The organism is Pseudomonas sp. AM14(2022) (assembly GCF_036346455.1).
Taxonomy (GTDB): Bacteria; Pseudomonadota; Gammaproteobacteria; order Pseudomonadales; family Pseudomonadaceae; genus Aquipseudomonas; species Aquipseudomonas putida_A.
In genome coordinates this window covers 54687-110823 of sequence record NZ_JAOTNY010000006.1, presented here as the reverse complement: position 1 = coordinate 110823, position 56137 = coordinate 54687, and the positions used below count along the sequence as shown (strand labels likewise).

The following is a 56137-nucleotide window of genomic DNA, read 5'->3' as shown; positions in this document are numbered from 1 at the left end:
GGTGCGCGTTGTAGTTGCCTACGGCGCCATTGATCTTGCCCAGCAGCGGCACGGCAGCGACTTGAGCGATCTGACGCTCGAGACGGTAAACCACGTTCGCCAGCTCTTTACCCAGAGTAGTCGGGGAGGCCGGTTGGCCGTGGGTGCGCGACAGCATCGGCACGTCGGCGAAACGGATCGCCAGTTCGCGGATGGCGTTGGCAGTCTGGCGCATCAGCGGCAGCATCACGTCGTCACGGCCTTCGCGCAGCATCAGGGCGTGGGACAGGTTGTTGATGTCTTCACTGGTGCAGGCAAAGTGGATGAACTCGCTGACCTTGGCCAGCTCCGGCAGCTTGGCCGCCTGCTCCTTGAGCAGGTATTCGATCGCCTTGACGTCGTGGTTGGTGGTGCGCTCGATCTCTTTGACGCGCTCAGCGTGCTCCAGCGAGAAGTTTTCAGCCAGTTCATTGAGAACGGCGTTGGCCTCGGCGGAGAAGGCTGGCACTTCCGGGATACCGGCGTGGGCGGCCAGGCGCTGGAGCCAGCGCACTTCAACCAGGACGCGGGCACGGATCAGGCCGTACTCGCTGAAAATCGGGCGCAGGGCCTGGGTTTTGCCGGCGTAGCGGCCGTCAACAGGGGAAACCGCAGTGAGCGAAGAGAGCTGCATGGGGTGTTCTCGGACAGTCGGGCAACGAAATGGGGCGCGTATCATACATGAAAAAATCCGCCGGTCCGTTGCCAACTGACCGGCGTATTACGCGCTACAGACTACAAAACTTTTATTGCGCGACGATTTACTCGCTGCGCATCAACGGATACAGCTCTTTGAGCAGCTTGCGCCGGCTGATCACCAACTGCCAGCGGTGGCCGCCGAGCTGTCGCCACAGGCGTGCCGAACGGATGCCGGCCAGCAGCAGGGCACGGATCTTCGAGGCGTTGCTCGGTTGCTGCAGGTTGCGCATGTCGCCATGCACCTGAATGCGCTGGCGCAGGGTGCTCAGGGTGTCCTGATACAGCGCACCGCAAGCGGCGATCACGTTTTCGTGGGCCGGGCCGAAGTGCTCGACCTGCGACTGGATCTGCGGCAGGCGCTTGCCAATGGTGTCGAGCATGTCGTCGCGTTTGGCCAGTTGGCGTTCCAGGCCGAGCATCGACAGGGCATAGCGCAGCGGTTCGCGTTGCAGGGTGCTCGGGTCGCGCTCGAGGGCGCCGATCAATGCCCGATAACCCTCGCGCAGATTGAGGTCGTCGCCGCCGTACACGTCCAGTGTGTCCTTCGGGTCGCGTACCAGCAGGCTGCCGAGCATGCAGCTCAGGCCGGCCTCACTGGTCTGCCCGGTCTTGGCGATGCGGTCGACCAGCACGGCGGCGAGAAACACCCCGCCCAGCGCCGTCAGTTGCTCCTGAGTCGGGCTCATGCCTGGCCGCTCCACGGCTCGGCAACTTCGATCACGCCGCCACCGAGGCAGATTTCACCGTCGTAGAACACCACGGACTGGCCCGGGGTCACCGCGCGTTGCGGTTCGTCGAACACGGCGCGGTAGCCGTTTTCGGTTTTTTCCAGGGTGCAAGCCTGATCGCTCTGGCGATAACGCACTTTGGCAGTGAGGCGCAGTGGCTGGCTCAGGTCGATCGGGTTGACCCAATAGATTTCCGAAGCGAGCAGGGCGCTGGAGAACAGCCACGGATGGTTGTTGCCCTGGCCGACGATAAGCTCGTTAGTGTCCAGATCCTTGCGCAGCACGTACCACGGCTCGTCGCCGGCATCTTTCAGGCCGCCAATACCCAGGCCCTGACGCTGACCGATGGTGTGGTACATCAAGCCGTGGTGACGGCCGATGACTTCGCCTTCAGTGGTCTTGATCTCGCCCGGTTGCGCCGGCAAGTATTGCTTGAGGAAATCGCTGAAACGTCGCTCGCCGATGAAGCAGATCCCGGTGGAATCCTTCTTCTTGGCGGTCGCCAGCTCGTATTTCTCGGCAATGGCGCGCACTTCGGGCTTTTCCAGTTCACCGACCGGGAACAGGGTCTTGGCGATCTGTTCGCCGCCGACAGCGTGCAGGAAGTAGCTCTGGTCCTTGTTCGGATCGAGGCCCTTGAGCAGTTCAGTGCGGCCATCGATGTCGCGACGGCGCACATAGTGGCCGGTGGCGATCAGGTCGGCACCGAGCATCATGGCGTAGTCGAGGAACGCCTTGAACTTGATCTCGCGGTTGCACAGGATGTCCGGGTTCGGCGTGCGACCGGCCTTGTATTCGGCCAGGAAGTGCTCGAACACGTTGTCCCAGTACTCGGCGGCGAAGTTGGCGGTGTGCAGCTTGATGCCGATCTTGTCGCACACGGCTTGGGCATCCGCCAGGTCGTCCATGGCGGTGCAGTATTCCGTTCCGTCGTCTTCTTCCCAGTTCTTCATGAACAGGCCTTCCACCTCGTAACCCTGCTCGATCAGCAGGAGAGCGGAAACGGAAGAGTCCACGCCGCCGGACATGCCGACAATGACGCGCTTCTTGGATGTGTCAGAAGGGGCTGGATCACGCATAGGGATTCAATGAGTGTCTTGAAAAAGGACGCGATTCTAGCAGGCTCACGGCCTCAAGGCTAAAGAGAAGGGCGGATCAGTTCGAGACTGAAGTGATGGCCGGCCAGATAGTCGTCGATGCAACGGATGATCAGCTCGCTGCGCCAGTTGTCGCGCTGAGCGATTAATTCGCTACGGGTCAACCACTTGGCGCCGACGATGCCGTCGTCCAGTTGATAGTCGGGGTGGTGTTTCACCGCTTTGGCGCTGAAGCACACGCGTTGATACGTCACGCCGTTGCTCGGCGCGGTATACAGATAAATGCCGATCACGCCGGTGGGTTCGACGTCCCAGCCGGTTTCCTCAAGGGTTTCGCGGATGGCGGCTTCGATCAGGGTTTCGTCCGGATCCAGGTGGCCGGCGGGCTGGTTGAGCACATTACGCCCGGCCTTGTGCTCTTCGACCATCAGGAAACGGCCGTTGTCTTCGACGATGGTGGCGACGGTGATGTGGGGGAGCCATTCCATAGGGTGTCCTCAAATATTGAATTGAAACCTAATCCCTGTAGGAGTGAGCCTGCTCGCGATAGCGCAATGTCAGCCACCATAATCGTTGAATGGTATACCGCTATCGCGAGCAGGCTCACTCCTACAAGGGGCTTGTGTTGTGTTCGGAAACAGAAACCCCGGCACTGGGCCGGGGCTTCTTTACAGCATTACAACCTTAAACCAGCGCAGCAATCGCCGCGTTGAAGGTTGCGCTTGGGCGCATGGCCTTGCTGATCAGCTCGGCGTCGGCGTGGTAGTAACCACCGATGTCCACTGGCTTGCCCTGCACGGCGTTGAGCTCGGCAACGATGGTCGCCTCGTTCTCGGTCAGGGTTTTGGCCAGGGTCGCGAACTGCGCTTGCAGTGCAGCGTCTTCGGTCTGGGCGGCCAGGGCCTGAGCCCAGTACAGCGCCAGGTAGAAGTGGCTGCCGCGGTTGTCGATGTTGCCGACCTTGCGCGATGGCGACTTGTTGTTGTCGAGGAACTGGCCGGTGGCCTGATCCAGGGTTTTCGACAGAACCAGCGCTTTCGGGTTGTTGTAGTTCACACCCAAATGCTCGAGGGAGGCTGCCAGAGCCAGGAATTCGCCCAGCGAATCCCAGCGCAGGAAGTTCTCTTCAACCAATTGCTGCACGTGCTTCGGAGCCGAACCACCGGCGCCGGTTTCGAACAGACCACCGCCGTTCATCAGCGGCACGATCGACAGCATCTTGGCGCTGGTGCCCAGTTCCATGATCGGGAACAGGTCGGTCAGGTAGTCGCGCAGTACGTTGCCGGTCACCGAGATGGTGTCCTTGCCTTCGCGGGTGCGCTGCAGGGTGTACTTCATGGCATCGACCGGCGCCATGATCTGGATATCCAGACCAGTGGTGTCGTGATCCTTCAGGTAAGCCTGAACCTTCTCGATCACTACGCCGTCGTGGGCGCGCATCGGATCCAGCCAGAAGATCGCCGGGGTGCTGCTGGCGCGAGCACGGTTGACAGCCAGTTTGACCCAGTCCTGGATCGGCGCGTCTTTGGTCTGGCACATGCGGAAGATGTCGCCGGCTTCGACAGCCTGTTCCATCAGCAGGTTGCCCTTGCTGTCGGTAACGCGAACCACGCCGTCAGCCTTGATCTGGAAAGTCTTGTCGTGCGAGCCGTACTCTTCGGCTTTCTTCGCCATCAGGCCAACGTTCGGCACGCTGCCCATGGTGGTCGGATCGAACGCGCCGTTGGCTTTGCAATCTTCGATCACGGCCTGGTAGATGGTTGCGTAGCAACGATCCGGGATCACTGCCTTGGTGTCGTGCAACTGACCGTCGGTACCCCACATTTTGCCGGAGTCACGGATCATCGCTGGCATCGAGGCGTCGACGATGACGTCGCTCGGCACGTGCAGGTTGGTGATGCCCTTGTCGGAGTTGACCATCGCCAGGGATGGGCGAGCAGCGTAGACCGCTGCGATGTCAGCTTCGATCTGTGCTTGCTGCTCGGCCGGCAGAGCCTTGATGCGCGCGTACAGGTCGCCGATGCCGTTGTTCAGGTTGAAGCCGATCTGGGCCAGCACGTCAGCGTGCTTGGTCAGGGCGTCGTTATAGAACTCGGCAACGATCTGGCCGAACATGATCGGGTCGGAGACCTTCATCATGGTCGCTTTCAGGTGCACCGAGAGCAGTACGCCTTGCGCCTTGGCGCTGTCGATTTCAGCGGCGATGAACGCGCGCAGGGCGTTTTTGCTCATCACGGCGCAGTCGAGGATCTCGCCAGCCTGAACACTGGTTTTTTCTTTCAGGACGGTTGCGGTGCCGTCTTTGGCGATCAGCTCGATTTTCACAGCGTCAGCGGCGTCGATCAGAGCAGCTTTTTCGCTGCCGTAGAAATCGCCGGTGCTCATGTGAGCGACGTGGGATTTGGAGTCTTTGGCCCAGGCGCCCATTTTGTGCGGGTGCTTGCGAGCGTAGTTTTTTACCGACAGCGGAGCGCGGCGGTCGGAGTTGCCTTCACGCAGAACCGGGTTCACGGCGCTGCCCTTGACCTTGTCGTAACGCGCCTTGGCTTCTTTTTCGGCGTCGTTGGTCACGGTTTCCGGGTAGTCCGGCAGGTTGTAACCCTGGGCTTGCAGCTCTTTGATCGCCGCTTGCAGCTGAGGCACCGAAGCACTGATGTTCGGCAGCTTGATGATGTTGGCTTCAGGCGTAACGGCCAGGTCGCCCAGTTCGGCGAGGTGGTCGGCTACGGCTTTGTCGCCCAGTTGCTCGGGGAAGCTGGCCAGGATGCGTGCTGCAAGAGAGATATCGCGGGTTTCCACGGCGATATCGGCCGAGGCGGTGTAAGCCTCGATGATCGGCAGCAGGGAATAGGTGGCGAGGGCTGGAGCTTCGTCGGTGAAGGTATAGATGATCTTCGAGCGGGTGGGCATATTCGGATTAACTCTCTCTTCTTTGCTAAAGCGTGCGCAGAAACTCGAGGGGCGCCGGGTAAGCGCGTTCGTTCAAAGTCATCCATGAACCGAATGTCGAGATTCTTCGCGGTGATGTTGGGTGCATCAGTAGAGCGTCAAGCAGTCGGACTGCGGTAACAACCCGACCAATCAGGCGGAAAGTCTCGTGCTAGAGAGGCCAGCCGTCGTGACCCTTTGGTCAGCGGGCGGCATTATACATAGGTAGCTGGCAATCTGCCGATGGTTCATATGCAACGATTCTCGTCCATTGGTCTAAAGGTCGCAGGGGCGGGTGGGGCGTAGAGTCGCTGCGAATGCTTGAGTTTGGCGCTTTTCCCTTTGCTTTCAGGCTTGTACGAAACCAGATGTGGCCGCGCCGTGAACAGAGGGTTTGCGTGTTGATTTAACTGGGTTACGCTCGAACCAAGCCAGATGTTCAATCCAAACAATGGAGTTCAGCATGGGTTACAAGAAGATTCAGGTTCCAGCCGTCGGCGACAAAATCACCGTCAATGCAGACCATTCTCTCAATGTTCCTGATAACCCGATCATCCCCTTCATTGAAGGTGACGGCATTGGCGTCGACGTCAGCCCGGTGATGATCAAAGTGGTTGATGCTGCCGTGGCCAAGGCCTACGGGGGCAAGCGCAAGATTTCCTGGATGGAGGTTTATGCTGGCGAAAAAGCAACTCAGGTCTATGACCAGGACACCTGGCTGCCCCAGGAAACCCTGGACGCCGTCAAGGATTACGTAGTCTCTATCAAAGGTCCACTGACCACCCCGGTCGGTGGCGGCATCCGCTCCCTCAACGTTGCCCTGCGCCAGCAACTCGATCTGTATGTGTGCCTGCGTCCCGTGGTGTGGTTCGAAGGTGTGCCAAGCCCGGTGAAAAAGCCTGGCGACGTCGACATGGTGATTTTCCGCGAGAACTCCGAAGACATTTATGCCGGTATCGAATGGAAGGCCGGCTCCCCTGAGGCCACCAAGGTCATCAAGTTTCTGAAAGAAGAAATGGGCGTCACCAAGATCCGTTTCGACCAGGATTGCGGTATCGGCATCAAGCCTGTTTCCAAGGAAGGCACCAAACGTCTGGTGCGCAAGGCCCTGCAATACGTGGTGGACAACGACCGCAAGTCGCTGACCATCGTGCACAAGGGCAACATCATGAAATTCACCGAAGGTGCCTTCAAGGACTGGGGCTACGAGGTGGCGAAGGAAGAATTCGGCGCCGAGCTGCTCGATGGCGGCCCATGGATGAAGTTCAAGAACCCGAAAACCGGCCGTGAAGTCATCGTCAAGGACGCCATTGCCGACGCCATGCTCCAGCAGATCCTGCTGCGTCCGGCCGAGTACGACGTGATCGCCACGCTGAACCTCAACGGTGACTACCTCTCCGACGCCCTGGCGGCGGAAGTGGGCGGTATCGGTATTGCGCCGGGCGCCAACCTGTCCGACACCGTGGCCATGTTCGAGGCGACCCACGGTACCGCGCCGAAGTACGCCGGCAAGGACCAGGTCAACCCGGGCTCGGTGATTCTGTCGGCCGAGATGATGTTGCGTCATCTGGGCTGGACCGAAGCAGCTGACCTGATCATCAAGGGCACGAACGGCGCCATCAAGGCCAAGACTGTGACCTATGACTTCGAACGTCTGATGGAAGGCGCCACGCTGGTGTCTTCATCGGGCTTCGGTGAGGCGATCATCAAGCACATGTAAATCGTGCAGGTACAAAAAAACCGCCTTCGGGCGGTTTTTTCATGACCGGGTGACGGTTGAGTCAGCCTGATACCGTTTCTGTATGAGGGGCATGCATAGCCGTTTCGCCTGCCACGGTTGCCGCTTTGATCTTTACCGCGTGCAGGCCTTTGGGCCCTTGGACGATGTCGAAACTGACGATCTGCCCGGCCTTGAGAGTTTTATACCCGTCCATCTCAATGGCCGAGTAGTGGGCAAAGAAATCGACCACTTTGCCGTCCTCGTCACGTCCTTCCCGGGCATCGGTGTTGATGAAGCCGAATCCCTTGGCATTGTTGAACCACTTGACCTTGCCGACAGCCATGCTCAAATCCCTCTGCAACAGACTCCATCGCTGGAGTATCATCCAGGACATCCGCAATCTAATCCGTTAAAAGGATTGACTCCGCGGATCTTTTTTACCCACTGTGGGCTCTATTGGTTGTAACACCGTTTTCCCGATAGTCAAGGTGACCGGGCAGTCGGAGTTGAAAAGGTGTACAGCCGCCCCCACCACTGTATTTGCACAACTGACGAACCTTTCTTTCCATGCATGCAATCAGCCAGATTCGACTAACATTCAATCAGGATCGCCCGCTTCTCCAAAAGGATCATCCAGAGGAGCACGACGACGATTCGGCAGGCGTTGCTGTTCAGGAAGCAAAGCCTGCGTTACAGGCGCCGCCGATGTACAAGGTGGTTTTGTTCAACGATGACTACACACCGATGGATTTCGTCGTCGAAGTGCTCGAGGTGTTTTTTAACCTGAATCGCGAGCTGGCGACCAAGGTCATGCTGGCCGTTCACACAGAAGGACGGGCAGTATGTGGAGTGTTTACCCGCGACATCGCCGAGACAAAGGCCATGCAGGTCAACCAGTACGCCAGGGAAAGCCAGCATCCGCTACTCTGTGAAATCGAGAAGGACGGTTAATCGCCGACCACTTGGGTATGAGGTGAAGCTATGTTAAACCGCGAGCTCGAAGTCACCCTCAATCTTGCCTTCAAGGAGGCTCGTTCGAAGCGTCATGAATTCATGACCGTCGAACACCTGCTGCTGGCCCTATTGGACAATGAGGCTGCCGCCACCGTATTGCGTGCCTGCGGCGCAAACCTCGACAAACTCAAGCACGACCTGCAGGAGTTCATCGACTCCACCACGCCATTGATCCCCGTCCACGACGAAGATCGCGAAACCCAGCCAACCCTGGGCTTCCAGCGTGTACTGCAACGTGCTGTCTTCCATGTGCAGAGCTCGGGCAAACGCGAAGTAACCGGCGCCAACGTGCTGGTTGCAATCTTCAGTGAGCAAGAGAGTCAGGCCGTATTCCTGCTGAAACAGCAGAGCGTTGCGCGCATTGATGTCGTCAATTACATCGCCCACGGCATTTCCAAAGTGCCAGGGCACGGCGATCACTCTGAAGGTGAACAAGATATGCAGGACGACGAGGGCGGTGAGTCTTCTTCTTCAGGCAATCCGCTGGATGCTTATGCCAGCAATCTCAACGAACTCGCGCGCCAGGGCCGGATCGACCCGCTGGTCGGCCGCGAGATGGAAGTCGAGCGTGTCGCGCAGATTCTCGCGCGCCGGCGCAAGAACAATCCGTTGCTGGTCGGCGAGGCAGGCGTGGGTAAAACCGCGATTGCCGAAGGCCTGGCCAAGCGGATTGTCGACAACCAGGTGCCGGATCTACTGGCCAACAGCGTCGTCTATTCGCTCGACCTCGGCGCTCTGCTCGCAGGCACCAAGTATCGCGGTGATTTCGAGAAGCGCTTCAAGGCGCTACTCAATGAACTGAAAAAACGTCCGCAGGCGATCCTGTTCATCGACGAGATCCACACCATCATCGGTGCGGGCGCTGCGTCCGGTGGCGTAATGGATGCCTCGAACCTGCTCAAGCCGCTGCTGTCGTCTGGCGACATTCGCTGCATCGGCTCGACCACGTTCCAGGAATTCCGTGGCATCTTCGAGAAGGATCGTGCGCTGGCACGACGCTTCCAGAAGGTCGATGTTGTCGAGCCGTCGGTGGAAGACACCATCGGTATCCTGCGCGGCCTGAAAGGGCGTTTCGAACAGCACCACAACATCGAATACAGCGATGAGTCGTTGCGCGCCGCTGCCGAGCTGGCATCGCGCTACATCAATGACCGGCATATGCCGGACAAGGCCATCGACGTGATCGACGAGGCAGGTGCCTATCAGCGCCTGCAGCCGGTCGAGATGCGCGTCAAACGCATCGAAGTGCCGCAGGTTGAAGACATTGTGGCGAAGATCGCGCGGATTCCGCCGAAGCACGTCACCAGCTCCGACAAGGAACTGCTGCGTAACCTGGAGCGCGACCTGAAGCTGACGGTGTTTGGTCAGGATGCGGCGATCGATTCGCTGTCGACCGCGATCAAACTGTCCCGTGCCGGCCTCAAGTCGCCTGACAAGCCAGTCGGTTCGTTCCTGTTCGCCGGTCCTACCGGTGTCGGTAAAACCGAGGCCGCGCGGCAACTGGCCAAGGCGTTGGGCATCGAACTGGTGCGCTTCGACATGTCCGAGTACATGGAGCGCCACACCGTATCGCGTCTGATCGGTGCGCCTCCGGGCTATGTCGGCTTTGATCAGGGCGGTCTGTTGACCGAAGCGATCACCAAGCAGCCGCACTGTGTATTGCTGCTCGATGAAATCGAGAAGGCGCATCCGGAAGTCTTCAACCTGCTGCTGCAGGTGATGGACCACGGCACACTCACCGACAACAACGGGCGCAAGGCGGATTTCCGCAACGTGATCGTGATCATGACCACCAACGCCGGTGCCGAAACCGCGGCGCGTGCTTCGATCGGCTTCACTCATCAGGACCACTCGTCTGATGCGATGGAAGTGATCAAGAAGAGCTTCACGCCGGAGTTCCGTAACCGTCTGGACACCATTATCCAGTTTGGTCGCCTCAGCCATGAGGTCATCAAAAGTGTGGTGGACAAGTTCCTTACCGAACTACAGGCGCAGCTGGAAGACAAGCGTGTGTTGCTGGAAGTTACCGATGCGGCGCGCAGTTGGCTGGCGGCCGGTGGTTATGACTCGGCGATGGGCGCACGTCCGATGGCGCGTCTGATCCAGGACAAGATCAAGCGTCCGCTGGCGGAGGAGATTCTGTTTGGCGAGCTGGCCGAGCATGGCGGTGTAGTGCACATCGACATCAAGGATGGTGAGTTGACGTTTGACTTCGAAACTACGGCGGAGATGGCCTGACGGCTTGGTTGTTGGTTTGGAAGGCGCCTTCGGGCGCCTTTTTGTTGGCTGATGTTTTTGGGTGTATATCCGTTGCTGCGGTTATGGCTGCTTGGGGTTCCGCCCTTACGGCGGGTCACTTTTTCCAGACGCCGAAAAAGTAACCAAAAAGGCTTTACCCTGACGTTCGGCCCTCGCTTGGGCTCGGGTTCCTTCGCTCCGGTATTCATCCGGGGGCAGCGCCTACGGTTTGCTTCGCTGCACCTCCTCTCGCTGTGTTTGGCTGCGCCAAACGGTCGCTGCGCTCCCACCCCCGGACAAATCCCTCCACTCAGCCTGCCGACGGGCCCTCAGATCAAAATCAAAAGCGGTACTCGAGCTAACGCTCATCGTGTTGAGTGGGGCGGCTTCGCCGCAGGGTTGCACGCTCTCTGAATTGTAGGAGCCAGCCTGCTGGCGATGGCGGCCTGACAGCCGACCAATCTCTTGCTGATGCCCCCGGCCCAATTGTGGGAGCTGGCCTGCCAGCGATGGCGGCCGACCAGTCTGCCAATCTCCAACTGCCTACCCCAATCCACTGTGGGAGCGGGCTTGCTCGCGAAGGCGGCCTACCAGCCGACCAATTTCTAACTGAATGCATCCAGTGCCATGCAGGAACTGCCGAAGGCTGTGATTTTTTGATCTGCTTTGGCTTTGGCTTTGGCTTTTGATGTGGCTTTTGATCTTCAGCCCCTTCGGCAGGCCGAGCGAAGGTGTCCATCAGGGGTAGGCGCGCAGCGCCATGCGGCGAAGCCGCATCCATCGAGAGGAGGTGCAGCGAAGCAAACCGGAGGCGATGCCCCCTGATGGGCACCGTAGCGAGGGAACACTGAGCCTCAGCGAAGTGCCGTACGCCGGGGGAAGCCTTTTTGGTTACTTTTTCGGCGTTTGGAAAAAGTGACCCGCCGTAAGGGCGGAACCGTAATCAGCAACCCCCGCAGCAACGGATATGCTCACAAACCCAAACCCAAACCCAAACCCAAACCCAAACCCAAACCCAAACCCAAACCCAAACCCAAACCCAAACCCAAACCCAAACCCAAACCCAAACCCAAACCCAAACCCAAACCCAAATCGCAGACAAACAAAAACGCCCGGCAAAGCCGGGCGTCTTGTATTGACTTGATTAACGAGCGCGGTAAGTAATGCGCCCTTTGCTCAAGTCATAGGGCGTCAGCTCGACGCGCACTTTGTCACCGGTAAGAATACGAATGTAGTTCTTGCGCATCTTGCCGGAAATATGCGCGGTTACGACGTGCCCATTTTCCAACTCCACACGAAACATGGTGTTGGGCAGGGTGTCGACGACAGTGCCTTCCATTTCGAAGCTGTCTTCTTTCGACATGCAGTAAAGCCCTCGGTGTCCAATGAATGGCCCGGTGCAACTGCGCCAGGCAAAAGCGGCGTGCATTGTGCCCGAAAAAGGGGGTTTAAGCCAAGGGGTTTACGGCTTGCGATCAGTTAAGAATCACCCAGCGCTGATTAATCAGCAATTCAATGGGGCGATACTGGGTCTTGTAGTTCATCTTTTTGCAGTTCTTGATCCAGTAACCGAGATACACCGCCTCTAGCCCCAGGCGCTGGCTTTCGGTGATTTGCCACAGGATTGCGAAACGACCCAGACTGCGGCGCTCTTCGTCAGGTTCGTAGAAGGTATAGACCGCTGACAAGCCATTGGGCAGCAGATCGGTCACCGCGACGGCGAGTAACCGTCCGTCGAGACGAAATTCATAAAAGCGCGAGAAGGGCAGATCGCGCACCAGAAAGGTCGAGAACTGGTCCCGGCTCGGCGGGTACATATCGCCGTCGGCGTGTCGCTGCTCGATATAGCGCTGGTACAGATCGAAATATTCTTCGCTGAAGTGCGGTTTTACCGGGCGTACCTGCAGATCGGCATTGCGTTTGAAAATGCGTTTCTGCTGGCGGTTGGGCAGGAACTGCGCCACCGGGATGCGTGCAGGCACGCACGCATTGCAATTCTGGCAATGGGGCCGATACAGATGATCGCCGCTGCGACGAAAACCCATTTCCGACAGGTCTGCGTAGACATGCACATCCATGGGCTGACTCGGGTCGAGAAACAGCGTCGTCGCCTGCTCCTCGGGCAGATAACTGCAGGAATGAGGCTGAGTGGCATAGAACTTCAAGCGCGCCAACTCGGTCATGATCAACCCTCGGGATAAGCTGGTGAATTAAGTGTAAGCCACGCGCGCAAAAGTCGCTCAGCAAACCCAAGTGGCACGACTGGGTTGATCCAGGTGGCGAGCCAGATAGTCGGCGAATTCGTGGCGGGGGATCGCCCGGGCGCCGAGGCTGTGCAGATGGTCGGTCGGCATCTGGCAGTCAATCAGGACAAATCCGGCGTTTTTCAGATGCTGAACCAGCGTGGCAAAGCCATATTTCGAGGCATTGTCGGCGCGGCTGAACATCGATTCGCCGAAAAACAGCTGACCCATCGCCAGGCCATACAGGCCGCCGACCAGTTGGCCCTGATCCCAGACCTCTACTGAGTGGGCGAAGCCGCGGCGGTGCAGTTCGAGGTAGGCGTCCTGCATGGCTTCGGTGATCCAGGTGCCGTCGGCGTAATCCCTGGGGGCGGCGCAGGCACGAATCACGGCGTCGAAATCCTGATCGAAGGTCACCTGGTAGCGTTGCTTGCGCAGCAATTTGCCGAGGCTGCGCGAGACATGCAGTTCGTCGGGAAACAGCACGGTGCGCGGATCCGGTGACCACCAGAGGATCGGCTGGCCTTCGGAGAACCACGGAAAACAGCCGTGCCGGTAAGCCTGCACCAGCCGATCGGCGGACAGATCGCCACCGGCAGCCAGCAATCCATTGGGATCGCGCATGGCCTTTTCCAGGGGCGGGAAGGTCAGGGAATTGCGTTGTAACCAAGTCAGCATGGCGTCCAGGCTTGCAGAAGGGGAGGGCGGTGTGGGCGCGAGGCCCGCGATAAAGTGTGCCGTTAAATGACAGGAATGTCGTCCAGATACTTCTCCGCGTCCAGTGCCGCCATGCAGCCGGCGCCGGCCGAGGTCACGGCCTGGCGGTAGACGTGGTCGGCCACATCGCCGGCAGCGAAGACGCCGGGGATCTCGGTGGAGGTGGCGTCGCCGTCGCTGCCGCCCTTGACCAGCAGGTAGCCGTCGCGCATTGGCAATTGGCCCTGGAACAGGTCGGTGTTGGGTTTGTGGCCGATGGCGATGAACACGCCGGCCAGTGTCAGCTCGCGGGTCTGCCCGCTGTGGCTGTCACGCAGGCGCGCACCGGTCACGCCGCTGGCATCGCCCAGCACTTCGTCCAGGTTCTGGTTCCAGTGCAGGCGAACGTTGCCGTTGGCGGCTTTTTCGAACAGTTTGTCCTGAAGGATTTTCTCCGAGCGCAATTTGTCGCGGCGATGGATCAAATGCACCTCTCTGGCGATGTTCGACAGGTACAGCGCCTCCTCGACAGCGGTATTGCCGCCGCCCACCACGGCGACCACCTGATTGCGATAGAAGAAGCCGTCACAGGTCGCGCACGCCGAAACCCCTTTGCCGGCGAAGGCTTCTTCCGAAGGTAGACCCAGATACTGCGCCGAGGCGCCGGTGGCGATGATCAACGCGTCGCAGGTGTAAGTGCCGCTGTCGCCAATGAGTTCGAACGGGCGCTGCTGCAACTTGGCGGTGTGGATGTGGTCGTAAACGATCTCTGTGGCAAAGCGCTCGGCGTGTTTTTGCATGCGCTCCATCAGCACTGGACCGGTCAGGCCTTCGACGTCGCCAGGCCAGTTGTCGACTTCGACGGTGGTGGTGAGCTGACCACCGGCCTGCAGCCCGGTGATCACCACCGGTTTGAGGTTGGCACGGGCAGCGTACACGGCGGCGCTGTAACCGGCAGGGCCGGAGCCGAGAATGATCAGGCGTGAATGCTTCGCTGCGTTCATCAAATACACCTCATAAGCCTTTGTCACAAAAGACAATGCATGCTCAAATTGAACCGCAGGATTTGTGGCAATGGCTATGCTCAACTATGGGTCTTGAAGCATGGCATCAGCCGCACAAACCCGTACAATGCCGGGCTGTTACAGAATATTTGTAGAGCGCTGTGTTTATGGCTGTGTTTATAAAAGCTGCGGCACAGTGTTAAAAGTAGTCTCAGATGCGCCGGTTCACTTTTTTACCTGCCTGGATTAGGCAGTTTTTTATCGACATTCAATAGATGGACGCGCCCCGGGCGCAGGAAAAGAAGCGTTTTGAAGAAATCCACCGCAGCACCAAAAACAGTCGTTCCGCTCTGGCGCCAGCAATTGCACTACCGGCTCAAGGAAGGTGCATTGATCGCCATCGGTGCCTTGTGCCTGTTCCTGATGATGGCCTTGCTGACCTACGGCAAGGATGATCCGGGCTGGAGCCACAACAGCAAGATTGACGACGTGCAGAATTTCGGCGGCCCCGCCGGTTCTTACAGCGCCGACATCCTGTTCATGGTGCTGGGTTACTTCGCGTACATCTTCCCGTTGCTGCTGGCGGTCAAGGCGTATCAGATCTTCCGTCAACGTCACGAGCCGTGGCAGTGGAGCGGCTGGCTGTTCTCCTGGCGCCTGATCGGTCTGGTGTTTCTGGTGCTGTCCGGCGCTGCGCTGGCGCATATCCATTTTCATGCGGCCACCGGCCTGCCGGCGGGCGCGGGCGGGGCGCTGGGCGAAAGTCTCGGCGATCTGGCGCGCAATGCCCTGAATATCCAGGGCAGCACGCTGTTGTTCATTGCGCTGTTCCTGTTTGGCCTCACGGTGTTCACCGACCTGTCGTGGTTCAAGGTGATGGACGTCACCGGCAAGATCACTCTCGACCTGTTCGAACTGTTTCAGGGCGCGATCAACCGCTGGTGGTCGGCCCGAACCGAGCGTAAGCAACTGGTTGCGCAACTGCGTGAAGTCGATGATCGCGTTCACGATGTGGTCGCCCCGACTGTCACCGACAAGCGTGAACAGGCCAAGGTCAAGGAACGTCTGATCGAGCGCGAGCAGGCCCTGAGCAAGCACATGTCCGACCGCGAGAAGCAGGTACCGCCGGTCATCGCCCCGGCCCCGGCCAAGGCGCCGGAGCCAAGCAAGCGTGTGCAGAAAGAGAAACAGGTGCCGTTGTTCGTCGACAGCGCCGTGGAAGGTACCTTGCCGCCGATCTCGATCCTCGATCCTGCGGAAAAGAAACAACTCAACTATTCGCCGGAATCCCTGGCAGCGGTCGGCCACTTGCTGGAGATCAAGCTCAAGGAATTCGGTGTCGAAGTCACCGTGGACTCGATCCACCCGGGCCCGGTGATTACCCGTTACGAAATCCAGCCTGCAGCCGGCGTCAAAGTCAGCCGCATCGCCAACCTGGCGAAAGACCTTGCACGTTCGCTGGCCGTGACCAGTGTGCGGGTGGTCGAGGTGATACCGGGCAAGACCACGGTCGGTATCGAGATCCCCAACGAAGACCGGCAGATCGTGCGTTTCTCCGAAGTGCTGTCGACCCCCGAGTACGACAACTTCAAGTCGCCGGTCACCCTGGCCCTGGGCCACGACATCGGCGGCAAACCGGTCATCACCGACCTGGCGAAGATGCCGCACCTGCTGGTCGCCGGTACCACTGGTTCCGGTAAGTCGGTGGGCGTGAATGCGATGATCCTGTCGATCCTGTTCAAATCCGGCCCGGACGACGCCAAACTGATCATGATCGACCCGAAAATGCTCGAACTGTCGATCTACGAAGGCATTCCGCACCTGCTGTGTCCGGTCGTGACCGACATGAAGGACGCCGCCAACGCCCTGCGCTGGAGCGTTGCCGAGATGGAACGTCGCTACAAGCTGATGGCGAAGATGGGCGTGCGTAACCTGTCCGGCTTCAACGCCAAGGTCAAGGAAGCCCAGGACGCCGGCGAGCCGCTGAGCGATCCGCTGTACAAGCGCGAAAGCATTCACGACGAAACGCCGCTGCTGCAGAAGCTGCCGACCATCGTCGTGGTGGTCGACGAATTCGCCGACATGATGATGATCGTCGGCAAGAAGGTTGAAGAACTGATTGCGCGTATCGCACAGAAAGCGCGTGCCGCCGGTATTCACCTGATCCTCGCGACCCAGCGACCTTCGGTGGACGTGATCACCGGTCTGATCAAGGCCAACATTCCGACGCGTATGGCGTTCCAAGTGTCGAGCAAGATCGACTCGCGGACCATCATCGACCAGGGTGGCGCCGAACAACTGCTCGGTCACGGCGACATGCTCTATATGCCACCGGGCACCAGCCTGCCGATCCGGGTACACGGCGCGTTCGTTTCCGACGATGAAGTACACCGCGTGGTCGAAGCCTGGAAACTGCGTGGCGCACCGGAATACAACGATGACATCCTCAACGGTGTCGAAGAGGCGGGCAGCGGTTTCGAAGGCAGCAGCGGTGGCGGTGACGGTGATGATCCGGAAGCCGACGCGCTGTATGACGAAGCCGTACAGTTCGTCCTGGAAAGCCGCCGGGCGTCGATTTCCGCGGTACAGCGTAAGCTGAAGATTGGTTACAACCGCGCTGCGCGCATGATCGAAGCCATGGAAATGGCCGGGGTCGTCACCTCAATGAACACCAACGGTTCGCGTGAAGTTCTGGCCCCGGGCCCGGTTCGCGACTGACTGCAAAAGCAAAAGGCGGGACAATGATGTGCCGCCGCTCTCCCAACGAGTATTCAAGAGGACTCCCATGCGTCTTATCCGCATGCTGTTGCCAGTACTGGCGCTGACCACGTTCACGGCCCACGCCGATGACAAGGACGTGGCGCGTCTGACCCAATTGCTGGAAACATCGAAAACCCTGACCGCGAACTTCTCGCAGCTGACCCTCGACGGCAGCGGCACGCAGTTGCAGGAAACTCGCGGTGATATGGTCCTGCAGCGTCCGGGCCTGTTCTACTGGCACACCGAAGCGCCAAACGAGCAGACCATGGTCTCCGACGGCAAGAAGGTCACCCTGTGGGACCCGGACCTGGAACAAGCCACCATCAAGAAGCTCGACGAGCGCCTGACCCAGACCCCGGCGCTGCTGCTGTCCGGTGACGTGTCGAAGATCAGCCAGAGCTTCGAGATCAGCGCGAAAGAGGCGGGCGGCGTGATCGACTTCACCCTCAAGCCGAAGACCAAAGACACCCTGTTCGACAGCCTGCGCCTGTCGTTCCGCAACGGCCTGGTCAATGACATGCAACTGATCGACAGCGTTGGTCAGCGCACCAACATCCTGTTCACCGGGGTCAAGGCCAACGAAGCGGTGTCGGCGTCGAAGTTCAAGTTCGACATCCCGAAGGGTGCTGACGTTATCCAGGAATAAACGCATAACCTTGTGGGAGGGGGCTTGCTCCCGAAGGCGGTGGATCAGTCGCCATCGATGTCGAATGGCACACCGCTTTCGCGAGCAAGCCCGCTCCCACAGGGGTAAATGATCGGTCTCAAGATCTAATAGAGGTTTCAACGCTACGTGATGGATCTGTTTCGCAGTGCACCGATTGCCCAGCCACTGGCCGCGCGTTTGCGTGCGACCAATCTGGATGAGTATGTCGGTCAGGAGCACGTGCTCGCTCGCGGCAAGCCTCTGCGTGAGGCGCTGGAGCAGGGTGCCCTGCATTCGATGATCTTCTGGGGGCCGCCGGGCGTGGGTAAGACCACCCTGGCGCGATTGCTCGCGGAAGTCTCGGATGCGCACTTCGAAACGGTCTCGGCGGTGCTTGCCGGGGTCAAGGAGATCCGTCAGGCCGTTGAAATCGCCAAACAGCAGGCCGGGCAGTACGGCAAGCGCACGATCCTGTTCGTCGATGAAGTGCACCGCTTCAACAAATCGCAGCAGGATGCGTTCCTGCCGTACGTCGAAGACGGCACGCTGATTTTCATCGGTGCCACCACCGAAAACCCTTCATTTGAATTGAACAACGCGCTGTTGTCGCGCGCCCGTGTCTATGTGCTGAAAAGCCTCGACGAGACCGCGCTGCGCAAACTGGTGCATCGCGCGCTCACCGAAGAGCGCGGGCTGGGCAAGCGCAACCTGACCCTCAGTGATGAAGGCTTCCAGATGCTGCTGTCGGCCGCCGATGGCGATGGCCGGCGCCTGCTCAATCTGCTGGAGAACGCCTCGGATCTGGCTGAAGACAACAGCGAGATGGGCACCGAGTTGCTGCAAAGCCTGCTCGGCGATACCCGACGGCGCTTCGATAAGGGCGGCGAAGCGTTCTACGACCAGATCTCCGCGCTGCACAAATCGGTACGCGGTTCCAATCCCGATGGCGCGCTGTACTGGTTTGCGCGGATGATCGATGGCGGCTGCGATCCGTTGTACCTGGCGCGGCGCGTGGTGCGTATGGCCAGCGAAGACATTGGCAACGCCGACCCGCGCGCCCTGAGCCTCTGCCTGGCGGCGTGGGAAGTGCAGGAGCGTCTTGGCAGCCCCGAAGGCGAGCTGGCGGTGGCCCAGGCCATCACTTATCTGGCCTGTGCACCGAAAAGCAACGCGGTGTACATGGGCTTCAAGACCGCGCTGCGCGCCGCTGCCGAGTACGGTTCGCTGGAAGTGCCGCTGCACTTGCGCAATGCACCGACCAAACTCATGAAGCAACTGGGTTACGGCGACGAATACCGCTACGCCCACGATGAACCGGATGCCTATGCCGCCGGCGAAGATTATTTCCCGGAAGAGCTCGAACCGATCCCGTTCTATCAACCGGTGCCCCGTGGCCTGGAATTGAAGATCGGCGAGAAGCTCAACCACCTCGCCCAACTCGACCGTTTAAGCCCAAGACAGCGGAGAAAATAGTGCTTCCATTGATCGTTGCGGTCTCCGTCGGCGGGATTGCCGGCACGCTGTTGCGCTTCGCCACCGGCAATTGGGTCAACGCCAATTGGCCGCGGCACTTCTATACCGCGACGCTGGCCGTTAATATCGTGGGCTGTCTGCTGATTGGCGTGTTGTACGGCCTGTTTTTGATACGCCCGGAGGTGCCGATCGAGGTGCGTGCCGGGTTGATGGTCGGCTTCCTCGGGGGGCTGACGACTTTTTCATCCTTTTCACTGGATACGGTGCGCCTGCTGGAAAGCGGGCAAGTGCCGCTGGCCCTGGGCTATGCGGCGATCAGCGTATTCGGCGGGCTGCTCGCGACGTGGGCCGGCCTGTCCCTGACCAAACTTTGATAACGAGAAACCGACATGCTCGATTCCAAACTGTTACGTAGCAACCTTCAGGACGTAGCGGACCGCCTGGCTTCCCGTGGCTTTGCCCTGGATACCGCGCGCATCGAAGCGCTGGAAGAACAGCGCAAGACCGTCCAGACCCGCACCGAAGCACTGCAGGCTGAGCGTAACGCGCGTTCCAAATCCATCGGTCAGGCCAAGCAGCGCGGCGAAGACATCGCGCCGCTGATGGCGGACGTCGAGCGCATGGCGGGCGAACTGAGTGCCGGTAAAGTCGAGCTGGACGCGATCCAGACCGAACTGGATTCGATCCTGCTGGGTATCCCGAACCTGCCGCACGAATCGGTACCGGTTGGCAAAGACGAAGACGATAACGTTGAAGTGCGCCGCTGGGGCACGCCGACGCAGTTCGATTTCGAAGTGAAAGACCACGTTGCACTGGGCGAGAAGTTCGGCTGGCTGGACTTTGAAACCGCCGCCAAGCTGTCCGGCGCCCGTTTTGCTCTGCTGCGCGGTCCGATCGCCCGTCTGCACCGCGCTCTGGCGCAGTTCATGATCAACCTGCACGTCAACGAGCACGGCTACGAAGAGGCCTACACGCCTTATCTGGTCCAGGCCCCGGCGCTGCAAGGCACCGGTCAGCTGCCGAAGTTCGAAGAAGACCTGTTCAAGATCGCTCGCGAAGGCGAAGCCGATCTGTACCTGATCCCGACGGCCGAAGTGTCGCTGACCAACATCGTGGCCGGTGAAATCGTCGACTCGAAACTGCTGCCGATCAAGTTCGTCGCGCACACCCCGTGCTTCCGCAGCGAAGCCGGTGCGTCGGGTCGTGACACCCGCGGCATGATCCGTCAGCACCAGTTCGACAAGGTTGAAATGGTCCAGATCGTCGAGCCGTCGACTTCGATGGAAGCGCTGGAAGGCCTGACCGCCAACGCCGAAAAAGTCCTGCAACTGCTGGGTCTGCCTTACCGCACCCTGGCGCTGTGCACCGGCGACATGGGCTTCAGTGCCGTGAAAACCTACGACCTCGAAGTGTGGATTCCGAGCCAGGACAAGTACCGCGAAATTTCGTCGTGCTCCAACTGCGGCGACTTCCAGGCCCGCCGCATGCAGGCGCGTTTCCGCAACCCGGAAACTGGCAAGCCTGAGCTGGTACACACCCTGAATGGTTCCGGCCTGGCGGTCGGTCGTACGTTGGTGGCGGTGCTGGAAAACTACCAGCAGGCCGACGGTTCGATCCGTGTGCCGGACGTGCTGAAGCCGTACATGGGTGGCCTCGAGGTCATCGGTTAAATGAAATATCTGCCGCTGTTTCACAACCTGCGCGGCAGTCGTGTGTTGGTGGTCGGTGGGGGGGAAATTGCCTTGCGCAAATCCCGCCTGCTGGCCGATGCCGGTGCGCTGCTGCGGGTGGTCGCACCTGAAATCGAAGCGCAACTGCGCGAACTGGTCAGCGCCAGCGGCGGCGAATGTCTGCTGCGTGGTTACGTGGAAGCGGATCTGGACGGTTGCGGGCTGATCATTGCCGCCACCGACGATGAAACGCTGAATGCCCAAGTCTCCAGCGATGCCCATCGGCGTTGCGTGCCGGTCAACGTGGTCGATGCGCCGCAGCTATGCAGCGTGATCTTCCCGGCAATCGTTGACCGCTCGCCGCTGATCATCGCGGTGTCCAGCGGCGGCGATGCGCCAGTGCTGGCGCGGCTGATTCGCGCCAAGATAGAAACCTGGATCCCTTCGACCTACGGCCAACTGGCCGGTCTTGCCGCGCGTTTCCGCAATCAGGTGAAAAACCTGTTTCCGGATGTGCAGCAGCGCCGTGGTTTCTGGGAAGACGTGTTTCAGGGCCCGATTGCCGACCGGCAACTGGCCGGGCAGGGCACTGAGGCCGAGCGGCTGTTGCAGGCCAAGATTGATGGCGAAGCGACTGTTACTACCGGCGAGGTGTATCTGGTGGGGGCAGGGCCGGGTGATCCGGATCTGCTGACCTTCCGCGCCTTGCGCCTGATGCAGCAAGCCGACGTGGTGCTGTACGACCGCTTGGTCGCTCCGGCGATTCTTGAGCTGTGCCGTCGCGATGCCGAGCGCGTCTATGTCGGCAAGCGTCGCTCTGATCATGCGGTGCCACAGGATCAGATCAACCAGCAACTGGTGGATCTGGCCAAGGCCGGCAAACGCGTGGTGCGCTTGAAGGGCGGTGACCCGTTCATCTTCGGTCGCGGTGGTGAAGAAATCGAAGAGCTGGCGGCCCACGGGATTCCGTTCCAGGTGGTGCCGGGGATCACGGCAGCCAGCGGTTGCGCGGCGTATGCCGGGATTCCGCTGACCCACCGCGATTACGCGCAGTCGGTGCGCTTCGTCACCGGGCACCTGAAGGACGGTTCCACCGATCTGCCGTGGGCCGACCTCGTCGCCCCGGCGCAGACGCTGGTGTTCTACATGGGCCTGGTGGGCTTGCCGGTGATTTGCGAGCAGTTGATCAAACACGGTCGCAGCGCGGATACCCCGGCGGCGTTGATCCAGCAGGGCACCACGGTCAATCAGCGGGTCTTTACTGGCACGCTGGCCGACCTGCCACGTCTGGTAGCGGAGCATGAAGTGCATGCGCCGACGCTGGTGATCGTGGGGGAGGTGGTGCAGCTGCGCGAGAAACTGGCGTGGTTCGAAGGGGCTCAGGCGCAAGTCTGAAAACCGAGTTGCCCTCATTCGCGAGCAAGCCCGCTCCCACATTGGATCTGTGTCATGCACAAATCCAGTGTGGGAGCGGGCTTGCTCGCAAAGAGGCCCTCAAAAAACACCGAATCAATCAGCCTCTACGCCAAACCCCTTTCCCGTTGAGCCGCGCCCGATCATGCGCCCCGCTGAAATCCTGCGCCGGCCCCTTCGGCACAATCCCCGTCGGATTGATGGTCTTGTGGCTACCGTAGTAGTGGTTTTTGATGTGCTGAAAATCCACCGTCTCGCCAATCCCCGGCCACTGATACAGCTCACGCAGCCAGTTCGACAGGTTCGGGTAATCGGCAATCCGCCGCAGATTGCACTTGAAGTGCCCGTGGTACACCGCATCGAAGCGAATCAGCGTGGTGAACAGTCGCACATCGGCCTCGGTCAGGTATTCACCCGTCAGATAGCGATTGGCGCCCAGCACCCGTTCCAAGTGATCCAGCTCGGCAAACACCTCATCGAACGCCTCTTCATAAGCCTGTTGCGAGGTGGCAAAGCCGGCGCGATACACACCGTTGTTCACCGCCGGATAAATCCGTTCGTTCAGTGCATCGATCTCGCCGCGTAACGGTGCCGGGTAGAAGTCCAGTTCGTTACCGGTCAGGTCATCGAAGGCGCTGTTGAACATGCGGATGATTTCCGCCGACTCATTGCTGACAATGCGCTTGAGCTTTTTGTCCCACAGCACCGGCACAGTGACACGGCCGGTGTAGTCCGGCGTGTCGGCGGTGTAGCGCTGATGCATGAAGTCGAAGTGGTCGAGCTTGTCGCCGGTCGAGCCAAGGGTCTGGTCGAAGGTCCAGCCGTTTTCCAGCATCAGCCAGCTGACCACGGACACGTCGATCAGGCTTTCCAGACCTTTGAGCTTGCGCAGAATCAGCGTACGGTGCGCCCACGGGCAGGCGAGGGACACATAAAGGTGATAGCGCCCGGCTTCGGCGGCGAAACCGCCTTCACCGCTCGGCCCGGGCTGGCCGTCAGTGGTGACCCAATTGCGCCGTTGCGCCTGTTCGCGCTGAAAGGCGCCGTCTTTGCTGCTTTCGTACCACTTGTCCTGCCAGTGGCCATCGACGAGTAAACCCATGATCAAGACTCCTGATTCAATAAGCGTTGGAGCCGAGTCTATTCCGATGAGTTCGAACAAAAAGCGCAAAGATCGGGCGTCTATGATCGGTTAAATCGATTTGTTGCGCGCCGCCCAGTATTGCTCGGCGGTTGCGAACGCTTGCTCGCGGCTTTGACCGAGGCCGCGCAGGGCCAGGGCCATGGTCGAGATCAGGGCCATTTGCGGATAGCTGTCGACCACCTCGCCGCGCCACACCGCTTTCAAATGCTCGACATCCAGCGAGGCCGGTTTGACGTGGCGCTGGCTCGACAGCTGCGGCCATTCCTCGTCCCAGCTCTCGCCGCCCTTCGTGCCGTACAGATGACTGTCGGCATCCGGATTGATCTCGATTTCGCCGCCATCGCCCTTGACCACGATCGCCGTGTCGCCGAGCAGACCGCTGGCCTCGCGATGCACCGCTTGATAGCCCGGGTGGAAAATACTTTGCAGGCCACAACGGGCGCGCAGTGGATTGAGGATGCGTGCCAGCGAGTGAATCGGCGAGCGCAGGCCCATGGTGTTGCGCAGGTCGATCATCTTCTGCAACTGCGGCGCCCAGTCAATCAGCGGCATGAACGCCAGACCGCCGTGGTTCAGCGCGCTGCCGACTTGCTGCCAGGTGCGGCACAGCGGGATGTTCAGCTCGCCAAGCAGTTGTTCGGTGTACAGACGTCCGGCGGTGTGCGCGCCGCCGCCGTGCATGAAAATCCGCACGCCGTTTTGCGCCAGGCACTTGGCCGACAGCAGGTACCACGGCAGATGGCGTTTCTTGCCGGCGTAGGTCGGCCAGTCCAGATCGACATTCAGCGTTGGCGCTGACAGGCGCTCGCGCAAGGCTTCGGTGAAACCGGCCATTTCCTCCGCGCTTTCTTCCTTGTGCCGTAGCAGCATCAGAAAGGCCCCGAGCTGGGTGTCTTCGACTTTGTCGTCGAGCACCATGCCCATGGCTTCCCGGGCTTCTTCACGGGTCAGGTCGCGGGCGCCACGTTTGCCCTTGCCGAGGATCCGTACGAACTGCGCGAACGGGTGCTCGGCGGGCGTTTCAAGGGTCAGCGCTGGAAAGTCGGTCATAAGCAATTCGTCGGTTTGGGCAGGCCCGCCAGTTTCGCGGCGAGTTTGGCAGGGGTGCCTTTGAACAGTCGGTTCAGGTGCAGGCTGTTGCCTTTGTCCGGGCCGAGTTTGAGTGCGGTGTACTTGATCAACGGGCGGGTGGCTGGCGACAACTGGAATTCCGCGTAGAAACTGCGTAGCAGTTCGAGGACTTCCCAATGATCCGCAGTCAGTGCGATGTCTTCAGCGGCGGCGAGGGCGCTGGCAACGTCATGGGACCAGTCGTCGAGGTCGACCAGAAAGCCGTCCTTGTCCAGTTCGATGGCGCGGGCGCCGACAGTCATCGAGTTCATAGCCAACTGTTGACCTTGTCGTGGTGGATCGACAGTTCGACGAAGGCCGGGTAATCGATGGCTTCGGCCCAGTCGGGAGCAACGATGGCACGGGCCTGCAGGTCTTCGGCGAGGGCGAATAGCTTGACCCGGCGCTCGTTCAGCGTGGCGAATGGCGCAGTGCCCGGTTGCAGGGCGTAAACCGCATCACCGGATAACAGTAAGGCGTCGGCAGCGCCGATCACGCGCAGGCAACTGCTCAGGCGATCATCGCCGAACGGGGAATGAGACAACACATGCAAAGTCGACATCAGAGGGTGATCACCTGGTCGTAACGGTCAATAAGGGCGGTGATTTCGCTGGCGCCGAGCGGCTGCGCTTCGTCCAGCGACAGCGTGCTCAGGCCACGGGCGCTGGCGCTGTCGGTGCAGTAGAACAGTTCTTCAACGCCGAACATCGGCAGCGCCTGCAGATTGGCACTGAGGTCTTTCTGTTGCAGGGCCTTGGCGTTCTGCCCGGCGGCCAGTTGCAGCACGCCGTCATCGAGAAACAGCAGGCCGATCGGCAGATCGAACGCGCCGCCGGCCAGCACGATGTCCAGCGCTTCGCGGGCGCCGGGGCCGGACCATGGCGACTGGCGGCTGATGATCAACAGGGATTTGGCCATCTCACGCACCTCCGAAACAGATCAGTCGATCGGCGTCCTGCACCGCATCGTGCAACTGGCCGAGGCCGGACAATTCCCACGGCGCGCTGACCGCGACGGCATCACGCTGGTAGCGTTTGGCTTCTTCGTCATTCAGTACGCCACGGCGCAGGGCGGCGGCGATACACACCACACCGTCCAGTTGCTGCTCGCTGATGAACGTGCGCCATTGTTTGGGCAGGTCCAGTTCGTCCTGCGGGGTGACCACCGCGTCGGAGGCGTTGTAGACGCCGTCCTGATAAAAAAACAGCCGGACAATCTCATGCCCGCCGGCCAGCGCAGCCTGCGCAAACAGCAGGGCACGGCGCGAGGAGGGCGCATGGGCGGCGGAAAACAGCGCGATGGCGAACTTCATGACGGACTCGATCAGCAAAACTGCGGCCATGATAAAGCTTTATGACGGCATCCGCGAAATCGAAGTCAGGCGCATGCCCTCTGTGGGAGCGGGCTTGCTCGCGAAGGCGTTGAGTCATTCAAAAGGTCTTTGACTGATGCACCGCTTTCGCGAGCAAGCCCGCTCCCACAGGATCGTATTTCAGCGCGGCATATAGCCCAGTTGCCAGCGCCGCGGAATGCTCAGGGACAGCACGCCCAGCACCGCCGCCAGCAAGCCGCTGGCGAACAATGCCCGAAGTCCGAAATGATGTTCCAGCACTGCGCCGAGTATCGCGCCGATGAACATCCCGCTCCACGGCACCAGTTGCACCCGCCAGCCATTACGCCGCTCGCCGAGCATCCAGCGCCCCAGGCCACGGCCGAACCGCGACAGCGCTCCGGTCACGTAAGTCAGGCCGACGGGCAGACCGTTCACTTCTTCGACCGCCGCGTTGAGCATGCCCATCGCGATGATCGCCGCCAGCAGCGCCGGCAGTTGCGTGTCATACGGCCAGGCGGCCGCCAGACAGAGCAGGGTGGCGATGCACAGCAACAAGGGCAATGTGCGCCGACCACCGAGGCGCCCGATCACGATCCCCAAGGCATTACCGATCACGAAGGTGACGACGAGGATGATCAGGCGCAAGGTCAGTCCGAGGTCGCCGTCACTGATCGCCACCGCCAGCCGCGTGGTGTTGCCGCTCATGAACGAAACGAAATCGCCGCTGGCCATGAAGCCGATTGCATCGGTCATGCCGGCGAGTACCGACAGGCTGGCCACCAGCGCCAGACCGATGCGCCCGCGCCATTTCTGCTGATGCAGATGCCCGGAGGTGGCGCGGTGAGTCGAAGTGGAGGGCAGCATCGGCGACGATATCCTTCAGCGGCGGTTACGGTTCCAGCCCATACAATTCGCAGTAATCTTCCCAGCGCATGTGGGCCATTTCCGCTACCTCGCGATGCACCTCCATGCGCTGGGCCTGATAGTCCTCGGGCGTTGCGGCCGTCAGGAGCAAGGTCAGTTCCCAGGCGAACAGGCCTTGATTCTCCGCCTCGGCCTCGAAGGCTTCGTGCAGACGTTCTTCACGATACTGCGCAGCGGTTTCACCCTTGGCCTGGGCCAGCAGCGGATTGAGATGATCGAGGGTTTCGCGCAATTCGGGGCGCGCGTCGAGAAACAATTTCAGGGCTTGTTCATGTCGCTGGTCGGTGGGCGCCATGTGTGTTCCTTGTGAGGCTGATGACCCTAGGGTGCCGGAGCGGCTGTCGCATGTCGCGCTATAAATGCAGTAAAGCAGAATGATTTTGCCTGTTGCGGTGATACAGTCCGCTTTTTTCTGAATGAGCGAATGCAATGCGAATTCTGATGGTAGCGCTGGCCGCGACCGTGCTGGCTGGCTGCGCGGGTTCGGTGATGGACGATTCTCGCACCAAAGCCCCGTACAAGGTTCTGGCTTCGGACAAGCCAGAGAAAGTTGTCGCTCAGTGCGTACAGTTCGGCTGGCAGGACGAAGCAGTGTTTGGCGTGGACGCCGGAGCGTATCTGCAACCGGGCAAGAAGGGTGGCTCGACGGTGTACACCCGTTCCGCAGAGTCATTTGTCGACGTGACCAGCGATGCGTCGGGAACCGTCCTCAACTACTACGCGCAGAAGGACGATTTTGTTGCCAAGCGCCGGTTGGCGGCGTTGGCGACCTGTCTTTGATATTGCGCTGAAGCGGCTGCCGTTATCGCCAGCAGGCTGGCTCCCACACTGGATTTGTGTTTGCCACCGATCCTGTAGGAGTGAGCCTGCTCGCGATGAGGCCAATGAATTCAACCGATCAAGCGCTTCTGGAAATAATGCCGGCTATGCCCCGGCGGGTAATCAACGATCTCGCCAAACTGGCTGAATCCCAGCTTCTCGTAGAACGCCGGCGCCTGAAAATCGAAGGTGTCCAGCCAGATGCCCATGCAGTTCTTCTCCTTGGCCAGATTTTCCGCCATGGCCATCAGTTCCGAGCCGATGCGTTGCCCGCGACCCTGTTCCGGGACGCACAGCAACTCGATGTACATCCACTGGAAGATCACCCGGCCGTACAAACCGCCGAGAATCGCGTCGTGTTCATCGCGCACCAGCAGGGCGAAAGGTTCAGATGTGGAACCACCGGTCCGGGCGTCGTTATACGCAATCAAAGGCTCGAGAATGGCCTTGCGTTGTTCTTCCGTGGGGTTCTGCGACAGCTCGATTCGCAACGTCATGTGCAACTTCCTTGTGAGATGAACCGCCAGCCTATCCTGCCCGGGGAGCGTCTTCCAAGTCCTTCCTCATCCCTTTGGAACCGCCGCTGTCGCGCCGGGGTCTAGCTTTTACAGCGTCATTCCGAACGCGGTTGATGAGGATCCCCCATGAATATTTTCGAAGCCCTTCGCGAAAGCCACGACCGCCAGCGCAGTTACGCCAAAGCCCTGGTCGAAACCAGCGGCGACACCCCGGAGCGGGTTGAAGCCTATAAACAGCTGAAAGCCGAGCTGCAGGCCCACGAAACCGCCGAAGAGCGCCACTTCTACATCCCGCTGATGGAGTTCGACAACGGTGTTGACCTCAGTCGCCACGCCATCTCCGAGCATCATGAAATGGACGAGATGATGGAAGAGCTGGACGAGACCGAGATGTCCAGCCCGGCGTGGCTGGCAACGGCGAAGAAGCTCTCCGACAAAGTCCATCACCATCTCAAGGAAGAAGAGCAGAAGTTCTTCCAGATGGCCGGCAAATTGCTCGATGACAAGCAAAAGGAACAACTCGCTGGCCAGTACGAAAAGGAGTACCAAGCGCAACTGCCATGAGTACTGAATGCCAGTTTTTGCAGTGTCGGCGTGTAGGCCTTTGGCCATGCGTTGGGTGGGTCTTGTCGTAATCAGCTGTATATTCATCCAGTGTTTTCGGCGTTTTTGACTTGAGACGCCGATTGACTGCGACAAAACCGCCGATGGACAAAAAAACCACCTCCGTTAGCTTGAAGGCCTCTCCTCGGACAGGAGAGTTCTTAAATCAACGGAGTGAAAAACATGAATCAACCACAAGCTCAAACCCAACTGCGACACGGTCGCGTCACCTCTCCAGCCAGCCGCGGTGCGGTAGCCATCGAGCAAGGATTGCTCGGTGCCTGGCAGGTCAACGAAATGGAAGGCGGCAAGAACTTCCCGGCGCTGACGGCAGGGCCTTTTCCTGCTCCCTATGGAAGCGACAGTGACAGTGTCACGCCGCCCGCCGACGGTTACATCCTCAGCGGTGGCAAGACCGATGCCCGTGACTGCGTGAACTTCACCGACGAGGAAATGAGCAAAAAGCTCAATCGTCCGTTCAGCTGGCCACTGCTCAGTGTCACCCCGGGCCAGACGCTGGAAGTGAAGTGGGAATACACCGCGCCACACACCACCCGTGGTTATCGCTGGCTGATCACCAAGGATGGCTGGGATCCGAAACAGCGCATTTCCCGTGCACAACTCGAAGCGCAGCCTTTCGCCGAAGACTTCTACACTCAAGTGCCGTATTACAGCTATCCGGGGGAATTGAAGGCCAAGGTCAATCATTCGGTGAAATTGCCGGCCACCAAAAAGGGCCGTCACGTCATCGTGCTGATGTGGATCGTCGCCAACACCGGCAACGCGTTCTATCAGGCGTTCGACGTCGACTTCAAATAACGGCGTTACGCTCAACCCACAGGTTCTGAAGGATTAGAACATGTCAAATATCGACTTCACGCTAGTGCAAAACCAGGCGGCCGACGCGGCCGCGCTGATGCCGAGCATCGCCGGCAAAAAAATACTCATGGGCTTCTGGCACAACTGGCCGGCGGGTCCAAGTGACGGCTATCGTCAGGGCCGCTTCGCCGAAATCGCTCTGGAAGCGGTGCCCAAGGAGTACAACGTGGTCGCGGTGGCGTTCATGAAGGGCAGCGGGATTCCAACCTTCAAGCCGTACAACGTCTCCGATGCCGAGTTCCGGCGTCAGGTCGGCGTGCTCAACAGCCAGGGGCGGGCGGTGCTCTTGTCCCTGGGTGGCGCCGATGCGCACATCGAGTTGCGGGCCGGACAGGAACAACCACTGGCCAATGAGATTATCCGTCTGGTGGAAACCTACGGCTTCGATGGGCTGGACATCGATCTTGAACAGAGCGCGATTGATTTCGCCGCCAACAAGACCGTGCTGCCGGCCGCGCTGAAACTGGTCAAGGATCACTACGCAGGCCAGGGCAAGCACTTCATCATCAGCATGGCCCCGGAGTTTCCGTACCTGACCACCAATGGCAAATACGTCGGTTACCTGCAGGCGCTTGAAGGCTATTACGACTTCATCGCGCCACAGTTCTACAACCAGGGCGGCGACGGGGTCTGGGTGCCGGAAGCCAATAATGGCAATGGTGCGTGGATCGCGCAGAACAACGATGCGCTGAAAGAGGACTTCCTCTACTACCTGACCGAAAGTCTGGTGACCGGCACCCGGGGCTTCACCAAAATCCCGGCGGACAAATTCGTCATCGGCCTGCCGGCCAACGTCGATGCGGCTGCCACCGGTTACGTGATCGACAGCACCGCCGTCGGCAATGCGCTCAAACGTCTGGCGATCAAAGGGCTGCCGATCAAGGGCCTGATGACCTGGTCGGTAAACTGGGACAACGGCGTCAGCAAGGATCGCGTGCCGTATGGCTGGGAATTCAGTCGGCGTTATGGACCGCTGATTCACGGAGCGAAAACAGCGACACAGGAAACGGATGACACGTTGTCGCGCGTCGCCCGTTAGCAGCAATTAAAGAGCCCGGTAGCGCTGCCGGGCTTTTTTGCGTGGGCCAGGCAAACAATGCCCGGATGTGAGTCATAGCGGAGCGGGTTGTTTATCCGATCGGGACGCGCTCGATACATTGAGTGAATGACTTGACGAGATCCAGCAAGCAGGCAGCCGCCTGATTGATCTGCGTATCGGTAAGCGCCGCGTAACCAATCAGCACGCCGGGTTTGACCGCGTGACTGCTGGTGAATGCGGATACCGGTTGCAGGCAAAGATTGAAGAGGGCAGCCCGTGCGCAGAATTCTCTTTCATCAATGTCTGCGGGTAACCAGAGCACAAAATGTAATCCGGATTGCTCGCCGGAAATCTGCAGATCAGGGTTTTCTCGCAGCTGTGAGATCAGCAAATCGCGTCGATGTTGATACGTCTGTCGCGAGATGCGCAAATGCCGTACATATTTTCCGGTGCAGAGAAACTGGTTGAGTGCGAGCTGACCCAGTATGCCGGGCGTCTGGCCGGTGTCTTCGATGAGGTTGATGACTTTCTTCTGTAAATGTTTGGGAATGACCATGAAGCCCAGACGAAAGTTGCTGAACAGGGTTTTATTGAAGCTGCCGCAGAAAATCACCCGGTCGTTTGTATCTATTGATTTGATGGCGGGCAGGGGAGCACTGCCATAGTTGTACTCGCTGTCGTAGTCGTCCTCGATGATGATCGCATTGGCTGCGGTCGCCGAGGCCAGCAGGGCCTTGCGGCGTGCCATGCTCATGCAGACACCCAAAGGAGCCTGGTGAGAGGGCGTGACATAAATGGCCTGAACCGGACTGGCGGGTGACAACGCTTCAACGATCAGACCTGCATCGTCCACTGGAATATCGATGATTGTGTTGCCGGAACAATTGAATATCCGCCGGGCCCAGTAATAGCCGGGATCTTCCATGGCAACGACGGCCTCTTTTCCCAATAATCTGCTGATGAGGTCGAGACAGTGCCTGATGCCGTGGGTAATCACGATGTCCTGAGGTGAGCAGTCAATTCCCCGGTAGATCTGGATATGGTCGCAAATGGACTTGCGCAAGTTCTCGTCACCGCCGAGTGACGAGGCCGATACTGCGGTGGCGAGGTCTTTGGCGGAAGGTGTGCATAACGACTTTACATCTTTTTCTTCGAGCAATCCCGGATCGGCCAGTCTGGCAATAAACGGTACATAAGGCTGTAAATAAGTAATGGGAGCAGGTGAATCGGATGACCGGTGAGTATCAAGTTCGACTTGCAGTTCCTTAGTTCTGGCAGCGGCGATCAGATTATCCGGCAATGTTGCGCAGACCACCGAGCCGGCACCTCGCTTGCGAATGATGAAACCTTCTTCGCGCAATTGATCGAAAACAGTTTCCAGAGTCCCTCGGGAAACTCCCCATCTTTGCGCAAGCGTACGCGTGGAGGGCAGCGCTTCGCCGGATTGGAGCCGACCGGAACTGATCAGGTGTTCAAGGAAACGGCACAGAAGCTGATGTTTGGTGGACAGCGAATGTTCGGTCAATTCGAACGGCAAGACTAGGTCGAGGCCAACTGGCCGCTTACCTCTGGTCATAGTGGTACACACCAAAATCCATTTAATGGATCTTCATCTTAGCGCGGCATACAAATACGCTCAACGCCGCTCAAGCTAACGCGTTGAGGGGTGGCGCGCGAGTCATTGGGGTCAAGAGAAACTGGATTGGTATAGGGATATCGTCGGCAATGACTGCTTTTGAAAAACTGTCAACACTCAATAAGACTAATCATCGCGAGCCGCAACTAAAGATTGCGATAGTCGGAGGGGGTGCAACAGCGATTAGTGTAATTGATGCGTTGCAGCGCGACGTTAAGCTGAAAAATATGGATGTTGCAATTACCCTCTATGAGCCTGACAAGAAAATAGGTCCAGGTCGCGCTTATCAAAACGATGGTGATTATGGATTGATTAATCGCCAGGCCCGATTCATGTCCGTGAAAAGTGACGATCCCCGGCACTTTGTAGGATGGGTCACTCATAAATATGGAAGTGCACTGGCGCAACTTGATTTCTTGCCCCGTCACTATTTTGGTGAGTACCTGTCCGATTGTTTTGCCGAGCAAGTGGCGCTGGCGCGCGACCTCAAGCGGCCGATTCGAGTGATCGGGCAAAAGGTCACCAGCCTGACAATGCACGATGACAAAGCGGTCGTCGGTGTCGAAAACGGGCCGCAACAAGTGTTCGACCGGGTGATTCTGTGCATCGGTACCGCTGAACCGGCGGATATCTTCTCGTTGGCCTGCTCCCAAAACTACATCGGCAATCCGTATCCGATGTGGACCAGGTTTTCCGCGATTGGCGGCGACGATCAGGTGGCGATCATTGGTTCCAGCCTCTCCGCTGTCGATGCAGTCCTGGCCCTGAATGCCCAGGGACACCGCGGCAAGATCGTCATGCTGTCGCGCAATGCGCTGCTGCCAGCGGTGCGCATGCCGCATCACGACTTCACTTACAAGGTCATCACCCGCGAACGCATCGAAGAGCTGCGTGACGAAGCGGGGATGATCTCCTGGTCGAAATGGCTTGGCCTGATCACCTTCGAACTGACAGCCCAAGGCGTGGATCTGGAGAAGCTCAAGGCTGAACTGGCGCCAGGTCAACTGCCGTTCGAGCGGCTGGAGCGCCATCTTCAAGCATCGGCCCGTGGCGAAAAGTGGCTGTCCATCCTGATTGATATTGCCAACGACTACGTCGAGCTGGCCTGGGACAGCCTGAGTGCGGGCGATCGCAGTTATTACATGGCCAACTATCACTCGATTTTCATGAGCCTGTGCAACCCGATGCCTCCGGCAACGGCCAACAAGTTGCGCAACATGCTCGAATCCGGACACCTCGTGATTCGTCCTGGCCTGAAGGGCGTGGAACTGAGTCCCGGTGGCGGTTTCGTCCTGAATTACCAGGCAGGCGCCTGTCATGCCGACTGGGTCATCAACGCCACGCGATCTGAAACCGGTGGTGTCGGGCAGACCGGTACCGAGCTGGTGTCTTCGATGGTCAACAATGGCGTCGCTCAGCACCATCCGTTTGGTGGACTGCACGTGTCATTCGGTTCGCACAAGGTCATCGACCGCAGTGGCAAGGCCAGCGACGCTATTTATGCCTTGGGCCAACTGGCTGCCGGTAACCATTACTACACCAGTTCACTGGCCATGATCACACGTCAGATCGATCGGGTTCTGCCGCATTTGCTGACGACTGATCAATACCTCAAGGAGCTTTCTGCGTGAAATCCAGCCGCCCCGGAATCCTGTTACCTGCAGCGTTGTTGTCGGCCGTAATCGTGCCGCAGCTCGGACTCGGTCTGATGACGCCCACCGTTGCAAAACTGGCGGAGGAGTTTCGAGTCCCCCATGAGGCGATTCAGGAAACGTTTGTTGTTTACATGATCGGGTATGCGTTGTCCGTGGTATTGGCGGGGATTCTTGCCGACCGTGTCGGAGCCCGTCGCGTACAGATTTCGGGGTTGTTGATTTGTGCTGCCGGGTGCCTGCTTGCAGCGCTCTCGGACTCCTTTTACCTGTTTGCGGTTGCGCGTTTCATGCAGGCCCTCGGAGGGTGTGTAGGGACCGTAACCACCAGGCTGATCGTGAAATCCGATTATCCGGAAAGCAAACGTCTGCGAATTCTCACCACCCTTGCCTCGGCGATAGCGCTCACGCCGTGTATCGCACCGTTGCTCGGCGGCATGTTGTTACCTTCGCTGGGATGGCGCTGGATGATGGGCGGCGTGGGGATGTTCAATCTCGCGGCATTGGTGCTTTTCTGGCAGGTCGACACCTCTCCGGGAGCATCGGATTCGACGGGGCGCAGCATCATTGCCGTTTATGCCGCCAACTTCAGAAATGCGGATTATCTGGCTTATGCCGCCGGCATCAGTCTGGTGTGGATGAGTTACTTCGTGTTCCTGTCCTGTTCGACTTATGCGTTGCAGACGGAACTGGGCATGTCCAGCCTGGGTTACGGCGCGGTGATCTCCCTGTGCGCCGTCGGTTATGTGATTGGCAGTACGTTGGCGCGAGCATTGAGCGCCAGGTGGGCGTTGAACGAGATCCTGCTGCTTGGAAGCAGGGTAGGCATGGCCGGGTGCATGTTGCTGGGCATTCTGCTGTCGGTGTTTGGCAGTGTGCTGCCGGCGCTGCTGATACCGATGGTGCTCATTCTGTTGTCGGTCGGGATGGTGATTCCCGCGACTCAGGCCGGGCTATTGAAGAGTGTCAGTCGTGATATCGGTATTTCCTCCGGGCAGTTTTTCTTTTTCCAGATGGCGGCGGGGGCCGGTTACGGTTTGCTGGTCAGTTCCTTTTCCGAACTGGGCGTTCGTGGCCTGGCACTGTTTATCGCCATTCCGATTGTCGTGTTGTTCGTTTTCCTGAATATGTCGCGGGCACTGTCGAAGTCCCCGGATGAGCAGTTGAAGGCAGTCTCTCGGACCTGAGTTTGCTGTTGCTGCGGCCCTGATAAAAAAACAAGGATGTGTAGTCGTGCAGTATCTGAAATCGCTGAAGTTGAACAGTGTGTGTTATGACATTCGTGGCCCGGCACTGGAGCAGGCCAGAAAGATGGAGGAGGACGGCCAGCGCATTCTGAAGTTGAATATCGGCAATCCCGCGCCCTTCGGTTTCGAGGCGCCCGACGAGATACTCCAGGATGTGATCCGTAATTTGCCGACGGCGCAAGGTTACAGTGACTCCAAAGGCTTGTTCAGCGCCCGCAAGGCCGTCATGCAGTACTGTCAGCAGAAGCAGATCGAGGGCGTCGGCGTCGACGATATCTACCTGGGCAATGGCGTCTCCGAGCTCATTGTGATGTCACTGCAGGCGCTGCTGAACAACCGCGACGAAGTGCTGGTGCCAGCTCCGGATTATCCGTTGTGGACCGCCGCGGTGAGTCTTGCCGGGGGCAATGCGGTGCACTACAGGTGCGACGAGCAGCAGGACTGGTGGCCGGACCTCGATGACATACGGGCCAAAATCACCCCCAACACCCGAGCGCTGGTGATCATCAACCCCAACAATCCCACCGGTGCGGTGTATCCGCGAGACGTGCTGCTGGGAATGCTGGAGATCGCGCGCCAGCACAATCTGGTGGTGTTCTCCGACGAGATCTACGACAAGATTCTCTACGACGAGGCGGTGCACATCAGCACCGCCTCGCTGGCGCCGGACCTGCTGTGCCTGACCTTCAACGGGTTGTCCAAGTCGTACCGGGTGGCCGGGTTCCGCTCCGGCTGGCTGGTGATTTCCGGGCCGAAGCAGCATGCCGCCGGCTACATCGAAGGCATCGACATGCTGGCGAACATGCGCCTGTGCGCCAACGTTCCGGCCCAGCATGCGATCCAGACCGCGCTGGGGGGTTACCAGAGTATCAATGACCTGGTCTTGCCTCAGGGGCGCCTGCTCGAACAGCGCAACCGGGTGCATGAACTGCTCAACGCTATTCCCGGCGTCAGTTGCGTCAAGCCGATGGGCGCGCTGTACGCGTTTCCAAGGATCGATCCGAAAATTTGCCCGATCAAGGATGACGAGAAGTTTGTCCTCGAACTGCTGATGTCGGAAAGGCTGCTGGTGGTTCAGGGAACCGCGTTCAACTGGCCCGCGCCCGACCATTTCCGCGTGGTCACGTTGCCGGCACTGCCGGACATCGAAGACGCCATGGCGCGGATTCATCGATTCATCAGCAGCAGGTCACTCAACAACCTGAGCGTTCGTCGAGTGGCGAATAACGCCCGGGACCTGTGGCCGGTCTTCTGATTCCAGACGCAGATCAAGTAAGCAAGTTGTCATGCCTGACGTAAGTTCGTGGCAGGTGTGACAGCGCAAAGTGCCAGACGGCTGGATGCCACACTCGGCCATCTCTCTAAGTTGTGCAGCATAAAGGAATGAGTATGCGGAACTTTGATGCGCAGGTTTCTTATCGAGTCATGCTTTCTCAGGATGAGGTTAATCATCATGGGGCCGATTGGGAGAAAGAGGCCTTGAATGAACTGGAAGAGCGACTTGGAGGAGGGTCCGACTTTCCCTGCATCTTTTCCAAGAATGCATTCAAGAAGTCTTCGATCAAGTTTGTATTTGTCGACACTTTGGATGCTCAAGGGCTGGCGAAACTGGCTGAAGGCTTGAAAGAGTATGTGACGCTTTCCAGAACATGGAGTGGTTCAATCGAGGACGCTTATCCGCTCATCGTGTTCTTTTCAACCGATGCGATATCGGCGAGTACCGCGCAGGAGTATCAGGCCGCCGGGTGGGGCGTGCTGCAGAGCCTGCACTGGCTGGATGAAAGCCCGTGGCCGGACAGCGTCGATGTCGACCCGGAGTCACCGTTCTGGTCGATGTGCTTCGCGGGAATGCAACTTTTTGTGAATATGAGTTCTCCCGCACACAAACTTCGCAAGAGCAGAAACCTCGGGTCGAGATTTGCGCTGGTGATTAATCCGCGTGAACGCTTCGATGTATTTGCCGGCGATACCGTGGGCGGACGTAATGTTCGCGCCAATATTCGCAAACGCATCCTTAAATATGATTCGGTGCCCCACGCCTTGCAATTGGGCGGCTTCGGCTCTGACGCCAAAGAGTGGTGGCAATACGGTTTGATTGAAGAAAATGCAGAGCGCACGGATGTTTGCCCGTTCAAACATTCCAGCCATGAAAATAAAGAGGAAGCCTGATGTTCAAGTTGATTGTATCCAACGGCAGAGTGGCAGACCGCACGGCATTTACCCGTATCGGCGCGTTGAAGGCCGCGTCGGCACTTGAAGCAAAGTACGGTGTAGCGCCGCTGTATATCGGTGACGGCAGCTGCGAGCCGGCGGCCGATGACTGGACAGTCAGTCTGCCGGCAGGACGTGAGCAGATCGATTCGCTGCATCGCGCCGTGGCCTGTGCGGTAGAGGAGCAGCAACTCACAGTGGTCATCAACGGCACCTGCCCGGCCAGCCTGGGCAGCGTACCTGCGGTGGCCAGACATTACCCGGACCTTTGTCTGGTGTGGGTCGATGCCCATGGTGACTTCAATATTCCGACGACCACTGACACGGGCTACCTGGGCGGGATGGTGGTGTCGGCATTATGTGGCCTCTGGGACAGCGGCTGTGGCGCCGGCGTGCGTGCGGAGAACGTCATTCTGGTCGGCGCGCGTGACATCGACGGGCAAGAGCAGCGTCTGCTGAGCGCCAATAATGTGCGCACGCTTTCCCCGCAGCAGGCAACCGCCGAAGCGGTGCGCAGCGCGATCGGCCAATCGAAGGTCTGGGTGCACATCGATTGGGACTCTCTTGAGCCTGGCTACGTGCCCGCCGACTACGCAGTGCCTGACGGTCTGCTGCCGCAACAGCTCGCGGCGATCCTGGGAGCAATTCCGCTGGAGCAGATCGTCGGCCTGGAAATCGCCGAGTTCAATGCATCCTGCGATGCGGCGACGGCACAGCGTGCAACCCAGTGCATCATCGATATCGTTGACCCGCTCCTGTCCAAAGCGTGTCTTGAGGCGAGTGTGTGCCATGCATAAACCGGCTGCTGCTGCCAGGCTGCGTTTCAGCAAGATGCACGGTGCGGGCAACGACATGATCATTCTCGATCTGCGTGATGCGCAGGATCCGTCGCGCGAATTGTGCAAGTACCTGGCTAACCGCCATAAAGGTATCGGCGCCGATATGGTCCTGGGCGTCAAGGCGGCGCGCAATCCATCGTCCGTGGCCTCGTTCGATATCTGGACGGCGCAGGGCGAGTCCTCCCGCCAATGCGGCAACGGTGCGCGGTGTGTCGCCGCATGGCTGGTTCGGGCAGGCCTGACGGAGGCGTCCGAGTTCACCCTCGACAGTCCCTCCGGTACCCACCGGGTCCGGGTCATGGAGGACGGCAACTATCAGATCAGCATGGGCGCACCGAATTTCTCGCCCGCCGCCATCCCGGTGTTCGGCTTCGACCAGGTGCAGTCGGCTTATCAACTCGAACTCGCCGGGCAACACCTGGCGTGTTCGGCGGTATCGATGGGCAACCCGCACGCGGTGATCGAAGCCGAGCGTGATCAGTATGAGATTCCAACTGTCGGCAGTGCCCTGCAAAACTCCGGGTATTTCTCCCCTGACGTCAACGTCGGGTTTGTACAGCTGCAATCGCGCAACAGGATAAAACTCAAGGTCTACGAATTCGGCGCAGGCGAGACGCTGGCCTGCGGCAGCGGTGCCTGCGCGGCGGTCGCGGTGCTGGCGCGGGCCGGGCGGGTCGACCGCTCGGTCGATGTCGAACTGCCCGGCGGAACCCTTGAAGTGACATGGGAGAGTGACTTGTCCGCGATGTACCTCTCCGGCCCTGCTGAATTCGTATTTGATGGAGAACTCGCTCATGCCGTTGTATGAAAGCATTCTGGACACGATCGGCCGTACGCCAATCGTCAAGCTGCAAAGGCTCGCCCCGGAACACGTCAGCATTTATGTGAAGGTCGAGTCGTTCAACCCAGGTGGTTCGGTCAAGGACCGGCTGGCGCTGGCTGTGGTACTCGACGCCGAAGCCAGAGGCCTGTTGAAGCCTGGCGATACGATCGCCGAATGCACCTCCGGCAACGTCGGCATTGCGTTGGCGATGGTTGCCGCGGCGCGCGGCTATAACTTCGTGGCGATCATGTCCGACAGTTACTCGATCGAACGGCGCAAGCTGATTCGTGCCTATGGCGGCAAGGTTCTGCTGTTTCCTGCTCACCTGGGCAGCAGCGGCGGCAACCAGATTGCCGATGAACTGGCGCAGAAGTTTGGCTGGTTCAGATCGCGACAATTCGATAACCCGGCCAACCCTTCCTATCACCGCGAAACCACCGCCACCGAAATCCTCGGTGATTTTGCCGGTAAACGCCTGGACTACTTTGTCACCGGTTTCGGCACCAGCGGCACGCTGACCGGCGTTGGCCAGATGCTGCGAGTCGCGCGACCTGCGGTGCAGATCGTTGCCGCAGAACCGGAAAATGCTGCGTTGCTGTCGGGCGGCACCTGGGGCGTGCACCAGATTCAGGGACTCGCGCCCAACTTCACGCCGACCATCATGGACAAGACCGTCATCGATAAAGTCCTGACCGTGAACGAGTACGAGGCGCGCGACACTTCGCAGCGCCTGGCCAGGGAGGAGGGGATCTTCGTCGGCATTTCTTCGGGCGCCTCGGTCGCCGCAGCGTTGAAGGTTGCCGAGACCGCAGCGGCCGGTTCGGTGCTGCTGGCCATGTTGCCGGATACCGGTGAACGTTATCTCTCGACGTTCCTGATGGACGGCATCGCCGAAGGTTCCGACGATGACTGGTTGCAGTCGCTCGAGCCGTAACAGGCAACCGGTTACTTGGCGAAGCAGGCGCTCTAAGGGATTAGCATCATGGTGGAAACTCTTCCGGCAGCAGATTACATCGAGTTCGCGCGCCCGTTTCCAATGCATCGTGGAGGTGTACTGGAAGATTTCAGGCTGACGTATGAGACGTTCGGGCAACTGAATGATCGTCGCGACAACATCGTCCTGGTGCTGCCCGGCATGTCCGCCAACAGCCACGTCTGCAGTGTCGCTCGCGATCCTGAGGCGGGCTGGTGGGAGGACTTTGCCGGTTCAGGCAAGCCGATCGATACAGACCGCTGGTATGTGATCTGTTTCAACTATCTGGGGGGTTGCAAGGGCTCGACGGGGCCGCTGTCCACCGAGCGGGCGAGTGGCAGGCCTTACCAGTCGCGCTTTCCCGAGCTGAGCATCGAAGACATCGTCGACACGATCGTCATGGCCGTGAAAGCGCTGGGCATGGCGCAAGTGACCTGCCTGATCGGCGCTTCGATGGGTGGCATGTGTGCGCTGGCCCTGTTGACCCGGTATCCGGGGTTTGTCCGGCATCACATCAACCTGTGCGGCGCGGCCAGTTCGCTTCCCGTGTCCACGGCCTTGCGTTCATTGCAGCGGGAAGCCATTCGCAGTGATCCGCTGTGGGCCGGTGGCGAGTATTCGCCGGATGCGCGCCCGATTCACGGCATGACGCTGGCCCGCAAGATCGGCCTGTTGAGTTATCGCTCCGGCGCGCAATTGAATCGCCGTTTCAGCCGCAGCGATCAGGCGGCGGGGAAATCCGCCGGCATGACCCACGACTTTGAAGTCGAGGATTATCTGCAGGCCAATGCCTGGCGATTCGCGCGGGATTTCGACCCTAACAGTTATCTGCAGCTAAGCCGCGCGATTGATCTTTATGCCTGTCTGACGCTGCCGCAGGGCGGTTTTCAGACTGCCGGGCTGGAGCAGGTTCTGGTGGTCGGCGTCGAGAGCGACACGCTGTTTCCTGTCGCGCAACAGCAGCACATCGCTCAAGGGCTCGAGCAGGATGGTGCCGAGGTGACCTTTGTCCGGCTCGATTGCCCGGACGGCCACGACGCCTTTCTGACCGATCTGCGGGCGTTCGGGCCGCTGCTGGAACATTTCATGAATCGTATTGGTTCCGTCCTTCCTGCGGGCAGGGCGGAGCGTTGTCTGGAGTTGCACGATGAACGATTTTGACAAGGTTGCATTGGTGACAGGTGCCAACCGTGGCATCGGTTTCGAGGTGGCGCGACAACTGGCCGCCGAGGGCGTGACGGTGGTACTCAGTGGCAGGAATTATCAGGCTGTCGCTCAGGCGGCCGACGAGTTGGTCGGCATGGGTCTGAAGGCGTTCCCGTGCCTGATGGATGTCACGGATGAAGACAGCATCGCCTCGGCGGTCAAATTGCTGGAGGCGAAGTTCGGTCGACTGGATATCCTGATCAATAACGCGGCGATCCGTATCGAATCCTACGGGTTGAACCCTTCGCAACAACCACTTCAACAGTGGCGCCAGACGTTTGAAACCAACCTGTTCGGCATGGTCGCGGTGACCCAGCATTGTCTGCCGCTGATTCGCCAGTCTGCGGCCGGGCGCATCGTCAACGTATCCAGTCTGCTGGCATCGCTCACCACCCATACGGACGTCGATTCCTACGCCTATTCACCGATGTTCAAATCCTTGCCGGGCTACAGCGCCAGTAAAAGCGGGGTGAATTCGTGGACGGTTCATCTGGCATACGAGCTTCGCGATACGCCCGTCAAGGTCAATGCCGTGCACCCCGGTTACACCAAAACCGGCATGAATGACGGCGCCGGTGATCTCGATGTGCAGGAAGGCGCGCGGACCAGTGTCGCTCTGGCATTGATTGGTGCCGATGGCCCCACGGGCACTTACCGCCATCAGGACCGCGTGATTCCCTGGTGAGTCGTCGCTGTTTTTCTGCTTCCAACTGTTCAGTAGAAAGGATTCTTCATGATTAAGCTTGCACTCGTCACCGATAAGCCGAACCTGCACATTGACTACGACATGCCGCCATTGCTGGAAGCCTGCAAGCAACTGTCGATCAACGCCGATGTGTGTTTCTGGGACGATCCGTCAGTCGATTGGGCGGCGTATACCGGCGTATTGATCCGTTCACCGTGGGACTGCATTGAAAGCCTCGACGAATTCTTTGCCTGGTGCGACAAGGTGCATGCACTGACCTGCCTGTTGAACGTGCCGTCCGTGGCCCGGTGGGGCTTGAACAAGTTGTACCTGAAGGACATTGCTGCGCGCGGTGTGCCGATTATTCCCAGTGTGTTCCTCGCGCCCGACGACGCTCCCGAGGGTCATCTGGCTGAGTTCCTCGACGCGAACACCGACAGCCATGAATTTGTCGTCAAACCGACGATCGGCTCGTATTCGCGCGGAGTGAAAAGATTTGTCCGCGGCGGTTCCGAGGCCGCGCTGGCGCACATTTGCGCGCTGCAAAAGCGCGGTTCGCACGTGATCATTCAGCCGTACATCACCACCATCGACACTTACGGCGAGACCGACCTGACCTTCTTCGATAACACCTTCAGCCATTCCATCCGCAAGGGCGCCATGCTCATGGCGGACGGTACGGTGAACGTGCCAACCCCCGAATTTCGCCAGCCGCGTGAGGCGGATGCCGAGGAGCAGGCGGTGGCGCTATCGGCGCTGGTGGCTTCTGCCGAGGTGCTCGGGCTTGAGCTGCCGTTGCTCTACGGCCGGGTCGATGTGATCCGCGACTATGACGGTCGGCCGATGATCATGGAAATGGAGATCTGCGAGCCTTCGCTTAACCTGCCGTTTCGCGGCGACAGTGCGATGAACCTGATCAAAGGCGTGCTCAAGCGCATCGACCGGCACCTGGTCGATCTCTGACACCATCCGCGAACACCAGTAAGCAAGCCCGACAGCATTGCCGGGCTTTTTTTGTGCGCGCGATTATTCGACTATGGGCGTTTTCCGATGGCACAAGGAACAGGCGTCATGACCAAGACAGCCGAGCGGGTCAACATTGTCGATACTCAGGTGTTGTCCCACGACTGGTATCTGTTGCAGAAAATCACCTTCGACTATCTACGCAACAACGGTGACTGGCAGCGGCAGACTCGCGAAGTCTACGACCGTGGCAATGGCGCGGCGATTCTGTTGTTCAACCGCGAAAAGCGCACGGTGGTGCTGACCCGCCAATTCCGCTTGCCGGTGTTCGTCAACGGCCACGACGGCTTTTTGATCGAAGTGGCGGCGGGGCTGCTGGAAGGTGCGGCGCCGGAACAGCGGATCCGCGACGAGGCCGAAGAGGAAACCGGTTACCGCGTGCATGAGGTGAAGAAGGTCTTCGAGGCCTACATGAGCCCCGGCTCGGTGACCGAGAAACTGCACTTTTTTATCGCCGAATACGACGCGAAGTCGAAGGTCAGCGAGGGCGGCGGCCTGGAAGAGGAAACCGAAGAACTGGAAGTGCTGGAGTGGCGCTTCGATGAGGCACTGGCGGCGTTTCAGCGCGGCGAGATCTGCGACGCCAAGACCATCATGCTGTTGCAGTATGCGGCGATGAATAATCTTTTCGACAGCTGATTCAGCGTCAATCCATTGTGGCGAGGGAGCTTGCTCCCGCTGTGCTGCGCAGCGGCCCCAGGTTTTTACCCGTGCTGCGCACTGGAGCGGGAGCAAGCGCCCTCGCCACACATATGGCATTTACAGGGTTAAAACAGGTCGCCTGTTCTACCGACATCAGACCAGTCACCGCCCTCCAGCGTCAGCAACCGCTCTTTGGCCTCAAGCCCGCCCGCAAACCCGGTCAACTTCCCCGACGCGCCGATCACCCGATGACACGGCGCCACAATCGAAATCGGATTGCGCCCGTTCGCCGCGCCCACTGCACGCACCGCCGTCGGGTTGCCGATCTGCTCGGCGATCTGACTGTAAGTGCGGGTTTCGCCAAACGGAATGGTCAGCAGCGCCGCCCAGACCTTCTTCTGAAATTCGGTGCCGACAAAGTCCAGCTCCAGATCGAAACGATCACGGCGGCCGGCAAAATATTCCTCAAGCTGCTGCGCGGTTCGCTGCAGCAGCGGATTGTCCGGCGCTTCGCTCATCGGACCGAGGCGCACCCGGCCCGGTTTGTCGTTTTCCCAGAGGATGGCCGCCAGTCGTGAGCCGTTCGCAACCAGCTTCAATTCGCCGACCGGTGAGGGCAGGGTGATGAACGTGTACGACATGGGCAGAACTCCGGATCGGTACGGCGAGAGCGCCCAGCATACTGCCTGAGCGGGGAGGCGCAAATCGCAATAGCGACCATACTGCTTGGTGCTTTTGCTGCGTTCCCCTCTGTTCTGCACAGAACCCGAAAACAAAAAAGAGATCGACTCATGAAGTACGAACCTTTGGCCAAAACGCTGATTGCGACGTCACTGGCACTGAGCTGCCTCATGGCCCACGCCGCTTCCGTAGCACCGGTTGCCGCCGAAAACGGCATGGTGGTCACCGCTCAACACCTGGCCTCGCATGTCGGTGTCGATGTGTTGAAAAACGGCGGTAACGCGGTGGATGCGGCGGTCGCTGTGGGCTATGCGCTGGCGGTGGTGTATCCCGCCGCAGGCAACCTCGGCGGTGGCGGTTTCATGACCATTCAACTGGCGGACGGGCGCAAGACGTTCCTCGACTTCCGTGAAAAAGCTCCGCTGGCGGCGACTGCCAACATGTATCTGGACAAGGACGGCAACGTCGTTCCGGATTTGAGTACCCGTGGTCACCTCGCCGTGGCGGTGCCGGGCACCGTGTCGGGCATGGAGCTGGCGCTGAGCAAGTACGGCACCAAACCGCGCAAGGACATGATCGCCCCGGCGATCAAACTGGCTGAGGACGGTTTCGAACTGGAGCAGGGCGACGTCGATCTGCTGGACTACGCCACCGATATGTTCAAGAAGGACATGCGTGATTCCGGCTCGATCTTCCTGCACAACGGCGAACCGATGCAGGTCGGGCAGAAACTGGTGCAAAAGGATCTGGCGAAAACCCTGCGCACCATTTCGGAAAAAGGCGCTGACGGTTTCTATAAAGGCTGGGTGGCCGACGCCATCGTCACGTCCAGTCAGGCCAACAAGGGCATCATCACCCAGGCCGACCTCGACAAATACAAGACCCGCGAACTGGCCCCGGTGGAGTGCGATTACCGTGGCTACCATGTGGTTTCGGCGCCACCGCCAAGCTCCGGCGGGGTGGTGATCTGCGAGATCATGAACATTCTCGAAGGCTATCCGATGAAGGATCTGGGCTTCCATTCCGCCCAGGGCATGCACTACCAGATCGAAGCGATGCGCCACGCCTATGTCGATCGCAACAGCTATCTGGGCGACCCGGATTTTGTGAAGAACCCGATCGAGCATCTGCTGGACAAGAACTACGCCACCAAGCTGCGCAACGCGATCCAGCCGCAGAAGGCCGGGATCTCCGCCGAGCTGAAACCCGGCGTCGCCCCGCATGAAGGCAACAACACCACGCACTATTCGATCGTCGACAAGTGGGGCAACGCAGTGTCTGTGACTTACACCCTCAACGACTGGTTCGGCGCCGGGGTGATGGCGAGCAAGACCGGTGTGATCCTCAACGACGAGATGGACGACTTCACCTCCAAGGTCGGCGTGCCGAACATGTACGGTCTGGTGCAGGGCGAGGCCAATGCCATCGCCCCGGGCAAAACCCCGCTGTCGTCGATGAGCCCGACCATCGTCACCAAGGACGGCAAAGTGGTGATGGTGGTTGGTACACCGGGTGGCAGCCGCATCATCACCGCGACCTTGCTGACCATGCTCAATGTCATCGACTACGGCATGGGCCTGCAGGAAGCGGTCGACGCGCCGCGTTTCCATCAGCAATGGATGCCGGAAGAAACCAACCTCGAAGACTTCGCCGCCAGCCCGGATACGAAGAAGATCCTCGAGAGCTGGGGCCACAAGTTCGCCGGGCCGCAGGATGCCAACCACATCGCCGCGATTCTGGTCGGCGCGCCGTCGCTGGGCGGTAAACCCGTGGGCAAAAACCGTTTCTACGGGGCCAACGATCCACGGCGTAATACCGGGTTGTCATTGGGTTATTGAGCGGCGTAAAAAGGGCGGCGGGGCTTGGCTCCGTCCCCTGTCTCAAGGATCGATCAAGGAAGGCCCATCATGTCTAGCGCATTGCTGATCATCGACGTCCAACAGGCTCTCTGCTCGGGCGAGTATCAGTGCTTCGACATCCACCGTGTGATCGACACCATTAACCAGCTCAGCACGCGTGCGCGTGAGGCGGGTGTGCCGGTAGTGCTGATTCAGCATGAGGAAAAGGACAGCCCGCTGGCCCATGGGGCCGAAGGCTGGCAACTCGCCGAAGGCCTGCTGACGACAACGCAAGACCTGCGCGTACGCAAAACCACCCCTGATTCGTTCTACCAGACTGACTTGGGCAAACTGCTGGCCAGCGAAGACTTCGAGCGCCTGATCATCTGCGGGCTGCAGACCGACTACTGCGTCAACGCCACCGTGCGCAGGGCGCACGAACTGGGCTACGACGTGGTGCTCGTCGCGGACGCTCACTCCACCGTCGACAACGGCAACATGAGCGCCGAAGACATCATCGCCGAACACAACAAGGATCTGGCGCACCTGACCGGCGCGACGGCCCGGGTCGACGTCAAACCCGCCGTCAAGATCGTTTTCTAAACCAGCGAATCCCCCAGTGGGAGCGAGCTTGCTCGCGAAAGCGGTGAGCCTGTGAAGCATGTGTTGGCTGATCCGACGCCTTCGCGAGCTAGCCCGCTCCCACAATGATTGAGGGTGTTCACCAATTCCCACGCCCAGCACAAATCCCCTGTGGGAGCGGGCTTGCTCGCGAAAGCGGTGAGTCTGTGACGCATGTGTTGGCTGACCCGACGCCTTCGCGAGCAAGCCCGCTCCCACAATGATTGATGGTGTTCACCAATTCCCACGCCCAGCACAAACCCCCTGTGGGAGCGGGCTTGCTCGCGAAAGCGGTGAGCCTGTGACGCATGTGTGGGCTGACCCGACGCCTTCGCGAGCAAGCCCGCTCCCACAATGATTGATGGTGTTCGCGGGCGATGCGGATGCGCGCGGCGATGTAGGCGCGCAGGCCGATCATGGCATCGTCGCTTTCGCGCAACGCCGCTGAGGCTTCCAGCAGCGGTTCGACAAACTCCAGCAGAACCTTGGAATAGAGGTTTTCCTTGGTCTGGAAGTAGTAATACAGGTTGGCCTTGGGCACGCCGGCGCGGGCGGCGATGTCGCGGGTCTGGGTGGCGTCGAAGCCGTTGGCGGCAAATTCTTCGCTGGCGGCGGCGAGGATCAGTTGCTCGTTGCGTACGCGGATAGCGCTCATGGGAACACGGTGTGAATAGAAGGCATGGGCAGATACGGGCAATTTCGGTTTCGCAATATACAAAACTATATAGCGTCGAAGCCAGCTAACCGTTCCACTTGCGACAGGGCGGAGCGGATATTTTTGTGTAAATTTCCTGATTCAGTCTTTCCTCACGCGACCGCTCTCTCTAGAATCCGCCCCGCCTCCGCAATGGAGGCTCATTGCTATCATTTGGCTCGGTTCACATAGGGAAGACAACATGCAATTCGGGAAAATCCTGGCGCTGGGCCTGGTGCTTGCGCTCGGTGGCTGTGCCAGTTTCACCAAAGACGAAGTGGCGCCGGTCAAACTGCCATCGATGGCCAGCTACGCCAACAAACCCAATGTCTATGTGGACTTCGACTTCTATCAGGGCGAGCCGAAAAGCGCTTCGGCCGTAGAAGTGCCGCAGGCACGTGACCAGCTCAAGCCTGAGCTGCAAAAGATTCTGACCGATTCGGGCCTGTTCGGCCGTGTCACCCTGGACGAGTTCCAGAAGCAACCGGGCGACTACAGCCTGCGTCTGAAAATGTACAACCATCCGCCGAATGCCGGTTCGATGGTACTGGGCTTCATCAGTGGTTTCAGCCTGGGGGTGATCCCGGCATACGGTACCGATCAGTACACCATGAGCCTCGAAGCCGTGGACGGCACAGGTCAGGCCCTGACCACCGTGAGCAACCATGATGCGGTCGGTACCTGGATCGGTATCTGGTTCATTCCGCTGATGGGCAACACCCCGAAGGCGGCGGTCAACGACACGTTCGCCCGTCAGGTCAACGCGCTGCTCAAGCAGATGATCGACAACAACAACCTGAAATACTCGGCACTCGAGCCCCGTACTCCACGGGCCTGATGCCAAAAAAAGAGCCGCAATCGCGGCTCTTTTTTTCGCCCTTACTTCAGGGCCTGGATGAACTGAGGATCGCTGTACAGTTCCTTCAGCAGATCGCGCAGCATCGGGTTATAGGCGTTGACCGCGTTCGGAATCGCAATGAAACCAAAGAAGCTGCTGCTCCACTGGCTGCTGACATGCTTGGTCGCGTCGTAAACCACGTTCTGCCCATTAAGCAGGGTGAAGCGTGCCGCGAGTTCGCCATCGCCCGTACCCATGCCGGCCGACAGGTTGTTCTTCACCACCAGCACTTTCAACTGACGCTGAGCCTGCGGATCAAGCAGACCGGCCTTGCGCAGTTCTTCGGTAATCGCGTCCTGGATATGCGCCGGGATGCTGCCGGATGGCGAGCGCACCGGATTGGCCCGCACAGTCAGCGAACCTTCGCCAGACTCGGCAGTTACCTGAGGATTGCTGATCGCTTGCAGGGGCGGGGTCTGCTTGAGCTTCTGAACGTTTTCGAAGCTCGGCTCATAGCGGGTCATGGTCATGCCACAACCTTGCAGCAGCACTGCCAGCATCGGGATCAACAACAGAGACTTTTTCACGGCGTTTCCTTGCGTGAGGAATAAGGGGGGCGAATTATGGGCAGAGTGCCATCATTGGGCAACCGACTTCACCGTGAAGTGCTCAGAGCTTCAACAGATTCTCGATCTGCGCCAGTTCCCAGGTACTGAGCAGATTCACCGGGTCGGTGCCGTAGCGGCTGTTGAATTGCCATTCGCGGCCATCCGGGCAGCGGCACTGTTCACAGTGATGCAAGTGTCCACCCTCAAAATCAAGCAACAGGCGCCAGCCCTCGATATCGACCGCGATCAGTCCGGCATCACTGGGTGTCTTGGATCTGTTGAACATCAGCACGCCCAGCGCAGCCTCGCGCAAGCGCTGGCAAACGTCGCGGGCGGTCAGCAATGCAGTCATGGTCATACTCGGTGGAGGCATAAGCGCGTCAGGATAAATCGCTCGGCCAAGGGTGTCAGCGATCACTGGCCCGATTCCGAACTATTCCGTAACATCCGCACCCCTCATTTTCGCGAACATCCGCGGTCACCCTCGTGGACCGCTCAGTCAGGTAAGCCATGAAACCGAAACGTCTGCGCGCCGATGTCCTGGCCGGACTCACCACCTCATTTGCCCTGTTGCCCGAATGCATTGCGTTCGCGCTGGTGGCGCATCTCAATCCGCTGATGGGCCTGTACGGCGCCTTCATCATTTGTACGCTGACCGCGTTGTTCGGTGGCCGGCCGGGAATGGTCTCCGGGGCGGCGGGTTCGATGGCGGTGGTGATCGTCGCGCTGGTGGTGCAGCACGGCGTGCAGTACTTGCTGGCGACGGTGTTGCTCGGCGGTTTGATCATGATGGCGTTCGGCTTGTTGCGCCTGGGCAAACTGGTGCGCATGGTGCCGCATCCGGTGATGCTCGGTTTCGTCAACGGCCTGGCGATCATCATTGCACTGGCGCAACTGGAGCATTTCAAGAGCGGTGAACATTGGCTCAGCGGCACGCCGCTGTACCTGATGACCGGGCTGGTGCTGCTGACCATGGCCATCGTCTACATCCTGCCGCGCCTGACCCGCGCGGTGCCGCCGGCATTGGTGGCGATCCTCGGCGTGGGCCTGCTGGTCTACCTGTTCGGTCTGCCGACGCGCACCCTTGGCGACATGGCGCACATCGCCGGCGGTCTGCCGACTTTCGCGCTGCCTGACATCCCGTGGACGCTGGAAACCCTGCGCATCATCGCCCCGTACGCGATTCTGATGGCGCTGGTCGGTCTGCTGGAAACCCTGCTGACTCTGAACCTTACCGACGAAATCACCGAAACCCGCGGCTACCCGGATCGCGAGTGCGTGGCGCTGGGCGCGGCGAACGTGGTCTCCGGCGCATTCGGTGGCATGGGCGGTTGCGCGATGATCGGCCAGACCGTGATCAACCTCAGCTCCGGCGGCCGTGGGCGTTTGTCCGGGGTGGTGGCGGGGGTGCTGATTCTGCTGTTCATCCTGTTTCTGTCGCCGCTGATCGAGCGTATTCCGCTGGCGGCACTGGTAGGGGTGATGTTCGTGGTCTCGCAGCAGACCTTCGCCTGGGCCTCGTTGCGGGTGTTGAACAAAGTGCCGCTCAACGATGTACTGGTGATCATCGCCGTGACCACTATCACCGTGTTCACCGATCTGGCCACCGCCGTGCTCTGCGGGATTATCATCGCCGCGCTGAACTTCGCGTGGCAGCAGGCCCGCGAGTTGTACGCCGATGAGCATCTGGAAGCCGACGGCAGCAAACTCTACCGCCTGCACGGCACACTGTTTTTCGCCTCGACCACGCCGTTCCTCAACCAGTTCGACCCGGCCAATGACCCGGCCCGGGTGACCCTGGACTGCCGGCATTTGAGCTTTGTCGATTACTCGGCGATTGCCGCGTTGAAAACCTTGCGTGAGCGATACGCCAAGGCCGGGAAGGAATTGCAGGTGTTTCATCTCTCGGAGCGCTGCAAGAAACTGCTCAAGCGCGCCGGCGTCGAACACCACTGATCAAGTGTGGGAGCGGGCTTGCTCGCGAAGGCAGAGTGTCATTCACCACACCAGTTGACTGACCAAGCGCTTTCGCGAGCAAGCCCGCTCCCACAGATGGGATTCCAAACATAGCTACCCGGCGAACTTCTTCGCCCCGGCCACACAAAGAATCACGCCCACCGTCACCACCAGCATGCCGATGCTGACTTGCTCATGCAGCAACGTCGCTGCCAGCGCCAGGCCGAAAAACGGTTGCAGCAACTGCAGTTGACCAACCGCGGCAATCCCGCCCTGGGCCAGGCCGCGATACCAGAACACGAACGCGATCAGCATGCTGAACAGCGAAACGTAGCCCAGACAGACCCATGCCGACACGCTGATGCCGCTGAACGACGGCGGGGCCAGCCACAGGCTCGCAATTGCCATCGGGGGCAGCGACAAGACCAGCGCCCAACAGATCACCTGCCAGCCACCCAGGATGCGCGACAGTTTTGCGCCTTCGGCATAACCCAGACCACAGACCAGAATCGAGGCGAGCATCAGCAGGTCACCGGTGGGCGAGGCGGACAATCCCTGTGACAAGGCGAACCCCACCACCAGAGCACTGCCGAGGATCGAGAAGAACCAGAATACCGGGCGCGGACGCTCGCCACCGCGCAACACGCCAAACAGCGCAGTGGCCAATGGCAGCAAGCCGACAAAGACGATCGAATGCGCCGATGTCACGTGCTGCAATGCCAACGCGGTCAGCAGCGGGAAGCCGAGCACGACGCCCAATGCCACGATCAACAACGAAAACCACTGATCCCTGGACGGTCGCCGCTCACGGAACAACCACAACAGGGCAACGGCCAGGACGCCGGCAATGGCGGCGCGCGCGACGGTGAGAAACACCGGGTCAAACTCCAGCACGGCCAGGCGCGTCGCCGGCAGCGAGCCGCTGAAGCACACCACGCCAATAAAGCCGTTGATCCAGCCGCTGGTTTTTTCCAGTGCCGGGTTGCTCACGTTTGAAGTCCGTTCCATACGATTCACACTCATTGTGGGTTGCTTTGAGAGAATCCTATGATCGAGAATCAGGACAATCAAAAAATTGTCATGGATACATCCCGACATGTCCCGCTCTCGTTACAAGACCCTCGTCGACACTTACGCCGCCGACATTCGCACCGGACGTCTGGCGCCCGGCACCCGTCTGCCGACGCACCGGCAACTGGCCACGCAGGAAGGGCTGGCGCTGGTCACGGCCTCGCGGGTGTACGCCGAACTCGAAGCCATGGGGCTGGTCAGCGGCGAAACCGGGCGCGGCACCTTCGTGCGCGAAACCTCGTTGTCGCCGGGGCAGGGCATCGACCAGAAAGACGTGGCCGTCGGCATGATCGACCTCAATTTCAACTACCCGTCCTTGCCCGGTCAGACGCAATTGTTGCGCACCGCACTGCGCCAGTTGGCGTTGTCGGGAGATCTGGAAGCGTTGTTGCGCTATCAACCCCATGCCGGCCGGGCCCACGAACGGGCTTCGGTCGCGCGCCATTTGCTCAGTCGCGGTGTCAACGTCGACGCCGAACAAGTACTGCTGGTCAACGGCGCCCAGCAGGGGCTGGCGGTGACGCTGATGGCGTTGCTCAAGCCCGGCGATGTGATCGCCGCCGATGCGTTGACCTATTCCGGGTTCAAAGTGCTGGCCGAGGCGTTGCATCTGGAAGTGGTGGCGATCCCGGTCAACGAGCAGGGGCCGGATCTGGCCGCGCTGGAAAAACTCTGCCGCAGTCGCTCGGTGCGTGCGGTGTACAGCATGCCGACCCTGCATAACCCGCTTGGTTGGGTGATGCCTATCGAGCAGCGCGAAGAATTGGCTGCCATCGCGCGACGGCATGATCTGACCCTTATCGAAGACGCGGCCTACGCTTTTCTGGTGGAAGACCCGCCGCGTCCTCTGATCGACCTGGCGCCTGAGCGCACGGTCTACGTTTCGGGCCTTTCGAAGAACATCGCCACCGGCCTGCGCGTCGGTTTCATTGCCGCGCCTGCGGCCCACGTTCCGGCACTGGAGCGGGTGATTCGCGCAACCACCTGGAACACCCCGGGACTGATGACCGCGATCGTCTGCGGCTGGCTCGACGACGGCACCGTGATCGAACTGGAAGCGCAAAAACGCCACGATGCTCAGGCGCGCCAGGCACTGGCTGCCGAGTTGCTCAAAGGGTTGCCATGCGTCGCCCATCCGAACTCGTATTTCCTGTGGCTGCCCTTGCCGGAAGACGTGCGTGCCGATCAGATTGTGGTGGAGCTGATGCAGAAGCAGATTTCGGTCACCACGGCCGAGCCGTTCGCCGTATCGGCGCATGTGCCGCATGCGATTCGACTGGCCCTGGGTTCAGTGGAAATGGATGTGTTGCGGCAGGCCTTGACCACCGTCAGGAAGGTCATCGCCGCTTACCTGTAAAACAAGGCCCGGGGGACAGATGTTACCCTTGCGCAGCCAGATTCAAGCCGTTCCGGAACCTTAGATGAAAAACACCGTTGCACTCTTGCTTGCCTTGACCGCCACCGCCGTACTGTTCAGCTCGACCACCCGCGCCGCAGGCGATCCGCAGGCCGGCGAAAAGATCTTCCCGCGCCTGTGCGGCGGCTGCCACCAGGTTGGCCCGGATGCGCGCCCGGGGTTCGGCCCGCAACTCAACGGCATCATCGGTCGAGCGGCCGGAACCTCGGCCAATTACGTGTATTCCGAGGCGATGAAAAACTCGGGAAAGACCTGGGACCGCGAAACGCTGACTGCGTATCTGAAAGATCCAAAGGGCGTGGTGCCGGGCACACGAATGATTTTCTGGGGGCTGAGTGACGAGGAGAAGATCGATAATTTGCTGGCGTATCTGCAGCAGTTCTCCAATTAAAGATTTTGCTCGGCCGGCCCGGCAAACCAGGCCAACGGCATTTGCGAAGTCAAAGAGGGCTGATCAAGCCACCTGATTACGGCCCGCCGCTTTCGCCTGATACAGCTGCTGGTCGGCACGTTTGATCAGCATCGTGTGGCTGTTGTCCGCCGGGTCGGCCAGCGCGACGCCAATGCTCACCGTGACCTGTCCGATCTCGGGAAAGTGCGCCTGGGCCACGGCGACACGGATCTTTTCGGCGACCACCTCTGGAGTATCAGGCTGGGCGACTTCCGGCAGCAGTACGGCGAATTCCTCGCCGCCGTAACGGGCGACGAAATCGGTGGCACGCACGCTGACCTGAATGAGCTGCGCCAATTGCTGCAACACGTCGTCGCCAATCGCGTGACCGTAGGTGTCGTTGATGCGCTTGAAGTGATCGGCGTCGATCAGCAGCAGGGCAAACGGTCGCCCGGTGCGGCGGAACAGCAGACTGTATTCGCTGAGTTTTTCATCGAAGCGGCGGCGGTTGTAGACGCCGGTCAGGGCATCGTGGGTCGCCAGGTTCAACAGGTCGGCATTGGCCTGCATCAGTGCCGCGGTGCGCTGGGCGACGGTGGCTTCCAGCGAGGCGTTGGCTTCCTGCAGTTCGCGCTCCTTGGCCAGCAGCGACCGGGTCATGGCGTCGATCGACTGCCCAAGCTGGGCGATTTCCCGCACCGGGTGCTGCAGCGGGAATTGTGCGCCGGGCTGTTGGTTCTGCACCTGTTTGGCCGAGTGCGCGAGTTGCTCGATCGGCCGGCTCAGATACTGCGCCAGATAGTACGCCACCAGCCCGAATGCCACGGCAGCGGCCACACCCAGCAGCAACAATTTATAGAGCAGCAGGCGCGCCGGCTCCAGAGCGGTGTCCAGTGGCTGGCGCACGGCAATCGACCAGGACAACGCCGTACTCGAAGGCGTCGGTACGGTGACCATGCTGGTCAGGTAACCGTTGCCGACCGACCAGCCCGGCGACTTCGAATCATTCACCGCCAGTTGCTGGCCCATCAGGGCTTCCGGGTACAGCACCTTGCCGTCGTGATCGATGATCAGCGCTTCGATATCCGGCGACGCATTTTTATGCGAGAACGCTGCCGATTCGACGATACGCGTCACCCAGCTCCAGTGCGCGTGCGCGCCCAGCACGCCAATCACCTGGCCGTCGGCGTTGCGGATCGGGGCGGCGAAATCGATGAAACGCAGCGGTTCGCCGTTGGGCGTTCCCGGCAGCAGTTTGGCCAGCAACACCGCTTCGTGCGGGTCACCGGTGTACTCACCCCGCAGGCCAGCCTGGAACCATGGCCGTTGCTGCACCGATTGCCCGACCAGCAAATTATTGACCGCTTGATGCACATGGCCCTCGGCATCGGTCACGCCCATCCACGCATACTCGGCCCGGGCCTGGGTGCGCAGTTGCATCGATTTGAGAATCGCCGGGTTGTCGAGGTCGCCGCGTTCCAGATGCGGCGCACGGCTGAGCAGGTAGACCTCCAGCTGGCGCTCGCGTAATTGGTCACCGAGCAACGTTGCCGCAGAACGCGCGGTATTGAGCAGTGAATTGCCGCTGACCTGTTTCATCTGTTCGGTGGCGATATGCCCGACATAGAAGCCGACGATCGCCAGGGTCAGCAGGGACAAACCGGCGAACCAGAGGGTCAGGTGACTTCGCAGACTGGCTTTGAGCATGGGCAGGCAAATTCTGTTTGAACGTTGTGGCCGCATGGTATGCGCATTAAGCGTCGGGCTGCCAGTCGGTCGCTTCGGATAAGCACCGTCGGAAGTTTCGCCAATGCCCTACAAGGCAAGATCCTTTCTGACGCGGGTTGTTGAAAAGAACCACGCCAGCAAACGACGAAATGTAAAAGCCCGGCTGATCAGGCCGGGCTTCTTTGACTGCTTTAGAGCCGTTGTTTTATGCATTGCGGCTTTCGATCAGACGATCCGAACCACCTTCAGCGACGCGGCGTTCCTGCAGACGATCCGAACCACCTTCAGCGACACGGCGTTCTTGCAGACGATCCGAACCACCTTCAGCGACACGGCGTTCCTGCAGACGATCCGAACCACCTTCAGCGACACGGCGTTCTTGCAGACGATCCGAACCACCTTCAGCGACACGGCGTTCTTGCAGACGATCCGAGCCACCTTCAGCGACACGGCGCTCCAGCAGACGATCCGAGCCACCTTCAGCGACACGGCGCTCCAGCAGACGATCAAAACCACCTTCAGCCAGACGGCTTTCAATCAACTTGTCCGAGCCGCCTTCAGCGACCAGGGTGTGAACGGGTGTTGCTGCAAAAGCGTTGACTGCAAGAACCGAGAAAGCGATGCCGAGGATGGTTTGGCGT

57 protein-coding genes and 2 pseudogenes (2 of these 59 only partly in view) are annotated in these 56137 nt (G+C 59.7%); 31 read left to right on the top strand and 28 right to left on the bottom strand.

Annotated elements, in window-relative coordinates; genetic code table 11:
- The 6 genes from purB to V3W27_RS14220 form a co-directional block, all read right to left on the bottom strand.
- A protein-coding gene (purB, locus tag V3W27_RS14240) for an adenylosuccinate lyase (protein ID WP_027614666.1) crosses the window boundary here: on the bottom strand, positions 1 to 652 show its 5' portion. 719 nt of this gene lie to the left of the window's left edge; the window shows 652 of its 1371 coding nt (coding positions 1-652); its start codon is at positions 650 to 652; its stop codon lies beyond the left edge, outside the window.
- A 127-nt stretch (positions 653 to 779) separates the two neighbouring features.
- Positions 780 to 1403 carry a high frequency lysogenization protein HflD gene (gene hflD / locus V3W27_RS14235; protein WP_003223824.1) on the bottom strand — a complete coding sequence of 208 codons (624 nt, stop codon included), beginning with the start codon at positions 1401 to 1403 and terminating at the stop codon, positions 780 to 782.
- Positions 1400 to 2524 carry a tRNA 2-thiouridine(34) synthase MnmA gene (gene mnmA / locus V3W27_RS14230; protein ID WP_027614667.1) on the bottom strand — a complete coding sequence of 375 codons (1125 nt, stop codon included), beginning with the start codon at positions 2522 to 2524 and terminating at the stop codon, positions 1400 to 1402. The genes hflD and mnmA overlap by 4 nt, the downstream gene beginning before the upstream one ends.
- Positions 2525 to 2583: 59 nt before the next feature.
- A complete protein-coding gene (locus tag V3W27_RS14225; RefSeq protein ID WP_139054568.1) occupies positions 2584 to 3030 on the bottom strand; it encodes an NUDIX hydrolase in 447 nt (148 codons plus the stop codon).
- Positions 3031 to 3099: 69 nt separating this feature from the next.
- Complete coding sequence (locus tag V3W27_RS28205) at positions 3100 to 3195, bottom strand: hypothetical protein (RefSeq protein ID WP_226501325.1); 96 nt, start codon at positions 3193 to 3195, stop codon at positions 3100 to 3102.
- 31 nt (positions 3196 to 3226) lie between these two features.
- Positions 3227 to 5452, bottom strand: coding sequence for an NADP-dependent isocitrate dehydrogenase (locus V3W27_RS14220; RefSeq protein ID WP_330206874.1), 2226 nt, complete (start codon positions 5450 to 5452; stop codon positions 3227 to 3229).
- A 481-nt stretch (positions 5453 to 5933) separates the two neighbouring features.
- Between V3W27_RS14220 and icd the strand changes: the two genes are divergently transcribed.
- Positions 5934 to 7190: an NADP-dependent isocitrate dehydrogenase gene (gene icd, locus V3W27_RS14215; protein ID WP_003223831.1), complete on the top strand. Its 1257-nt coding sequence runs from the start codon at positions 5934 to 5936 to the stop codon at positions 7188 to 7190.
- Between the two features lie 61 nt (positions 7191 to 7251).
- Here the strand turns inward: icd and V3W27_RS14210 are convergent, their stop codons facing one another.
- A complete protein-coding gene (locus V3W27_RS14210; protein WP_247268614.1) occupies positions 7252 to 7533 on the bottom strand; it encodes a cold shock domain-containing protein in 282 nt (93 codons plus the stop codon).
- A 224-nt stretch (positions 7534 to 7757) separates the two neighbouring features.
- Here V3W27_RS14210 and clpS point away from each other — a divergent pair, with 224 nt between their 5' ends.
- Positions 7758 to 8141 (top strand): ATP-dependent Clp protease adapter ClpS, encoded by a 384-nt coding sequence (gene clpS / locus V3W27_RS14205; RefSeq protein ID WP_027614670.1) that lies wholly within the window; start codon positions 7758 to 7760, stop codon positions 8139 to 8141.
- 30 nt (positions 8142 to 8171) lie between these two features.
- Positions 8172 to 10442 (top strand): ATP-dependent Clp protease ATP-binding subunit ClpA, encoded by a 2271-nt coding sequence (clpA, locus tag V3W27_RS14200; RefSeq protein ID WP_097088113.1) that lies wholly within the window; start codon positions 8172 to 8174, stop codon positions 10440 to 10442.
- A gap of 1144 nt (positions 10443 to 11586) precedes the next feature.
- Here the strand turns inward: clpA and infA are convergent.
- From infA to trxB, 4 genes are all read right to left on the bottom strand, one after another.
- Positions 11587 to 11805, bottom strand: coding sequence for a translation initiation factor IF-1 (infA, locus tag V3W27_RS14195; RefSeq protein WP_002553999.1), 219 nt, complete (start codon positions 11803 to 11805; stop codon positions 11587 to 11589).
- Positions 11806 to 11917: 112 nt separating this feature from the next.
- The gene (locus V3W27_RS14190; RefSeq protein ID WP_027614671.1) at positions 11918 to 12625 is read right to left on the bottom strand and encodes an arginyltransferase; all 708 of its coding nucleotides are present in this window, start codon (positions 12623 to 12625) and stop codon (positions 11918 to 11920) included.
- A gap of 57 nt (positions 12626 to 12682) precedes the next feature.
- Positions 12683 to 13363, bottom strand: a complete 681-nt coding sequence (gene aat / locus V3W27_RS14185; protein WP_247268615.1) for a leucyl/phenylalanyl-tRNA--protein transferase — start codon at positions 13361 to 13363, stop codon at positions 12683 to 12685.
- Between the two features lie 62 nt (positions 13364 to 13425).
- Positions 13426 to 14385, bottom strand: a complete 960-nt coding sequence (gene trxB / locus V3W27_RS14180) for a thioredoxin-disulfide reductase (protein WP_330206873.1) — start codon at positions 14383 to 14385, stop codon at positions 13426 to 13428.
- A gap of 309 nt (positions 14386 to 14694) precedes the next feature.
- On the opposite strand from trxB, the gene V3W27_RS14175 reads away from it, so the two are divergent.
- The 6 genes from V3W27_RS14175 to cysG all read left to right on the top strand — a co-directional run bounded on the left by V3W27_RS14175 (position 14695) and on the right by cysG (position 22329).
- Positions 14695 to 17103, top strand: coding sequence for a DNA translocase FtsK (locus tag V3W27_RS14175; protein WP_330206872.1), 2409 nt, complete (start codon positions 14695 to 14697; stop codon positions 17101 to 17103).
- 67 nt (positions 17104 to 17170) lie between these two features.
- Positions 17171 to 17791 carry an outer membrane lipoprotein chaperone LolA gene (lolA, locus tag V3W27_RS14170; RefSeq protein ID WP_007966612.1) on the top strand — a complete coding sequence of 207 codons (621 nt, stop codon included), beginning with the start codon at positions 17171 to 17173 and terminating at the stop codon, positions 17789 to 17791.
- A gap of 150 nt (positions 17792 to 17941) precedes the next feature.
- Positions 17942 to 19264 carry a replication-associated recombination protein A gene (locus V3W27_RS14165; protein ID WP_003223849.1) on the top strand — a complete coding sequence of 441 codons (1323 nt, stop codon included), beginning with the start codon at positions 17942 to 17944 and terminating at the stop codon, positions 19262 to 19264.
- Positions 19264 to 19638 carry a fluoride efflux transporter CrcB gene (crcB, locus tag V3W27_RS14160; RefSeq protein WP_027614675.1) on the top strand — a complete coding sequence of 125 codons (375 nt, stop codon included), beginning with the start codon at positions 19264 to 19266 and terminating at the stop codon, positions 19636 to 19638. Before V3W27_RS14165 ends, crcB begins: the two co-directional genes overlap by 1 nt.
- 15 nt (positions 19639 to 19653) lie before the next feature.
- Entirely contained in the window at positions 19654 to 20934 is a 1281-nt protein-coding gene (serS, locus tag V3W27_RS14155; RefSeq protein WP_003223852.1) for a serine--tRNA ligase, read from the top strand.
- Positions 20935 to 22329 carry a siroheme synthase CysG gene (gene cysG / locus V3W27_RS14150; RefSeq protein ID WP_027614676.1) on the top strand — a complete coding sequence of 465 codons (1395 nt, stop codon included), beginning with the start codon at positions 20935 to 20937 and terminating at the stop codon, positions 22327 to 22329. It begins immediately after the preceding gene.
- Between the two features lie 118 nt (positions 22330 to 22447).
- Here cysG and V3W27_RS14145 read toward each other — a convergent pair whose 3' ends face one another.
- From V3W27_RS14145 to tusD, 6 genes are all read right to left on the bottom strand, one after another.
- Positions 22448 to 23449, bottom strand: coding sequence for a glutathione S-transferase family protein (locus V3W27_RS14145; RefSeq protein WP_247268617.1), 1002 nt, complete (start codon positions 23447 to 23449; stop codon positions 22448 to 22450).
- A 90-nt stretch (positions 23450 to 23539) separates the two neighbouring features.
- Positions 23540 to 24541 (bottom strand): glycosyl transferase family protein, encoded by a 1002-nt coding sequence (locus tag V3W27_RS14140; protein WP_330206871.1) that lies wholly within the window; start codon positions 24539 to 24541, stop codon positions 23540 to 23542.
- A complete protein-coding gene (locus tag V3W27_RS14135; protein WP_330206870.1) occupies positions 24538 to 24873 on the bottom strand; it encodes a TusE/DsrC/DsvC family sulfur relay protein in 336 nt (111 codons plus the stop codon). The genes V3W27_RS14140 and V3W27_RS14135 overlap by 4 nt, the downstream gene beginning before the upstream one ends.
- A complete protein-coding gene (gene tusB / locus V3W27_RS14130) occupies positions 24870 to 25163 on the bottom strand; it encodes a sulfurtransferase complex subunit TusB (protein WP_027614680.1) in 294 nt (97 codons plus the stop codon). The genes V3W27_RS14135 and tusB overlap by 4 nt, the downstream gene beginning before the upstream one ends.
- Positions 25163 to 25519 carry a sulfurtransferase complex subunit TusC gene (tusC, locus tag V3W27_RS14125; protein WP_047295096.1) on the bottom strand — a complete coding sequence of 119 codons (357 nt, stop codon included), beginning with the start codon at positions 25517 to 25519 and terminating at the stop codon, positions 25163 to 25165. The genes tusB and tusC overlap by 1 nt, the downstream gene beginning before the upstream one ends.
- Before the next feature lies 1 nt (position 25520).
- Positions 25521 to 25913 (bottom strand): sulfurtransferase complex subunit TusD, encoded by a 393-nt coding sequence (gene tusD / locus V3W27_RS14120; RefSeq protein WP_096795705.1) that lies wholly within the window; start codon positions 25911 to 25913, stop codon positions 25521 to 25523.
- On the opposite strand from tusD, the gene V3W27_RS14115 reads away from it, so the two are divergent.
- Positions 25912 to 26046: a hypothetical protein gene (locus V3W27_RS14115; RefSeq protein ID WP_274621207.1), complete on the top strand. Its 135-nt coding sequence runs from the start codon at positions 25912 to 25914 to the stop codon at positions 26044 to 26046. The genes tusD and V3W27_RS14115 overlap by 2 nt on opposite strands.
- Positions 26047 to 26093: 47 nt before the next feature.
- Here the strand turns inward: V3W27_RS14115 and V3W27_RS14110 are convergent, their stop codons facing one another.
- A complete protein-coding gene (locus tag V3W27_RS14110) occupies positions 26094 to 26798 on the bottom strand; it encodes a YoaK family protein (protein ID WP_247268620.1) in 705 nt (234 codons plus the stop codon).
- A 25-nt stretch (positions 26799 to 26823) separates the two neighbouring features.
- Entirely contained in the window at positions 26824 to 27153 is a 330-nt protein-coding gene (locus V3W27_RS14105; protein ID WP_027614684.1) for a DUF6388 family protein, read from the bottom strand.
- 134 nt (positions 27154 to 27287) lie between these two features.
- Between V3W27_RS14105 and V3W27_RS14100 the strand changes: the two genes are divergently transcribed.
- Positions 27288 to 27638 (top strand): hypothetical protein, encoded by a 351-nt coding sequence (locus V3W27_RS14100; protein WP_247268621.1) that lies wholly within the window; start codon positions 27288 to 27290, stop codon positions 27636 to 27638.
- 110 nt (positions 27639 to 27748) lie between these two features.
- Here the strand turns inward: V3W27_RS14100 and V3W27_RS14095 are convergent, their stop codons facing one another.
- Positions 27749 to 28174 (bottom strand): GNAT family N-acetyltransferase, encoded by a 426-nt coding sequence (locus tag V3W27_RS14095; RefSeq protein ID WP_330206869.1) that lies wholly within the window; start codon positions 28172 to 28174, stop codon positions 27749 to 27751.
- A gap of 147 nt (positions 28175 to 28321) precedes the next feature.
- On the opposite strand from V3W27_RS14095, the gene V3W27_RS14090 reads away from it, so the two are divergent.
- The 3 genes and pseudogenes from V3W27_RS14090 to V3W27_RS14080 all read left to right on the top strand — a co-directional run.
- Positions 28322 to 28759, top strand: a complete 438-nt coding sequence (locus V3W27_RS14090; RefSeq protein ID WP_027614687.1) for a hemerythrin domain-containing protein — start codon at positions 28322 to 28324, stop codon at positions 28757 to 28759.
- A 222-nt stretch (positions 28760 to 28981) separates the two neighbouring features.
- Positions 28982 to 29617 carry a lytic polysaccharide monooxygenase auxiliary activity family 9 protein gene (locus V3W27_RS14085; RefSeq protein WP_027614688.1) on the top strand — a complete coding sequence of 212 codons (636 nt, stop codon included), beginning with the start codon at positions 28982 to 28984 and terminating at the stop codon, positions 29615 to 29617.
- Between the two features lie 40 nt (positions 29618 to 29657).
- Positions 29658 to 30680: pseudogene (locus V3W27_RS14080) on the top strand (chitinase); the annotation flags it as partial.
- 127 nt (positions 30681 to 30807) lie between these two features.
- Here the strand turns inward: V3W27_RS14080 and pdxR are convergent.
- A complete protein-coding gene (pdxR, locus tag V3W27_RS14075) occupies positions 30808 to 32253 on the bottom strand; it encodes a MocR-like pyridoxine biosynthesis transcription factor PdxR (protein WP_247268622.1) in 1446 nt (481 codons plus the stop codon).
- Between the two features lie 188 nt (positions 32254 to 32441).
- Between pdxR and V3W27_RS14070 the strand changes: the two genes are divergently transcribed.
- The 11 genes and pseudogenes from V3W27_RS14070 (at position 32442) to V3W27_RS14020 (ending at position 43650) form a co-directional block, all read left to right on the top strand.
- Positions 32442 to 33983 (top strand): FAD/NAD(P)-binding protein, encoded by a 1542-nt coding sequence (locus tag V3W27_RS14070; protein ID WP_115985548.1) that lies wholly within the window; start codon positions 32442 to 32444, stop codon positions 33981 to 33983.
- Complete coding sequence (locus V3W27_RS14065) at positions 33980 to 35191, top strand: MFS transporter (RefSeq protein ID WP_330206868.1); 1212 nt, start codon at positions 33980 to 33982, stop codon at positions 35189 to 35191. Before V3W27_RS14070 ends, V3W27_RS14065 begins: the two co-directional genes overlap by 4 nt.
- Before the next feature lie 46 nt (positions 35192 to 35237).
- Positions 35238 to 36431: pseudogene (locus tag V3W27_RS14060) on the top strand (pyridoxal phosphate-dependent aminotransferase); the annotation flags it as partial.
- A 209-nt stretch (positions 36432 to 36640) separates the two neighbouring features.
- Positions 36641 to 37420: a YqcI/YcgG family protein gene (locus tag V3W27_RS14055; protein ID WP_330206867.1), complete on the top strand. Its 780-nt coding sequence runs from the start codon at positions 36641 to 36643 to the stop codon at positions 37418 to 37420.
- The gene (locus V3W27_RS14050) at positions 37420 to 38259 is read left to right on the top strand and encodes an arginase family protein (protein ID WP_049827968.1); all 840 of its coding nucleotides are present in this window, start codon (positions 37420 to 37422) and stop codon (positions 38257 to 38259) included. Before V3W27_RS14055 ends, V3W27_RS14050 begins: the two co-directional genes overlap by 1 nt.
- On the top strand, positions 38252 to 39109 hold the full coding sequence (gene dapF / locus V3W27_RS14045) for a diaminopimelate epimerase (protein ID WP_330206866.1): 858 nt from the start codon (positions 38252 to 38254) through the stop codon (positions 39107 to 39109). Before V3W27_RS14050 ends, dapF begins: the two co-directional genes overlap by 8 nt.
- Positions 39096 to 40058 (top strand): cysteine synthase A, encoded by a 963-nt coding sequence (gene cysK, locus V3W27_RS14040; protein ID WP_027614693.1) that lies wholly within the window; start codon positions 39096 to 39098, stop codon positions 40056 to 40058. Before dapF ends, cysK begins: the two co-directional genes overlap by 14 nt.
- A gap of 48 nt (positions 40059 to 40106) precedes the next feature.
- Complete coding sequence (gene metX / locus V3W27_RS14035) at positions 40107 to 41258, top strand: homoserine O-acetyltransferase MetX (protein ID WP_330206865.1); 1152 nt, start codon at positions 40107 to 40109, stop codon at positions 41256 to 41258.
- Positions 41245 to 41988, top strand: a complete 744-nt coding sequence (locus tag V3W27_RS14030; protein ID WP_247268628.1) for an SDR family oxidoreductase — start codon at positions 41245 to 41247, stop codon at positions 41986 to 41988. Before metX ends, V3W27_RS14030 begins: the two co-directional genes overlap by 14 nt.
- Before the next feature lie 48 nt (positions 41989 to 42036).
- Positions 42037 to 42951 (top strand): ATP-grasp domain-containing protein, encoded by a 915-nt coding sequence (locus V3W27_RS14025; RefSeq protein WP_330206864.1) that lies wholly within the window; start codon positions 42037 to 42039, stop codon positions 42949 to 42951.
- Between the two features lie 108 nt (positions 42952 to 43059).
- Positions 43060 to 43650, top strand: coding sequence for an NUDIX domain-containing protein (locus V3W27_RS14020; protein WP_330206863.1), 591 nt, complete (start codon positions 43060 to 43062; stop codon positions 43648 to 43650).
- Positions 43651 to 43778: 128 nt separating this feature from the next.
- On the opposite strand, the gene V3W27_RS14015 is transcribed toward V3W27_RS14020, so the two are convergent.
- Positions 43779 to 44294, bottom strand: a complete 516-nt coding sequence (locus V3W27_RS14015) for a methylated-DNA--[protein]-cysteine S-methyltransferase (RefSeq protein WP_330206862.1) — start codon at positions 44292 to 44294, stop codon at positions 43779 to 43781.
- 150 nt (positions 44295 to 44444) lie between these two features.
- On the opposite strand from V3W27_RS14015, the gene ggt reads away from it, so the two are divergent.
- Both ggt and V3W27_RS14005 read left to right on the top strand, forming a co-directional pair.
- Positions 44445 to 46172 carry a gamma-glutamyltransferase gene (ggt, locus tag V3W27_RS14010; RefSeq protein WP_330206861.1) on the top strand — a complete coding sequence of 576 codons (1728 nt, stop codon included), beginning with the start codon at positions 44445 to 44447 and terminating at the stop codon, positions 46170 to 46172.
- A gap of 69 nt (positions 46173 to 46241) precedes the next feature.
- Positions 46242 to 46775 carry a cysteine hydrolase family protein gene (locus V3W27_RS14005; RefSeq protein WP_330206860.1) on the top strand — a complete coding sequence of 178 codons (534 nt, stop codon included), beginning with the start codon at positions 46242 to 46244 and terminating at the stop codon, positions 46773 to 46775.
- 118 nt (positions 46776 to 46893) lie between these two features.
- On the opposite strand, the gene V3W27_RS14000 is transcribed toward V3W27_RS14005, so the two are convergent.
- A complete protein-coding gene (locus V3W27_RS14000; RefSeq protein WP_330206859.1) occupies positions 46894 to 47448 on the bottom strand; it encodes a TetR/AcrR family transcriptional regulator in 555 nt (184 codons plus the stop codon).
- Between the two features lie 241 nt (positions 47449 to 47689).
- Here V3W27_RS14000 and V3W27_RS13995 point away from each other — a divergent pair, with 241 nt between their 5' ends.
- Positions 47690 to 48325: a hypothetical protein gene (locus tag V3W27_RS13995; RefSeq protein ID WP_330206858.1), complete on the top strand. Its 636-nt coding sequence runs from the start codon at positions 47690 to 47692 to the stop codon at positions 48323 to 48325.
- 41 nt (positions 48326 to 48366) lie between these two features.
- Here V3W27_RS13995 and V3W27_RS13990 read toward each other — a convergent pair whose 3' ends face one another.
- A complete protein-coding gene (locus V3W27_RS13990) occupies positions 48367 to 48912 on the bottom strand; it encodes a hypothetical protein (protein ID WP_047601640.1) in 546 nt (181 codons plus the stop codon).
- An 82-nt stretch (positions 48913 to 48994) separates the two neighbouring features.
- Complete coding sequence (locus V3W27_RS13985) at positions 48995 to 49285, bottom strand: DUF7693 family protein (protein ID WP_027614703.1); 291 nt, start codon at positions 49283 to 49285, stop codon at positions 48995 to 48997.
- A 158-nt stretch (positions 49286 to 49443) separates the two neighbouring features.
- Between V3W27_RS13985 and V3W27_RS13980 the strand changes: the two genes are divergently transcribed.
- Positions 49444 to 50889 (top strand): SulP family inorganic anion transporter, encoded by a 1446-nt coding sequence (locus V3W27_RS13980; RefSeq protein ID WP_225138539.1) that lies wholly within the window; start codon positions 49444 to 49446, stop codon positions 50887 to 50889.
- Between the two features lie 114 nt (positions 50890 to 51003).
- Here V3W27_RS13980 and V3W27_RS13975 read toward each other — a convergent pair whose 3' ends face one another.
- Positions 51004 to 51897: a DMT family transporter gene (locus V3W27_RS13975; RefSeq protein WP_330206857.1), complete on the bottom strand. Its 894-nt coding sequence runs from the start codon at positions 51895 to 51897 to the stop codon at positions 51004 to 51006.
- Between the two features lie 88 nt (positions 51898 to 51985).
- Here V3W27_RS13975 and V3W27_RS13970 point away from each other — a divergent pair, with 88 nt between their 5' ends.
- Together V3W27_RS13970 and V3W27_RS13965 are read left to right on the top strand one after the other, a co-directional pair.
- Positions 51986 to 53317 (top strand): aminotransferase-like domain-containing protein, encoded by a 1332-nt coding sequence (locus V3W27_RS13970; RefSeq protein WP_096795617.1) that lies wholly within the window; start codon positions 51986 to 51988, stop codon positions 53315 to 53317.
- A 64-nt stretch (positions 53318 to 53381) separates the two neighbouring features.
- On the top strand, positions 53382 to 53768 hold the full coding sequence (locus V3W27_RS13965) for a c-type cytochrome (protein WP_027614707.1): 387 nt from the start codon (positions 53382 to 53384) through the stop codon (positions 53766 to 53768).
- 63 nt (positions 53769 to 53831) lie between these two features.
- Here the strand turns inward: V3W27_RS13965 and V3W27_RS13960 are convergent, their stop codons facing one another.
- Positions 53832 to 55475 (bottom strand): sensor domain-containing diguanylate cyclase, encoded by a 1644-nt coding sequence (locus V3W27_RS13960; RefSeq protein WP_330206856.1) that lies wholly within the window; start codon positions 55473 to 55475, stop codon positions 53832 to 53834.
- A gap of 226 nt (positions 55476 to 55701) precedes the next feature.
- Positions 55702 to 56137: the 3' portion of a phage infection protein gene (locus V3W27_RS13955; protein WP_247268635.1), read on the bottom strand. The gene runs 5 nt beyond the window's last position; the window shows 436 of its 441 coding nt (coding positions 6-441); its start codon lies off the right edge, out of view; the stop codon is at positions 55702 to 55704.

Coding starts and splice junctions, on each gene's coding strand:
- V3W27_RS13960 (WP_330206856.1), bottom strand. CDS start 55,475: ATGCTCAAAGCCAGTCTGCGAAGTCACCTGACCCTCTGGTTCGCCGGT.
- cysK (WP_027614693.1), top strand. CDS start 39,096: ATGCCGTTGTATGAAAGCATTCTGGACACGATCGGCCGTACGCCAATC.
- V3W27_RS14090 (WP_027614687.1), top strand. CDS start 28,322: ATGAATATTTTCGAAGCCCTTCGCGAAAGCCACGACCGCCAGCGCAGT.
- aat (WP_247268615.1), bottom strand. CDS start 13,363: ATGCTGACTTGGTTACAACGCAATTCCCTGACCTTCCCGCCCCTGGAA.
- ggt (WP_330206861.1), top strand. CDS start 44,445: ATGAAGTACGAACCTTTGGCCAAAACGCTGATTGCGACGTCACTGGCA.
- V3W27_RS14020 (WP_330206863.1), top strand. CDS start 43,060: ATGACCAAGACAGCCGAGCGGGTCAACATTGTCGATACTCAGGTGTTG.
- clpA (WP_097088113.1), top strand. CDS start 8,172: ATGTTAAACCGCGAGCTCGAAGTCACCCTCAATCTTGCCTTCAAGGAG.
- tusC (WP_047295096.1), bottom strand. CDS start 25,519: ATGGCCAAATCCCTGTTGATCATCAGCCGCCAGTCGCCATGGTCCGGC.
- V3W27_RS14070 (WP_115985548.1), top strand. CDS start 32,442: ATGACTGCTTTTGAAAAACTGTCAACACTCAATAAGACTAATCATCGC.
- V3W27_RS14095 (WP_330206869.1), bottom strand. CDS start 28,174: ATGACGTTGCGAATCGAGCTGTCGCAGAACCCCACGGAAGAACAACGC.
- V3W27_RS13965 (WP_027614707.1), top strand. CDS start 53,382: ATGAAAAACACCGTTGCACTCTTGCTTGCCTTGACCGCCACCGCCGTA.
- dapF (WP_330206866.1), top strand. CDS start 38,252: ATGCATAAACCGGCTGCTGCTGCCAGGCTGCGTTTCAGCAAGATGCAC.
- V3W27_RS14030 (WP_247268628.1), top strand. CDS start 41,245: ATGAACGATTTTGACAAGGTTGCATTGGTGACAGGTGCCAACCGTGGC.
- V3W27_RS13995 (WP_330206858.1), top strand. CDS start 47,690: ATGCAATTCGGGAAAATCCTGGCGCTGGGCCTGGTGCTTGCGCTCGGT.
- V3W27_RS14190 (WP_027614671.1), bottom strand. CDS start 12,625: ATGACCGAGTTGGCGCGCTTGAAGTTCTATGCCACTCAGCCTCATTCC.
- V3W27_RS14220 (WP_330206874.1), bottom strand. CDS start 5,452: ATGCCCACCCGCTCGAAGATCATCTATACCTTCACCGACGAAGCTCCA.
- V3W27_RS14140 (WP_330206871.1), bottom strand. CDS start 24,541: ATGACCGACTTTCCAGCGCTGACCCTTGAAACGCCCGCCGAGCACCCG.
- serS (WP_003223852.1), top strand. CDS start 19,654: ATGCTCGATTCCAAACTGTTACGTAGCAACCTTCAGGACGTAGCGGAC.
- V3W27_RS13975 (WP_330206857.1), bottom strand. CDS start 51,897: ATGGAACGGACTTCAAACGTGAGCAACCCGGCACTGGAAAAAACCAGC.
- metX (WP_330206865.1), top strand. CDS start 40,107: ATGGTGGAAACTCTTCCGGCAGCAGATTACATCGAGTTCGCGCGCCCG.
- V3W27_RS14135 (WP_330206870.1), bottom strand. CDS start 24,873: ATGAACTCGATGACTGTCGGCGCCCGCGCCATCGAACTGGACAAGGAC.
- mnmA (WP_027614667.1), bottom strand. CDS start 2,524: ATGCGTGATCCAGCCCCTTCTGACACATCCAAGAAGCGCGTCATTGTC.
- V3W27_RS14145 (WP_247268617.1), bottom strand. CDS start 23,449: ATGGGTTTACTCGTCGATGGCCACTGGCAGGACAAGTGGTACGAAAGC.
- V3W27_RS13970 (WP_096795617.1), top strand. CDS start 51,986: ATGTCCCGCTCTCGTTACAAGACCCTCGTCGACACTTACGCCGCCGAC.
- V3W27_RS14015 (WP_330206862.1), bottom strand. CDS start 44,294: ATGTCGTACACGTTCATCACCCTGCCCTCACCGGTCGGCGAATTGAAG.
- V3W27_RS14115 (WP_274621207.1), top strand. CDS start 25,912: ATGACGGACTCGATCAGCAAAACTGCGGCCATGATAAAGCTTTATGAC.
- V3W27_RS14100 (WP_247268621.1), top strand. CDS start 27,288: ATGCGAATTCTGATGGTAGCGCTGGCCGCGACCGTGCTGGCTGGCTGC.
- V3W27_RS14210 (WP_247268614.1), bottom strand. CDS start 7,533: ATGGCTGTCGGCAAGGTCAAGTGGTTCAACAATGCCAAGGGATTCGGC.
- V3W27_RS14055 (WP_330206867.1), top strand. CDS start 36,641: ATGCGGAACTTTGATGCGCAGGTTTCTTATCGAGTCATGCTTTCTCAG.
- clpS (WP_027614670.1), top strand. CDS start 7,758: ATGCATGCAATCAGCCAGATTCGACTAACATTCAATCAGGATCGCCCG.
- cysG (WP_027614676.1), top strand. CDS start 20,935: ATGAAATATCTGCCGCTGTTTCACAACCTGCGCGGCAGTCGTGTGTTG.
- infA (WP_002553999.1), bottom strand. CDS start 11,805: ATGTCGAAAGAAGACAGCTTCGAAATGGAAGGCACTGTCGTCGACACC.
- V3W27_RS14105 (WP_027614684.1), bottom strand. CDS start 27,153: ATGGCGCCCACCGACCAGCGACATGAACAAGCCCTGAAATTGTTTCTC.
- lolA (WP_007966612.1), top strand. CDS start 17,171: ATGCGTCTTATCCGCATGCTGTTGCCAGTACTGGCGCTGACCACGTTC.
- V3W27_RS14025 (WP_330206864.1), top strand. CDS start 42,037: ATGATTAAGCTTGCACTCGTCACCGATAAGCCGAACCTGCACATTGAC.
- icd (WP_003223831.1), top strand. CDS start 5,934: ATGGGTTACAAGAAGATTCAGGTTCCAGCCGTCGGCGACAAAATCACC.
- V3W27_RS14165 (WP_003223849.1), top strand. CDS start 17,942: ATGGATCTGTTTCGCAGTGCACCGATTGCCCAGCCACTGGCCGCGCGT.
- V3W27_RS14225 (WP_139054568.1), bottom strand. CDS start 3,030: ATGGAATGGCTCCCCCACATCACCGTCGCCACCATCGTCGAAGACAAC.
- V3W27_RS14110 (WP_247268620.1), bottom strand. CDS start 26,798: ATGCTGCCCTCCACTTCGACTCACCGCGCCACCTCCGGGCATCTGCAT.
- V3W27_RS14000 (WP_330206859.1), bottom strand. CDS start 47,448: ATGAGCGCTATCCGCGTACGCAACGAGCAACTGATCCTCGCCGCCGCC.
- tusB (WP_027614680.1), bottom strand. CDS start 25,163: ATGTCGACTTTGCATGTGTTGTCTCATTCCCCGTTCGGCGATGATCGC.
- hflD (WP_003223824.1), bottom strand. CDS start 1,403: ATGAGCCCGACTCAGGAGCAACTGACGGCGCTGGGCGGGGTGTTTCTC.
- tusD (WP_096795705.1), bottom strand. CDS start 25,913: ATGAAGTTCGCCATCGCGCTGTTTTCCGCCGCCCATGCGCCCTCCTCG.
- trxB (WP_330206873.1), bottom strand. CDS start 14,385: ATGAACGCAGCGAAGCATTCACGCCTGATCATTCTCGGCTCCGGCCCT.
- V3W27_RS13985 (WP_027614703.1), bottom strand. CDS start 49,285: ATGACTGCATTGCTGACCGCCCGCGACGTTTGCCAGCGCTTGCGCGAG.
- V3W27_RS14005 (WP_330206860.1), top strand. CDS start 46,242: ATGTCTAGCGCATTGCTGATCATCGACGTCCAACAGGCTCTCTGCTCG.
- V3W27_RS14085 (WP_027614688.1), top strand. CDS start 28,982: ATGAATCAACCACAAGCTCAAACCCAACTGCGACACGGTCGCGTCACC.
- V3W27_RS14050 (WP_049827968.1), top strand. CDS start 37,420: ATGTTCAAGTTGATTGTATCCAACGGCAGAGTGGCAGACCGCACGGCA.
- V3W27_RS13980 (WP_225138539.1), top strand. CDS start 49,444: ATGAAACCGAAACGTCTGCGCGCCGATGTCCTGGCCGGACTCACCACC.